Below are 56,325 nucleotides of genomic sequence, written 5' to 3' on the forward strand. Positions count from 1 at the left end.
TTGAGGTGTTTGAATGAAGAGAAGTAACTTCTCATTTTTTACGGGTCAATGGAGTATCCTAGCTAATTTAGGAGAACTGGCGGAAAAGAATGTCTATACTGATCCGCATACAAGTTTATTTAAAACACGCTTATTTGGAGAAACATTATCTAAATTTATTCTTGCATTTGAAAATATAGAAGAGCCTTATGGTGTGAAACAAGTGGAAAGAATTAATATCTTAAAAAGAAACGATATATTAGATGATGAACTTATAAATATGTTGGATTCCTTACGACGAATCGGAAATATTGCTGCCCACGATGTTTATGGCAATGAATCAGAAGCACTCACTGCTCTTCGTTTTGCTCATCGTTTAGGTGTTTGGTTTATGGAAGTATATGTGGATTATTCTTTTCAAGCTCCTAGCTTTATCGTTCCTATACGAAGAGAAGTGAATGTAGATTTAGAGAAAATGAATCAAGTTTACGATGAAAAGGTAGAGAAATTAGAACAGGAGCTTGAGATATTAAGAATAGAGCAAAAACAGCGTTCCGAATTAGATATAAAACTACTCAAAGAAAAAAGGAAAAACACGACTGATCGCTATTTAAATCAGTTGAAATATACCGAGTCAGAAACAAGAGTATTAATAGATAAACAGCTAAAACAAGCAGGATGGGAAGTAGATACAGAGAATATTCGGTATAGCAAAGGTTCAAGACCAGAGAAAGGAAAGAATAAAGCAATCGCAGAGTGGCCTTGTTGGGAAGGTATAGCTGATTATGCGTTGTTTGTAGGCCTAGAATTAGTAGGTTTAGTAGAAGCAAAGCGAAAACGAAAAGATGTCATGTCCGATATCGAACAAGCGAAAATATATGCTAGGCATGTAAGAAAGAGAGCAAATGAAATCATTCTCGGACCATATGGGGATTTTTATGTACCTTTCTTATTTGCAACAAATGGTCGTCCTTATATTAAACAATTGGAGTACAAATCAGGAATATGGATGTTAGATGCAAGGAAATCTACCAATCACTCCAAACCACTGCAAGCTTGGTATTCTCCTCAAGGTTTACATAACCTCTTAAAACAAGATATTGATAAATCTACAGAAGAATTACGGAATGAAACGTTAAGTTATTTGAAATTACGACCATACCAGGAAAAAGCAATTCTTTCCGTAGAAAAAGCAATGGAAAAAAATCAACGTCAAATTCTTGTAGAAATGGCAACAGGTACTGGTAAAACAAGAATGGCACTAGGTCTTATTTATAGATTAATAAAGTTTAATCGATTTAAGAGGATATTGTTTTTGGTTGACCGGGAAGCTTTAGGAAAACAAGCAGAGGATGTATTTAGAGACTCTAGATTAGAAAATTTCCAAACTTTTACGGAGATTTTTGATTTACAGACACTAAAAGAGAACCATATTCCAGAAGAAGAAACAAAAGTTCAAATCGCAACTGTTCAAGGAATGGTAAAGCGCTTATTTTATCAAGAGGAATCTGTACCGACTGTTGATCAATATGACTGTATCATTGTGGACGAGGCACATAGAGGATATTCTCTAGATAGAGAGATGTCAGATTATGAGCTGGAGTATCGAGATCATCAGGATTATATTAGTAAATACCGCAAAGTAATCGACTACTTTGATGCGGTGAAAATTGGACTGACGGCAACACCTGCGCTTCATACCGTGCAAATCTTTGGAAACGCTGTATTTACTTATACGTATCGAGAAGCTGTGGTAGACGGCCATCTTGTAGACCATGAACCACCCTACCAATTTAATACCGAATTGAAAAAAATGGGAATAAATTGGAAAGTAGGGGAAAAGGTAGAAGTCTATCATGCTGATTCAGGAACTGTCGAAACGGAAGTATTAGCAGACGAAGTGAAAATTGATGTGACTGGATTTAATAAAAAAGTAATCACAGAGAATTTTAACCGAGTTGTTTTAAATGGCTTATCGGAATATCTTGATCCCTATGCAGAAGGAAAAAGCCTTATTTTTTCTGCTACCGATGATCATGCGGATATGATAGTTCGAATCTTAAAAGAGGAAATGGCAGAATGTCACGGTCCAATCAATGATAGCCTCATTGTGAAAATAACAGGTTCGATTAAAGATCCAAGTCAAATGATTAAACGTTTCAAAAATGAAAAACTTCCAAAGATCGCAGTTACCGTTGATCTATTATCAACTGGAATTGATGTTCCTGAAATATCCAATATCGTATTTATGAGACGGATTCGTTCGCGAATTCTTTATGAGCAAATGTTGGGCAGGGCAACTCGACTATGTCCAGAAATAAATAAAACGCATTTTAAGATTTATGATGCTGTTGGTTTATATGAGAGTTTAAAACCATACACCAGTATAAAACCTGTTGTTGCTAATCCAAGCGTTTCTGTGCAGAAATTATTCGAAGAACTAAAAACGTTTAAAGGCACTTACTATGAAGATGACCGGAAACAAGAACTCATTGCAAAAATCCAGCGAAAAAAGCAGCATTGGGATGATCAAGATTTTAAAGATTTTCAAGTCTTAAATGATGGACAAACCTTAGACGAGTTTATTGGTTGGTTAAAAGAGGCAAAAGGTAAACAAATCGTAAAGAAACTAAAAAACAAAGAAGAGCTGTTGAAATACTTAGATGAAAATCGAGGTCGTCCATCAAGTCAGTATATTTCTACACACAAAGATCAGCTAATTGATGTAACAAGAGGTTATGGAGCTGCGGAAAAACCGGATGACTACCTAGACAGTTTTCATCGATTTATCAATGAAAATATGAACCTAATCCCAGCGATACAAGTCATTTGCACCAGACCAAAAGAATTAACCAGAAATGAACTAAGGAAACTAGCGTTGGAGTTAGATCAAAAAGGATTTACAGAGAAAAACCTGCAAACAGCTTGGTATCACTCCACAAATGAGGAAATAGCCGCTGATATTATCAGTTTTATCCGCAGATATGCGATTGGCGATCCCTTAATCAGTAAACAAGAACGTATTAAACGAGCGATGAAAAAGATTTATAATAGGAAAGTATGGCCTCCTCTGCAAAAGAGCTGGCTTGAAAAAATTGAAAGCCAATTGTTGAGTAACACCATTTTAGATCCTGATCCGGAAAAAGCGTTTGAAGCCCAGCCATTTAAAAATAGTGGCGGGTATAAAAGGCTAAACAAAATATTTAAAGGTGAATTGAAATCTATTTTAAACCAAATCAATGATGAGCTTTATCAAAAGGAGCAAGCATAAATGAATAACCATGAAATCGTACAGAAGCTTTGGAACCTTTGTAATGTATTAAGAGATGATGGTATCACGTACCACCAGTATGTGACAGAACTCACTTATCTCTTGTTTTTAAAAATGATGGAGGAAAAAGGTCGGGATAAGGAAATACCAGAACAATATCGATGGAAATCCCTTACCAGTAGACATGGAATAGAGCTAAAGAAACACTATGTGAATCTTCTAAATGAGCTTGGAAATACACAAAATGATGATATCCTTAGCCAAATTTATGCCAATGCAAAAACTAATATCGACGAACCAAAGAACCTAGAGAAACTAATTCGGTCTATGGATGGATTGGATTGGTACAGTTCGGATAAAGAAGACTTTGGAGATTTATATGAAGGTTTACTAGAGAAGAATGCGAGTGAACTAAAATCGGGAGCAGGGCAGTATTTTACTCCTCGTTCCTTGATTAATGTTATTGTCAAACTAGTAAATCCTCAACCGGGAGAGCGATGTCATGATCCAGCTTGTGGAACCTTTGGTTTTATGATCGCTGCAAATAATCATGTATCCAAAGCAACAAATGAGTATTACACCTTAAAGGAAGAGGATTATAATTTTCAATTGGAAAAGGCGTTTTCAGGTGTGGAGCTAGTACGAGATACTCACCGCTTGGCAATGATGAATGCACTTCTACATGATATTCAAGGGGAAGTTATTCTAGGCGATACCCTTTCCAGCTTAGGAGAAGGATTAAAAAATTACGATTGTATTTTAACCAATCCTCCATTTGGTACCAAACAAGGTGGGGAAAGATTAACTCGTTCTGACCTTACCTATACAACAACCAACAAACAACTTAATTTTTTACAACATATTTATCGGGCATTAAAAGCAAATGGCAAAGCCCGAGCAGCAGTTGTTTTGCCTGATAATGTGTTGTTTGAAAGTGGAGTAGGAGTGGAAATTCGAAGAGATTTGATGAATAAGTGTAATTTACATACGATTTTGCGTTTGCCTACTGGTATTTTTTATGCTCAAGGAGTAAAGACCAATGTTCTTTTCTTTACACGTGGTACAGAAGAAATGGGTAGTACAAAAAATGTTTGGGTGTATGATCTTCGCACCAATATGCCAAGCTTTGGGAAGCGAAATCCATTGAGAGAAGAGCATTTTGCTGATTTTATAACAGCTTATACTTCGGAAGATCGAAGTAAAGTTGTGGATGAGCGTTGGAATGTGTTTACTCGTGAGGAAATTGTGAGGAAAGAGGATAGTTTGGATATTGGGTTGATTGCAGACAAGTCACTATCGGAGTATGAAAATCTTCCTGATCCGATCGAATCTGCGAAAGAAGCGCTTTCCAAATTACAGCAAGCAGTAGGATTGTTGAATGAAGTTGTAGATGAACTTAAAGCAGTTGAGAACGTGACAAACTATAGAACATTAGAAGTAAGTAGTTATAAAGTAGTTGAAACTGTTGGGGTGCATGAGAATGAGTAAAAAAGGCAATAAGTTGAGAACAGTAGAAGAACTGTTTAATGAAGCACTTATACCTGCTGGAAAGCAACTTTATGAAATTCCAAAGAGTTGGGTGTGGGTGAAGTTTGGAAATTTAGTTAGTGAAAGTAAGTTAGGCTTAGTTAGATCTAGCCAAGAACAGTCTAATATAAAAAAATTCATGTATTTAAAAATGAATAATATAACAAGTAATGGTAGATTAATTTTGGAGAATCTAGTGAAAGTTGATGCAAGTACAGAAGAGTTAGAACAATATAAGTTAAAATCTGGGGATTTTTTATTCAATACTCGAAACAGTATCGAATTGGTAGGGAAAAGTAGTGTTTTTGATAGTGAGTTGGTCTCGGAACCAGTACTTTTTAACAATAATATTTTAAGAGTACGCTTTTTAAGAAATGTTGATCCGAATATAGTTAATTATTTCTTGAACTCACAATATGGGAAAATTTTATTAAATGATATTAAAAGTGGTACAACTAATGTTGCTGCCATTTATGCGAAAAACCTGAATTCGATTGCAATTCCTTTGCCTAATAAAAATGAACAAAAACGAATTATTGGCAAAATTGAACTTCTTTTAAATAAAATTGACAAAGCAAAGCAATTGATAGAGGAAGCAAAGGAAACATTTGAACTTCGTCGAACTAGTATTATTCAAACAATACTTGATGAAGAATTAAATGAAAATAATGTATCTGATTTTTGGAAAAAGATAAAAATTAAGGATTTATTCAGTATATTTGGAGGTGGGACACCAAGTAAACAGAGAGAAGAATATTGGAACGGCAAAATTCCGTGGATCTCACCTAAAGATATGAAGAATATTTATATAAATGAAAGCAAGGATTATATTACAGAAGCTGGACTTATTAATTCTTCTGCAAAACTAGTTAAAAAAGGTTCAATAGCTATGGTGGTTAGGAGTGGAATTCTACAACGAGCACTTCCTATTGCCATTATTACGAAGGAATCTACAGTAAACCAAGACATAAAAGTTTTTGATTCTGGAAATGAGTTAATTAATAGGTATTTTGTGTGGTACATAAAAGGTAATGAAAAAAGTTTGTTACGTGACTATTCTAAGTCTGGAACAACTGTTAACAGTATTGAGTTTGAAAAGTTTAAGAATCATGAAATGTTGTTACCACCTATCGATGTACTTGAGAAAAAAGTTAAAAAAATCGAAGAGATTATTGAAAAAGAAAAAAAATTACAGGAAATTATAAACATGGATGAGTCGATTGAAAAATTAAAACAATCCATCCTCTCCAAAGCATTCCGTGGCGAACTTGGCATCAACGATCCAACAGAAGAAAGTGCAATCGAACTCTTAAAAGAAGTATTCCAAGAACAGTTATCATAAAATGTTTAGTCAATTAAGAGAACGGGCTGAATATCGCACGCCCGTTTCCTATTAGCTGACCTATGAATCAAATTCAATTCAGTATTATTTGTTTTAATGAGCTAAAAGCTTGCTTATTTTATGAATTTTACATATCTTTGGAACCTCTACAACATCTCTGGTGATATACGAACTTTAGAGATTATTGAATAAAAGCTACTCCAAAAAAGGAAAAGGAAGCTGAATGTACCAAGTGGAAGATGGACAACATTCCGCTAGTGAGGCTGGATCGAAAGCGATGTTGAACCAATATATTCCAAGAGATTTCTTGACAGTAATCTCAGCTTCTTATAAAATTGGTGTGGACGGTGATCAGGTCGCGTGCGACGTGACCGATCCCCCGTCAAATATGTGTTAACCTACGAATATACGGGTTACTAGCTGCCAGGCCTGAACCGCGTATTCATAGGGGAAGGATAAGATCTTATCGACTTGAAAAAGCGATGAGGTCTTATTTATTGTTTGGGTAGAACCGTTTTCGATTGCTTTCCCGACAATGGTTGTCAGGATCATCGTTCCAACCCAATGTAGCACCATTTTCCACCATTTACCGGAGTTCGCTTTGTCAAGAGCTTCCTCGGCTTTGATGGCCCGGTTTTCCCACTCGTTTTTTGCTGCTTGCTCCTTTTTGAGCTCGGCTTTTGTTGCAGCGAGTTCCTGTGCAGTCGATTGAAATCGAGTCTCAGCTTCAAGTGCCTGATTTTCCCACACATTGGTTTTTTCTTGCTGCTTTTGGAGCTCGACGAGCAGTGAGTCGATTTTGGCTTCTTTCTCCTCGATCTTCTCTACCAGGTAAGTGTTTATTCCCTCTACTTCTTGACATGACTGTTGGTCAACAACAACTTTCGTTTGTTTTTCCATTCATATTTCCCCCTTTTATTAAGGGAGATCAGTCACGTCGCACGCGGCCAGATGCATGACGCATTGGCAACCGTCCACAGTGTCTGCTTGAGGCAGACGAAAAGCTATAGGTAAAACTGTGCAGGGAATGGCGAAAGCCCTCTACCTGCGTTGCTATCGCTGGTTCCTGCCAAAGGCAGCTGTTTTCACGATAACGCGATCGAGCAAACATGCAGCTCAACTCAGCCGAGAACATCATGTTCGATCAAGCGAGGAGCACATATTTTCATCAGATCAAAACAGACATACTTTTATCTAACCATAATTAGATAATATTTTCAATATTTGCTATAAAATCCGTTGTCTCAATCATCCTTTTCCGAGTAGCTGGATGAAATTGCGCTTTGGAGTCAAATTTTTAAATATCTCAGAGAATCGAGTTTTTGAGAGTGACTATAGAATAAAGAAAACGGGTTGCATATCGCATGCCCGTTTCTATTAACTCACATCATATGACCTAATAATCAAATGCTTAGCCTTAGGGGATAAAGTTACTTTAAAAGTTTGAGTTAATTCAGATTCACAAATTTAAATTTTCAGTATATAAATTATGATAAAAAATAGATACGATGAAAGGGTGTACAATGAGCACACTGTTATTTGTGGTGGACGTTCAAAATGGATTTGTGAGCAGCAAGACGAAATTTGTACTTGAAAGAATAACAAACCTGTTGCAGAAGGGCTTATTTGATTATGTTGCATTCACCCAATTTATAAATGAAGAGGCCAGTCCTTATAGGGAATTCCTTCATTGGGGAAAATTATCTACCACATGGGAACAAGAGTTACATCCTCAAATAAAACCTTTTGCTACGAATGTATTTAAAAAGGGGATATATTCGGCTATTAACAAAGAGACATTGAAATTTATTAAAGAAAACAACATTGAAAAAGTATTTATCGTTGGAATTGATACGGATTGTTGTGTCTTAAAGACGGCAGTTGATTTATTTGAACATCATATTCATCCTATTGTTTTAGCTTATTACTCTGCTTCTAATGGTGGAAATGTAAGTCATGATGCAGGGGTGAAGGTGTTGGAGCGTTTAATCGGCAGACAAAATATTATTCATTCGGAAATAGATGCAGATGTGCTTTCGGATATTTAATTAACCAGGTGCTTCATTATCGATTCCAAAGAGTATATATAGAAACTGCTGAATATCCGATGAAATATTTGTAAATTCAATCTTTTTGTGGTGAGCAAATTGCTTATGCCAAAAAGATTGTATGAGATTTTTGCTGAATCTGATCTCAATCAAGGGGATAAAACGATGAGCCAGAGTGGGTTGGAAATTAATTTAGATCGTGTTCATCATCTTGGAACAAAGATAAAAGAAATTCATAAGCAAATTCCAATTATAGATACGGTTCCCATTGTAAGAACCAGGGAAGAGGCTGATTGGTGGGGGCTATACTGGATGGTGATGGTCTCCAGTATTCAACATACTGCTAATATATCTGGCCGAGTTGATGGGAAACTAGTACGAGGTACTGATTATTTATTTCTCGCATCGCAGCGGCATTTCTTAGCTCATCCAAGCCAATTGGATTGTGAAAAACTCAGTCAAATGACTACAGAGGATTTTAAAAGTATTTTCCTAGATGATAACGGTGTTGCGAACATTGACCGGATTGATGAGCGTTTAGATGGAGTGCATTCTACTGCTGCCTTGTTATTGGAACGCTTTAATGGGAGATTTTCGAATTTATTATCCGAATCAAATTACGAAATATTTGGTCATCATGGTCTCTTTTATAAATTGCGTCCATTTCCTGCATATGCTGACCCAGAGGAAAAGAAATCGAGGGTTCTTGTTATTTATTTGCATCAAGCAAATATCTGTAAATTTAGTGATTTTTCAAAGGTTAAACTTCCTGTAGATTATCATGTTATACGTGTATGCTTGCGATTAGGTTTAGTAGAGGTTATAGATCCTGTTCTCGGTGGAAAGATCAAAACAGGGGAAGAAGTTTCCTCAGAGTTTGATATTAGAATACGAAATTGTATAGCTGCCATTGGAGATATTCTAACTGAATATGCTTCTATGGCCGTCATTAATCAAGTACTTTGGAATATAGGCAGAGGTTACTGTTTCAAGGATGGTGCTATTTGTTCAGGTACTTCCACGCATCATTCTATTTCTATTTTCGAACCTAGATATGGTGACAAATGTCCAGCAGAAAGCATTTGTCCATCATGTAAAGACAAAAGCAAACAGCATCTCCTCAAAGAGCCAAATGTAAAGACAAACTTTTATTAGAAGTGAGGGATAATAATGAATGTAGCATTAGTTTGGTATGAATTTGTTTAACCATAGTGCTAGCTTTAATGAATTCCATATACATATCATGGAGAAGGCAACGAGCGAGTCTGCAATAAAGGTACTCTATGAGTAGATATATATGTAGTATTATTCGAATGGTTGGAATGTATAGTATTATTTGAAATGGGGTATAACATATATTAAAAATTTGTATAGCAACCTTTGTTACTTCCCTTCAAACAAAGGTTGCTTTTTTGTTTTTAAACTTGTTTTGAGAGGAAGGAGCATTGCATCTTTCAATAAAAAAACTTAGCGATTATATGGTAAACGGGGGAATGTATCGACCATCTATATCAGTAAATCCGTATTCCTTTGCTAGATCGCCAACTTTTAGCACTTGTCCGCTCTTGTCCAGGATCTTGGGATCATTTGCTAAGGCTGTGATGGCACGTCCGATATAATGAGGGCTTTCTGTATTTTTCAAAGCATCGATTTCCTGCCAATTCTGTTCGTCGGTTTGAAAGCCTAATAGTACCAGTTCTGTTCTCATCCATCCTGGTGAAACTGCTACTACAGGGATATGATCTTGTTTTAGTTCGATGGATAAGCCATATGCCATGCGAGCTAGTGCGTTTTTGGCTAAATCGTAATAAAAGGTTCCGATGTATTTGTCTTGATCCCAAAAAGTCGTATGGACAATGAGTCCCTGTTGCTTTTCACGGAGTAATGGGATTGCAAAATAATTGGTAGCAAGTTGAGCACGTACACCCGCGGTAAACATGGTATCCCATTGTTTTAACGAGAATTCCCAAAAAGGTTTTGGTTCTGCATCACTCCAAAGATCGTGCCCGCCCCATACGTTATTTACTAGAATATCGAGCTTGCCTTGTTCGCTGCGAATTCGGTTCATCACAGCTTCTGTCTCTGAGTCATTGGTATGATCACAACGAACGGCGATCCCATTCCCGCCTGCTTTCTCTATTTGTGAGACGGTATCATCGATGGTTCCAGGCCAGTTGTTGGTGGAGTTCCCTTTGCTGCTGCGTCCTGTAACATAAACGGTCGCTCCTGCTTTTCCTAGTTCGATAGCAATACCGCGCCCTGCTCCTCTGCTGCCTCCTGTTACAAGAGCGATCTTTCCTTCTAATGATTTCATGTATCCATTCCTTTCAGGTGTAAGATAGCTTTATCATAAAGGATAATTCTTGACAACTTGTGTCATATTTCATTAAATAAATACACTTCATCTGTATTGAAAGGAGAGTAATATGAGAGGGGATCGATTGATATCTATTCTTTTGTTGCTACAGTCACAAGGCCAAATGACAGCCAAAGAATTAGCAGAGAGATTAGAGGTTTCCGAACGAACAATTTACCGAGATATGGAAGCCTTAAGCGGAACGGGTATCCCTGTTTTTGCAGAGCGTGGTAAAAATGGCGGTTGGTCATTATTAGAAGGTTATCAAACAAATTTAACAGGGTTAAAAGAATCCGAAATACGTGCCTTATTTGTTTCTCCTTCTGTACAATTACTAGACGAATTGGGTTTAACTCGTTCTTCACAGGAAGCTAGAAACAAACTTATCGCCTCGCTGCCTTTGAATTATCGCGAAAGTGCCAATGAGGTATGGAATCGAATCCATGTGGATACAAGTACATGGCGGCAGCAGCAAGAAAAAATCGAATCATTTGAAATGCTGAAAAACGCGATATGGAAGGAAAATAAATTAGAAATCGAATATCAAAGGGCAGACGGAAGAACGAGTATTTGCCTTGTTAAACCCCTTGGACTGGTAGCGAAAGGGAGTCGCTGGTACTTTATTGCTTCCAAAGATAATGATGAAATTCGAACTTATCGAGCATCACGCATTCAAGTAGCGAAACCTGTAAAGGAAACATTTGAAAGACCAAAAGACTTTGATCTTGCGGGGTATTGGAGATCTTCCACAAAAGACTTTGTAGAAAACTTGCCGATTTATGAAGTGTGGGTGGCAGTCAGTCCGTCTATTTTACCAAGGCTGACATTTACCGATCGCTTTGTGCAAATTGTTGAATATGGAAATAGAAATGAGGATGGCTGGATATCTGTGAAACTTTTATTCAATACCGAAGAGGAAGCAAAGGGGTATATATTAGGATTTGCAAACCAGATGAAAGTGATGGAGCCTAAAGAATTACATGATAAAATTCGTGAGATGGCTGAAGCTGTTGTGGCGTTTTATAAACAAGAGGAGTCTAAACTCAAACAATAAAATGGAATGGGATGTATCTTAATCAAACAGTCAACTGTTGCAAATTGCCAATACTTGAAATGGCACAAATGAACGGCAATAAACTGTACCTTATAGTATGAAGGGTACAGTTCTATGTTTTGCTGATTGTTCTCTGACAAATCGTCCTTACAAACGAATGAGTACCCCATTCCCATCTTTATCTTCGATATCGGCTATTGTTACACCCTTATATTTCTTTAGTTCTGAGAGGACAGGCTGGAGGGTCTGTTTGTCCAAAGTAGGAACAGGGAAGGTGATGTTTTTTGTTCCTTTGTTTATCGCTCTCCAAAACCATTTGCTGCAAAGGACTAGGCTTATGATATGCAAGACGGAATAGGGGAGAGGGATGGTATAGCGTTTTTTTTCCGCTCGAATGACCACTTTTATCATTATTCGATTACAACTAGAACAGTGTCTTTATTCGCAGAGGTAATATCTACAATTTGTCCTTCTGCTTCGTTTTCGATGGCATGGATTAGTAAATCCATATCAATATCTTTTACATATTTTTCGGACTCGGGAAATTTTTCTGCGATATGATGGCCTGCTTTTAAGATGGTTTTCACAAGATTAAGCGGTATGTTGACGTTCACTTTGTCTCCCTCAGCAGAATTGACTCTGATTCTCAGCATTTTCTTCAGGTAGTTTGTATGAGACGAAGCGTTTGAAGGTTTTTCATCCTTTAGCAATTCGATTAATTCTGCTCCTTTGTCCGCTGTGATTTTCTCCTCTTGTACCATCGTCAATATTTTGGCGATCTCTTCTTTCATCTTGAATCACTCCTATCCTTTTTTTAACATCTCCATTGCTTCTTCTGGGCTGATTTCCCCTTTTTCCAGCAAAGAGACGATCTCTTTTTTGTTCACATCATCTTGTTTCTTTTGGGTTGAATGTCCTAAAGCCACTATAATTTCATCCAATTTTCCACGGACGGTTGGATAAGAAATTCCTAACGCTTTTTCCACTTCTTTGATATTGCCACGGCAGGTTAAAAAGATTTCAATAAAATAAAGCTGTTCTTTTGCTAAGGTAGCTAACTTGGAAAGCTGAAATTCATTTTCGATCGTAGTGTGGCAGTGTGTACATTGAAGACGTGTAATTTGCAGCTGCTGACTGCAAACGGGACATGTGGTAATCATCGGAAATGCCATATCGATCTCCTTTCTTAAACACATTATATAATTAGAGATTGAATATATCAATATAAAAATTGATTATATTAATATTTATGATCACATATTTCGTTAATATCAATTTATAAATTAACAAAACTCGCTTATACGAGTGTTTGTTATTTAATATAAAAATATACCGAATTTATAGTATTATGAAATAAGGAGGTGTAACATTTAGTTGAATAAAGATAGTAAAGTGTATAAAAAGTATAGAGTTATACGAAGGAAGTATATTGAGTTCAAGCGTTCTGTTAAAAGTAATTTGAAAATTCCCTTTTATCCGTTTTTCGCAATCCAATTTTTATATGAGCAATGGAAACAAGGATATGCTCCTTCGCTTGATCGACTGATGTTTCAAACAGACAGCCCATTGGAGCGGATGCTTTACTATGAGCTCCGGTATACCTTCCAAGGGAAAATTGCGCCACAGCATGCCCTAGGACCATACTGGATCGACTTTGCGATTCCAAAACATAAGTTAGCACTGGAATGTGATGGGTACCAATATCACTCGAGTGAAAAAGCACGTCTGCATGATCGAAATCGAGATGCTTATATGAGACGTGTCGGCTGGAAAGTGATGCGTTTTACTTATAAGGATTTATGCAGGGAGAATATAGCTCAAACGATACAACAAATACATGAATATACGATGAAGTCTACTTCAAAGCGGAAAAGAGCAAATTGAATTTGTAATCAGTACAAAACAAATAAAGCCATCAGACATTATAGGTTCTGAATGGCTTTATTATCTATTTTGATGTATTCATGGTGGCTCGCTATCCAAGGTTGTCCCCTCCTTTTAGCAACAACATTTTTTGTACATCTTCTAGGGACTGGATATATCTACCCATTTCACCAGCTTTTTTCCAACAATCTGCCAAATGTACAAGGATTACTTCAAGATAGTTATCTAGATGATATTCTTTTGCTAGTTTTTTTGCATCTTCATAGTAAAGTACAGCACTTGGAAATTTACGTTGATTTGATTCAAAATCAGCAGAAGACATTAAAGCAAAGCAATATCTTGGTGCATCTTTAGATTGTTTTCCTTCAATTAATGCCTTCTCAAAGTAATTTCTTGCTTTTTCTATGTGGTTTTGTTTGCTATAGAGTAATCCAAGGTGTGTGTAGGTGGAAACAAACAAGTTATTTCCATCGATTTTCTTTTTGATTTTGAATTCAAGAGCTAGTAAATATATTTGTTCTGCATTTTTATAGTCTTCTAGATTAGTTAAAATGTTACCCCAAGTGGTTAGAAGCTCCACCGCTCTTCGATAACTTTTATTTTTACTTGCTAACCTGTAACCTTCGATTGCGTACTTTATTGCTTCATTAAAATCTCTTTTTCGGTTTAATAAAGATGCTTTGATTTCATACATATTAAGAAGTACTTCTAAATCTGAGATGCTAGCATATTCAAGCCAAAGCAAATCTAAGGTATGTAAGGCATCATCAATCTGATTAAATTTTTCGAGGTATATTACTTTTCCAATCATCAAGAAAAACTTTATTTCATCTCTATCACCATTGGAATCATATCCATCCAACCCCAACTGAACATAATGCAGGGCAGAATTTAGATCATTCTTTTGAAAAAAGCTAATCCTCGCCAGCTCCTTATAAGCAGAAGCGATGAGATTAGAGGAAAAATCTTTTTGCTTGGTAGCTGTCTCCACTACTTTCTCCAAGTAATTGCGGGAACGATCCCAATTTTTCCGGTTAAAATAGTACAAGCCTTTGAGAAAGGATATCGTACTTAACATTTCCCCTTGTTTTTCTAACTTGCGAAGTTCTGCGAGCAGGGAGCTGTCGTCAAGATGGAGTTGAATTTTGGATTCAAGTAAAGATAAGTGCATCTGGAGTTGTGAATTCGATTTTTGTTGGTGTTCGATGAGATGTGGAAACTGTGTTGGTTGAACACCTAGTTTTTCACAATATCGGTGAAGCTTGCTTTCTTTGACACTTTTGCCTTGCTCGATAAAACTTATGGTAGCGGAAGAGAGACCTTTTTCTACGAGATCGGCGATCCGTAATCCTTTCTCTTTGCGTATAGAGCGCAGTGCACTACCCATTTGCTTTGACATGCCGATAACCCTCCTGATTCAGTTACCCGATTTTATTGTAATTTTTTTTAAAAAATTTCGCCATCTTTTGTTTAAAACCTTCTTTTTCTTCCATATCTTAGAGTTTGCTTTCTTGTTTTTGTCGAGAAATTGTCCGCTATTGGTTTGTATGTATCAATATTTAGAAAAGAAAATAGATATTTTTTCTAAAAAGGATAAATTTGCAAATTAATTTCTACCTATTGTACAATGCAATCAGCCTATTTTAGATGGTTAACTGATCAGCCTGCCTTATCTCTATTATTTGATTGCTCATCTGTTTTTTGGGATTTATTTATTGGAATATTCGATATTCGTGGTTGGCACCAAAAGAAAGGGGAATAAAAATGGCACTAAAACTTATCGTAGAAGGTTGCAGAGACAAGGTGAGAGATTTTGTGGATTTCCTGAAGATCAGTCCACATTGGCAGCTTTATAGCGGATCGAAGTTGTCTTTGGGAAAAGAGGAGATGAGGATTGATTACTATTTTGATCGAAAGCCGGCAAATCAGCTTTCTCTGTCAGATAAACCGATTAGTAAACTCATTCTTCACAGCCAAGATGGGAAAAGAATGGAGATTACGTTACTTGGCGCACAGGTAGTGGAGATGGGGGAAGGGATTACTTATATTCATGGGACAAACTACGACGTGTATGCTGGGAAACAACCAAAATAATAAGGAATATTGAAATGATTGTTTCTTTGATTCTAAGTCTGATCGTATTACAATGGAAATAAGTCCTGAAAGGCATTCGACCATCTGTTGGAGTATCAAGCTATGCATTTGACATTTTCGCAAATCGACACTGCAGAGAGCATGATCCAGGATGCGGAGACTGCACTTGAAGAAAGGCATTCCTTTCGTGGCCTCGGTTATGCGGAGCTAGTTCAATCTCACATCCTTTCGTCTGTATTCTCCATCGACGTAGAACCCCAAGTTCAGAAAGCGCGAAGCTTCTTGGAACGTGATGATGCACAGGAACAGCGTTTGGGTTTGGGATATGCCAGATTGGCCACCATCTATGCGTCCATTTCTCCTGCCATTTCAATCAAAATGGCAGGAGAAGAGCTGCAGGGATTGATGGCCATCATCCGGGAAGCAAAGACTGCCCTTCGTGAAAGGAATCAGGATCGAGGTGTAGGCTATGCGGAACTAGCCCATTCCTATCTCGCAGCAGCAGTTGCATCAATTCGTTTCGAGTTGGGGAGAGAGGCGAAGCGCTATTACGATGCAGCGTGGAGCAAGCTCGGTAGTGACGATGCTGCTGAACAGAGTTTGGGATGGGGGTATGCCCGGCTCGCTACGGTCTATGCGTCCAATCCCCGGAGTCCGAAGTATGTGAGTGAGTATGCGGTTATAACCATCATCCGGTCCTCGCTGACAGCACTCCAGGAAGGGAACTCTGTTCGAGGTCTGGGGTATGCGGAGCTAGCCCAGTCCTATCTTTCCGCAGCAATCGTCTTTCGAGACATCTCCTCCCCTGACCTCCAGGTGAAAAGGAATGAAGCAATGCGCTGTTACGATGCAGCGTGGAACAAGCTCAAAAGTGACGATGTTGCAGAGCAGCGCCTTGGGTTGGGATATGCCCGACTCTGCACTGTCCACACGAATCTGGTAGATATGAGCAGCAACTAGCTGAGCTCAACAGAGGGTCTACTCCCCCATAGGTCAAGCACTTTGTGCAAGCACACTATCTGTGTGTGCCTATGATGGGGACCCGTAAATTATTTGTTTGTTTCACATAGATGGCAATCCAGTGAGGTAATACCTAAATGCAAAGAGCAACCTGAGGATCAGGTCGCTCTTTGTCGTCTTAAAGAAATGCTACTTCTCATCGGGATTTTCCCAAAAATCTACTTCTACCCTTTTCATGCCTAGTGTTTGCAATACTTTGTCATACGTATCACTGGTGATTCCAGGGGTTCCACCCTCGATTCTAGAGATGGTTGTCTGTGTAATAGCGTGACCAGTTACTTTTTTTACTTGTTGAACTAGTTCGTTTTGTGTCCAGCCCAGTTGAATACGGCGGTCAAAAATAAGATTCCTCATCTGTACAGGGAAACTTTCCATAAATTCGTTCATCTTTGGCGTCTGGTCAAGAAAACTCATCAATTCTTGATGAGTGGTAGGCTTTTTCATCGCTCTATCATCTCCCTATATATTTAATAGGATTACGAATAAAATCAGCATGCATTTTTAGGGATTGTGTTACCATTTTGGTAAACGCTATACTAGATTTTGATTTCATCATGATAGATTCGGTACAACAAACATACTGTATTCCATTATGATAATGAGTAAAAAACAGCATTCGAAAAAAATAGCTTTCTTTTTTGCTATCCGTTGGAAAATGATCTTCATTTACTTGAAGTTCCAAAAGTGGCGGACTGTGATCTAATCGTCTGACGACATTAAGGGTAACTAAAAATCTACTCGATTCTGTGGTGACAAATTGATAATCTTGAAATGCATCCCATTCAGGAATTCCATGTTTCTCCATATCCCGCAGACCCAATCGAATTAGTGGCAGGAGACGAAGACATGATTTATCACCAGCATTTGCTTTTTGAGCCATCACGTAAATGGTGTCTAAAGCCGGCTGATCCCCGTTTTTGTTTTGCAGGTAAATTACTTTGGCTTTATTCATATTATATGATACAGGATTTAAACTGTCAGAAAAAATTAAACCCTGATTGTTACACCCTCCTTCTTTCGAACTATATTCTGGTGCAGAAGTATAGAGGAAGATTATGTAATATTTTATTTGAAATAATCAAAAATTACAAAATTAATTTTTAACGAAAAAGCGACAACTACATCATGTTGTCGCTTTCGTGTTTCCTTTATTTTGCAATCATTTCATATTCCAGATTAAGAACTTTCACTCCGCAAAACCAAAAACGGTGAGTCATTTGCAATCTTCCATATTCATCAACCCAAATGATGAGATTCTCGTTGAATGGAATCCGGAGAGAAAAGTTTTTTGTCATGAGGTAATGACCTTCATCACCGTCTCCCCCTCTTCTTGGTACTGAAGTGCATTGAAGGGACCCATTTATACCATGTTCCAGCCGATAAAACGTTGCTCGATTGTAATTTGGTACTGGCATAGTGAAGTGAATATATCGTTCACCATCGTATTCATGCTCGGAATAAACACCAGCAATATAAGTGTCATCGGAGTCTTTATAAGCACAAATCCAAGCATTTAATTTTCTATTCCAATATTGGTGAGGGTTATGAATGCTAATGATTTTACTGTCTAACTCTCTTATACCCTCCCCAGGAGAGGGGATATTCGCTTGTTGTATTTTATTTGACAATGCTTTATGTAATTTTTCAAAGAGCCAAGCCCCTTTGGTCCAATGGGCGTGAAGAGAAATATCATATAATGATGTATTTTCCATGAAAGAGATTACTTTTGGATGGAGCTGATCGATCATAAGATCGCTTCTTCTGAACCTTTCCACCTTTGTTAAGATACCAGCATGAGAAACGATTTCTTCTTCATATCCATTTTCTTGTAAGAAATTTTTACCGATAAACCATTTTCCATTGATGTTGATTTGAGGGAGTTGATATAAATTTCTCCTCTCTAACGGTTTTCGGTAATACCATCCAATCAGTCCTAATACAAATCCAATAGCAATCGGAATTTCATGATAATACACCCAAACATTCGATCGAATCCATGTGACTCCATGCAATTGGTATATACCATTGATAATAGACAAAATGCAGGTGGCGACTAATAGTATTGCAGATATTTGAATGCAAAGATCAGTGATAACATTCTTTTTCTCGATACGGAAAAAGACAAAATAGCAATATGCTACTATGCATAAAGTATAAATCCATAACCCTATGTTTTGAGTCCAAGGATTGGTGAGCATGCCAATTCCAATGAGCAATGGACTGACTATTATACCGATAACAACACAGCGATATAAGAAACCAAGTTTTCCATCGATCGTAAGTATCCTGCCTGTCCATCCAATAAAGAGTGCAGATAAGATTGCAGTAAATTGAAAATGGAAAGTGGTGCTTAGATAATGATAAGCGATGCTCGGATTGGTAGAAAAGCAGTACATACTGAGCGTAATGCCGCCAAGGAAAGCATATAAGAAACTTGAATCAACTGCAATTTCTTCTATGACATAATATCCTCGTTCCATCAAACGTCTGACTCCATAACCAAATAGTGCAAATGAATAGATCAACCAAACGATTGATAATATTTTACAGAGTGTGCTTCCAGTAGGAAATAACAATGCAATTCCCATGATTAGGGCAAAAAATATATGACATTTGGATAGAAGGGCATGATATCTGGAACTATCTCCACTCATTCTCTTTATTGTAGGGACTAAAGCCAGTGAAGTGGGAATGAAGAGAAAAATAGAAAAGAGCAGAATTCTTTCAATGCCAGACACCATAACAATAAATACTAAACATAAAAGAAAAGAAATTAGCGAGCTTTTTAATAAGTAATTTTTCATATAAATAAAATTTCCTTGTCTTTTTTCTGAATAGTCTACCACAAATAATAGGAAGTAGATACGCTACATAGTAAAAAAACATGACAAAAATTACGATGGCTGAAAAGAAGCTATGAAAATTCGTGGATTTTCTCAAAAACACCTAATTCGTCTGACCTTGTATGGAGGCTGTTTCAAAAGAATCAGTACTTTCTGTGTATAGTACTATTATTATAAATAAGCTTTTGATAGAATATTATTAGTCTGAAAATATAAAATAGGAGATCTAATCAATGGTTCGGAGTTTATTAGTCATAAGTGGTTTATTTTTGTTTGTCCTTTTAAGTGGTTGTATGAATACAGAGGCAGCAAGCCCTACTGAAAAAGAAAAAACAATCATTCTGTCTAATAATCATATGAAAAAAGCAATGAATGTTCATGAACAACCACTTTCTCCAGCAGAGATCCAATATGGAAAAAAATCGGTTTATTTTAATGGTAGCCGCAATAAGAAATGGGTCGCTCTTACCTTTGATGATGGTCCAGATAATATTTATACTCCAGCTATACTCCGAATATTGAACAAATATCATGTTCATGCGACTTTCTTTCTAATTGGTCAAAACGCGGCACAATATCCAAATATCGTGAAGCAAATTGTTGCCAATGGAAATATAATCGCGGACCATACTTGGGATCATCCCCTTTTACCAAAACTAACGGATCAAAGAGTTTTATGGGAGATAAATCGGTGCAGACAACAATTGAAACAAATAACAGGTAAGGATGTAGCTATCATGCGTCCTCCTTATGGTGCAATTAAAGGAAAAAAACAAGTTATTCTAAGGGATGGATTTCAAATTGTAGATTGGGATGTGGATACGCTTGATTGGAAACCTGGCAGAACTCCTGAGCAAATTCTTAATACCATTAAAAAAGAATTAAAAAATGGAAGTATTATTTTAGATCATAGTGGTGGCGGTAATCGGTCGGCAACTGTAAAGATGCTGCCTACTTTGATTCAATATTTGAACTCCAAAGGGTATCAAATAGTAACAGTTGATCAAATGTTACACATCCCAGCTTATCGTTAAGATTTTAAACTATCGAGCAGCAAAGAAATGCTTGATAAAACAGTTTTCACAGAAGTATGGTTTTTTGAAAGTTACATGGCCCTCGTTAGGTGAGTCTATTATACAACCATATGCCATTGTAAAAAGGATTTTATCTAAGTAGAAAGCGAGCTGATTATTAGCTCGCTTTTTCTGATGGATTTCTTGATGTATAATATAATTGGAAAATTCAATTTAAATGTACACTTACATAATAATTATCAGTAAACATAAAGGAAGTCGAACGATGGCAATACCAAAATTTGAAAATATTTTCCTCCCATTCCTCCGAACTTTATCCAATCAAAAAGTACATACGTTGAAAGATGTGAGAGAGAGATTGGCGAAGCGGTTTCGACTGACACTAGAAGAGAGAGAAGAGCAAGTATCTAGTGGATCAAGGCGGTTTGATAATCGAGTCGCTTGGACAAAATCTCATTTGATAAAGGCATCTTTGGTAGATAGTCCAGAGCGAGGGAAGTTGCAAATTACCAAGCGGGGTTTGGATTTGTTGGCAGAGAAGCCTAGGAAGTTAACGATTAAAATATTAAAAGAAAGATACTCCGAATATGCAGAGTTTCGACAGCAGATCCGAACATCGGAAGAAGAGACTCAAGTAGAGGAAGAAGAGACCAACACGCCAGAAGAAGTGTTAGAAACTGGTTATAAACAGCTTCGCAGAGCATTGCAACAAGACCTCCTAGACAAAATCAAGGATTGTAATCCGTATTTTTTTGAAAAATTAGTGGTCAACTTGTTAGTTGCGATGGGGTATGGCGGTGCGCATGAAGAGAAGCTGGGTTTAAGTCGTGATGGTGGAATTGATGGGATGATCAAGGAGGATAAGCTTGGTTTGGATGTGATATATATTCAAGCAAAGCGATGGAGTAATCCAGTGGGACGTCCAGAGTTACAAGCGTTTGCGGGAAGTATCCTCGGTCGTTCCGCCCAAAAAGGGGTGTTTATCACAACATCTCGGTTTACAAAGGATGCCGTTGAATATGTCAAACATCTCAATCAAAAGATTATTTTAGTAGATGGGGATCAGTTAACGGACTATATGATCGATTTTAATGTTGGTGTGCATGAGACTGCGAGATATGTGGTAAAAAAGATTGATACCGATTATTTTTTGGACGAGTAGGGGTGCATCATGAAATACAAAACTGTTTTTTTAAAGTTACAGAAACAGGTAGCATGATCGATGAAGATTATCTCTTAGAGCTGGATGAAAAAATACCAGATTTAGAGATGGATGCGGATATTTCTTTGCCAGATAATGATTATTATGTGATGAATAAATTGTATGACCTTCTTCTTGATGAGGAGGAGGAGTGGATATTTACAACTTACTATGGTGTAATCGATCAAGATACATGGGATGACAAAGTACAAGATTCTTCAGCAGCTCCAATAGAGCAGTAAGAATGCTTTCGTATGCACGGTACAGGAGGTTCTTCTAAGATTACATTATTTTCCGAATAGATAGGAAATTCTTATTAATGTAAGATAGGATATATTTTGCAATTTATGAATAATAGTTTTATAATAGAGACGTTTGTTACCTATAAATAGGAATAATATTTCATTTTAGGAGGATATACCTTGTCTGTAGATGTAAATGCAAATGGGACTGAAATTTCAAGTGAAGTGGTAGAGGAAGTGGGAGAGAGCAGTTTAGAAGAATCTCCCGAGTATGAGGATAACTATGTATTCAAAAGAAGTATTTTCACTCCTTGGAATAAGGTGAATTTGAGTATCAATGATAAGCTGTTGCAAGTAAATGGAAGAACCTTTTTGTTAGGTTTAATCCCGACCGGAAAATACAACTTAACCTTTCCGCTAAAATCGCTTTCTAGTGTTTCAACTAGTTCTTGGTTTCGACTAGGTAGATTTATTATAAGTTTTCTTGTTATGTTAATTGATTTCTCTTTTTCTCTATCTGATGGACTGGGGACTTTTCTGTTATACATACCTTTACATATCTTTGTTATTTTATTATTTTCGTCTGCTTTTCCCCACCGTCTTCATATTTTAAATCATGGAGGAGAGCGAGAAGTCATTTCTATTTCCTATTCTGAGCGAAATAGAATGAATGGGATAGCAAATCGTATTAACAATGCGATAGCAAAGTTATAGGGAACAGAATATAAAAAAACATGAAAAACCTTATTTTCAGTGAGAGAACTCATGAAAAATAAGGTTTTTTGCCTTTTTGAGCTAATACTGACTCCTATATAGATTCCATTTTGCGCTTTTTCTCGAACACTTCTATAATAAATAGTAAATAACGAAGAAATTAACTCGCAATCTAAAATGGAGGATGTTCCATTGTCCAAAAAATCGAATACAACTGACGCACAAAAACAAGATAGTGGAAAAGAATACCAATTTAAGAAAAGCATTTTCTTTCCTTGGACAAAAGTAAAGATAAGGTTAGACAACAATCAACTTCAGGTTATAGACAGAAAAAGGTTATTATGGACGATTCCTATTGGGCGATATAGCGAAAAATCATATCCTCTGCAAATTATTTCAAAAGCAGAAGAAAAAAAGCGTTTTGGTTTGAGTGGATTTCTTGCGGGAATATTGCTCCTTTATTTTTATCTATATATGGTTGGGAATAGCTTGGTCTTGGATGTTATTGTGGGACTTGTATCTATTTTTGTATATTCCTTGTTTCTCATTTCTGGATTGTATTGTCTTTCTAAAGGACTAGGTTATAAATTATATTTGATTAGTAATGAAAAAAAGAAACAAACAACCATCGATATTTCCTTTCGAGAAAAAGAAAAATTACAAGAGTTTGTGGATGAGATCAACAAAGCGATAAAAAAACATTGAAACGAGCCCTCATTCTTCGAATTGGGCTTATTTATTTATATCACAAAATTGTGAATAATTATTGACTGAAAGCCTTTTCTTTATATTATCATTAGAGTGATACCACTTTAAGCATAAAGGAGTTGGCTATATGTATATCCTTCTTTTGCCGCTTGTGATAATAATCCTCTTTTTTATCCTCACTTCCTTACGAGTAATTCAGCAATATGAACAAGGTGTAGTGATTCGTCTTGGGCGTTATGCTCGTTCTTTAAAACCTGGCGTGAGATTTGTATTCCCATTGTTTGAGTCGATCAAAAAAGTAGATATGCGGATTCGTGTAGAAAATGTAGAAAATCAAGATATTATTACAAAAGATAGTGTCCCAGTAACAATCAATGCTGTCGTTTACTACCAAGTAGTGGATGCTCAAAAGGCACTTCATGGGGTAGAAAATTATAAAAAAGCAACTTCCACTGTGGCACAAACCGTGCTTCGCTCTAATCTTGGAGCTCATACGATGCAAGAAATGTTAACAGAGCAGAGAAAATTAGACGATTTATTGCGTAAGACATTAGATGAATCCACTGAACCATGGGGAATTAAAGTTACTGGTGTGGAGATACGGTCGATGGATCTTCCAGAAGGTTTGCGCCGCGCGATGGCAAAAGAAGCAGAAGCAGAACGGGAGCGAGTAGCCAAAGTCATCACTGCCAAAGGGGAATATGAAGCTGCTGAAAAATTAGCAGAAGCAGCTAAGGTCATCAGTCAACATCCTGTCGCCATGCAATTGCGTACTTTGCAAACTATGACTGAAATCGCAGCAGAGAAGAGCAGTACGATATTATTTCCATATGAAATGTCTAATTTAGCAAGTTTATTTCAAAAATCATCACAAGATGAAACCACAACACTATCGGAAGTGATCCAAAAAAATAGGAAATTAAATGATTTTGATGATTTAATAGACAGCTAGGTAAAAGGTATCCTCTATATAATACAAAGAGGATACCTTTTTTTGATGATCCAGAAAAATATAATTATGAGGAAGTGGAAATGATTATTCATAATTTACAAAAAATAATTGATCCATTAGAATCTTAGGTAAGATCTTCGCTTCAACCATGGAGTATGGGTGTCGCAAAAGTACACCACGTTCGGCAGGGAAGTCACTTTGGATGTCTATGGAGTGGACTTCGACCTCCTCGACAATGTGGGGGAGTTAGAAGTCCAGTTAATCCGTGCAGCCAAGGAGTGCGGTGCCACGGTAGTGGGTGTGGAGTCTGAGACATTTGACCCGCAAGGCGTCACGATTGCAGTGGTGCTGTCCGAGAGTCACTTGACCATTCACACTTACCCTGAGGAAGGATACGCAGCGATCAACTGCTTCACCTGTGGTAGAACAGTTGATCCGGAGCTTGCGATCCGATACCTGATCGAGGTGCTAGAACCGGATTCGTACTCTGGCTGGCTCATTCCAAGGGGACAAGGACCCATGAGTCCGAAGCCCTTCAAGTAGGCGAGGAGCTTTCAAGGGACTGGTGCTGTCTTCGATGGTGCCAGTCCCCGGCTTTTATGTAAGGTTGGACGAATAAACGAGTATTAGAAGGCAGAAATGAACCTTCTAACGATAGAGACGAATATATGAAAAAGATAAAAGCCTCCATAATTAGGAGACTTCAATAAGTTATTTTATGGTTACCTTTACATTTCGAAAAGCATTGTTCTGATAGGTTCTACACTTAGAATGATCCAATGGAATGATCAATTTATTGATTTCTTTTCCATCTTCTTGACTTTGTTCAAAAAGTTCAAGGGTTAAGTTTTTATGTTTTTCTACTTTGATTTTTTCCTTAAAATCTCCCCAGTCAGGTGCACCTTTCGAAGCTGTACCATAACCTTTGGTTAATTCTTTCTTTTTTAATGTAATCCGATAAGAGTAAGTGGCTTCCCAAACTCGAGCTTGTCCTGTCACTACATAGGTGACATAAGATTTTGTTGGTGTTTTTGCTTCTGCTAGATTTGGAACGATTACAAGTGTGGCAAAGAGTGAGAGTGCTAGAACATAAGATGTTAATCGTTTCATGATAGATTCCTCCAAACGTGATAGGTGATAGAGTTCACGATGTATATTTTATACGAAAATTATGATAATTAAAATAAAAAAATCAAAACATTCACATCTATTCTGGGTTTCCATAAAAAAGGACAGCAATTAGGACAGTTTATCTAAGGAGATGCAAGACAACTGCTCTCTTGGTATCTCTTTGTAATAAAACAACTTCTCACCCAAGAAAGCGGACATGATTCTTATGGAATGCGAGATGCAGCGTTTCTGATGCGAATGATACTATAAAGTATAAAACAGAACGATCTTTTGGACCGTTCTGTTTTTTATTGATCTGTTTCCACCAGAAAGTCACAGGCGGCTTTTGCCACTCCGTTCACAAGGATGGTCAAAGTATGGACTCCACCATAATGTTTTCGAGTAGATAAGTCTCGAAATGAATGCCTTTTGCTGTAGGACTTTGTTTCCCCACTTTTCATCTCGATTTCTGTTATTTTGAATACTTTTCTACTGGTCTTTCCGCTTGCTTTTACAAAATCAATTGCGTATTCGATTCGCGATTTCTGTTGATCTTGTGAATGAATCTGAAAGGAAAAGTTAAGATCGCCCCCTATTGGAATGGAGTTTGGACTATGAGTAAAATGTGTCAATTCGAAAGCAGCGTTTTCTTGGTAACCAAAAATAGAGAGGATACGCTGATCGCCTTTTTTTAAAAGGGTACGGCAAGCATGTTTGATAATCCAATCGGTATGCTCATTTTCTCCATACCACTTTGTAGCGAGCTCTAGAATTAAATCAGGATGTGTTTTGGAGATATCGTTCAAGCTGTTGGCAACACTCTTTCTAACATAGAGAGACGGATCTTGTTTAAGATTTTCAAGGATAGGTAAGACGGGTAACGGATTATGTTTGAGTGATGGAATAGAAATCCCCCATGGAAGGCGTGGACGACATCCTTCGCTTGCTAATCTTCGTACGTGTTCATTTGGATGGTTAGACCATCGGAACATTTGATTCAACATTTTCGGTTGATTAAGTAGTAAAAATGGCCGAACAGCAAACTCAGCAGTAGAGTATGGTGTGAAAATTTCCAGTGCAGATATCGATTCATCCCAATTTTTCAAGCCGTATTGTTCCACATAGTCAGGAAAGATGAGTCCCGTTAAACCAGTGAACTTTGGAGCTACTGCAAATAGGATAGCAAGTGTGTCTAAATAAGCTTTTGGTAAGGTTTCATATAGGGAAATTGTTATCCGACGCATACGCTGTTTGAGAGCTAGATCATCCCAATCTGCCTGGAAAATATACTGGTGAAAGGCTTCTTCGTCAAAAGAAGGATATTCTTTTTTTACTGCTGTACCAAGCTGATTTACAAAACGAGAGTTGTAAACATTTTTTAATTTATCCATTGTTTGTTCTACCTTTAGAAACAATTTTAGAAGATATTATCCATTTTATTCTAACCGCCTTTTGATAAAATGTTAAGCTATTCAAATTTGACTAGCGGTGATAATTTGATTATACTTAGTTTGATGAAAAGGAGTGAAGAGATTGTCAGCTGTTCGATTACTCGTTTTGGGGACCTTTTTACGAAGAAAAGTAGCTCATGGTTATCGTGTTTATCAAGATTTAACAACATGGAGAGCGGATACTTGGACAAGTGTGAAACCAGGTTCTATCTATCATGCTTTGGAAAAGCTCGAATCGCAGGAAATGATCTTGCCGATAGATTCTGCCAAGAGTGGAGTGAAACTTGGCCCATCACGAACAGAGTATCAATTGACGAATAAAGGAGAAGCAGAATTTCTCATTCTGTTGGAAGCAGCATTAAAAAGCAACGATTTTCAAATGTTGGCTGCCGGAATTGCCTTTATGGAATTTATGCCACGCGAGTATGTAATGAAACTTTTAGAGGATCGGCTTGTTCACTTGCAAGAAACAGAATCCTTTCTCCGAAAATTGCCAACAGAGTTCATCCCATCTGATCCTTCGAAACACCCAGAACTGGTGGGGATGTGGGTTGGTTATATTGGATATGCCCAAGAAGTAACACATCGATTAATTCATTCGATCCAGTCAGGGAGCTATGTATTTAAGGGAGAGTAGAAGAAGAGGAGGAGTTTAGTTTGCTAACAGCGACGAAATTACATGATGGAAGTATGATAACGATTGAAGTCTTAGGCACAGGGCCAAGTTTATTACTACCAGTAAATCCGCAGCCAGTAGAAGGGGCACAAGCAGAGGAGATGAAAAAATGGGGTGTAGACCCAGCTTTAGGTCGAAACTTAATGAAAGGTCTAAGTGACCGATACCGAGTCATCGCATTCGATTATGAAGGGCATGTTCAGCAAGTACCGAAGGCAAATACGTTGACGCCAGAAAATGTAGCAGCAGACATGCTGACTATCGCAGATGCTGCAGGTGCAGATACATTTATTTATTATGGTTATTCTTGGCTGGCATTGAGTGGATTACAGTTAGCAATTCGTACAAATCGAATTTCTGGTTTGATCATGGGCGGGTTTCCTCCGATTGATGGTCCATATAAAGAAATGCTGAAAGTAACGATGGCGACTTATGAGATGTCTAAAGAGTCATTAAATAAATATTCCTCATCACCTCAAACAACAGATTCAGAAGAATTTGATTGGTCAACCGTAGACGTGACACTAAGTGAAGAGCAAACAAAACAATTTGTTACCTTGTATCAAAGTTTACAAACATTTGACGATAGGAAAATCCAATCCTCCCTCATATGTCCAAAACTTTGTTTTGCTGGAGGAGCGGATAAAATCGAATATGGGGAACGTTGGGGAAATGTACAAGTAGACATTGCAGTGCCAATGATCCGACTGCGTCAAGAATTAGAATCATATGATTGGGATGTTCGAATACTTGACGGCTTGGACCATACACAAGCGATGCAGGCAGATCATGTTTTATCAGTGATCCGACCTTGGTTAGAAACTCATTTTTCTACTAAGGAATAAAGAAAAAGATTGTGCATCAAGTTCATGCACAATCTTTGCCTGCTAAAAGTACCGGACGGATTTGTATTTCTCGATTTCACTTAATATTACGTTCACATTTTCATTCAACGTTTTGACAGGGATAGTTCCCATAAGGGCTTTTTCATACCCCTTAATGCGAATGAATTTTGTTCGACCTAATCTATTATATTGAACTTCTTTGATTTGTTCCCATGCAGTAAAAAATTGTTTTCCTTTTAATCCTAAAACAGTTATTCCCTCGTTTGTAATTGTAAGTAAGGGCTCCGTAACGTTTAAATAGTTGAGATGATTACGTAGACTGATGAAGGAGACAATACTCATTAACAAGAAGAAGGAAAAAGGAATAATCAAGATCCATCTTTGATTTTCTACTGTTTGTAAATCCACTAACCCAACAAGAACACCAAGAATAAATAAAGCAATGACACTCAATAAAATCGTGAGGAATAAGCTTAATATCAACATTTGAATTCGTTTTCTTCGATTCTGAAAGATTTGCATGTTCTGTCTCTCCCTAAAAGTAGCATATACAAAAAGAATTTTAAGTTTGATTATATTATGATTTTCTGTTTGATGCATTTGTAATGAAAAAACTTCAATTTTTCCGTTTAATAGAAAAGCAAGATAGTTCGATAACTATCTTGCTTTTTTGCTTGTGACAAAGCTGCATATTCATGTGTTTAATTTTTTTCTTGTTGTGATCCAAATAGACAAACCATTTATCCATAGTGTGAGTGCTACCCCAAATCCAATAAACACATAAGTCGGGATAATAGAAACGCCTGATATAGTTGCAGATGTTGGTAAGAAAAAAGCAATCAACCCCAAAATACAAAGAATAATTCCAACTGCGTAGTGAGAAGAAACTTGAAAAAGTTTCGCTAGCGGAAAAAAATGTATCCCGACAATAATGGCCATAATCGGAAAAAATAATTCAAAGTGATTCAATGCACTACAAACAACACTGGCTATAGCTATTGCAATTCCCTCTATACCAAATACGATCCCAAATTGTCGATTCACCCGTTTCCAGTGTGCTGCTTCTTCGGGAGAGAAATGATTTTCTAAAGAACGGGCACGATAAAATAACATAATACCCCCGATCAACAACAATACACTTATGATGATCGATATTACAAGTGACCAAGGAGACCATAACCCTTGTAGTCCCCCTATTCCGATTGAAGCCCACACGGCACCAAAAAAAGCCATAAAAAGTATACCGCTAGCTGCACCCCTCACAGCAGCTTTTGGCAGTTGGAGACTATTATTCATTTTTTACACATTCCTTTTTGTTCATTTACTCTTTAAATAATAATATTTATTTTAGGAATCTGTCTATATGAAAGCCAGCCGAAAATAAAAAAGACCCTACATCGAGTCAAAGTCAAGTTTGGGACTACAGTTTAGTTATTTCTTTGCGTTCGTTATTTAACTTAGTTAGATTAGGAGTTTTTGATTTTTCTTGATTGGTCAATTTGTATTACTCTTTCAACATCAAAATATGTGGTACACTTTCGTCAATTCGTTTTTGAATTATCGTCCTTTATCGATGACGCTTAAAATAAATATAATGATGAAAAATATCTCTTGTAAAGTGAGCGACCGTCCGGTGTTTGTCGAAAGACAACACCGGACGGTCTATGCTCCGCTAGGAGCTAGGAACTACTGCCCCGGCGGGGGCGGGGGAACGGGGTTGGACTCCGCCTGACCGGCGGTGTCACCCTTGGCCACTTCCTCGGCGTTCTGCCGATCCTCGTCACCCATGGGGAGTACTCCTTTCAGTAGCGGCAAACAGGGCGTTTGCCGACTGAATTAATAATAACTAAATTTCGCTATTTTTTCAATATTTTTTATATAAAGAAAATTAGATATACATTAGGAATTATTGCCAAAAAGACTTGAATATCGATGAAGGATTCAAGTCTTTTTGATGTGTTTTCTATTCAAGAAGTGGGTGTTTGAGGTGTACTGGAAGGAAATAGGGGATCAGTTGGCTGAATTTCTTGTTCCTTTGCCGGTCTGTTGACAAAATAAATGCCCACTCCAATAAAGATGGCGCCAAGTCCTACATACCAATGCAGTACTTCATGTAAAAGGAGCCAGCCGCCAATCGTACCAATCAATGGTACAAGGAACAGAAATGAACTGACTTTTGCCGGATCATTATTTCCGATTAAGTAGAACCAAGTGACAAATTGGACGATGGAGCTCATGGTGATCAAGTAAATCAGCACAAATAGAAGCTTGGACAAAGCTACAACGTGAAGGTCAAACATGGGTTTTTCTAAGAACATACTAGCGATGAAGAGAAAAATGCCTCCAAAACCCATCTGATAGGCAGTCATCACCCATGTATTCATTGTTTTTCCCCAATGCTTGATCAGTAAGGTAGCAATAGCCCAAAAAATTCCTGCTAACAAAGCAATCCAAGCACCTGATTCAACTTGCAACTGCATACCTTGGGTTAAAAATACACCCACAAATCCTAAGAGGACGCCAATCCACTGTAAGGCTTGATATCTTACACCCAATAACAAAAATTGGATGATTACTAACCAAATAGGATTGGTGGAAGAAAGGATGGATGCATTGCCGGATGTGATCGTACGCATGCTGAAGTAGATCATTCCTAAAACTAAGGTGCTTTGAAATAGTCCGATAGTGGCTATTTTTACCCAAGACCCAACTTGTTTTGGATGAGGTAACTTCCAAATGAAAGGTAACATGAGTAAAAAAGCACCTAAAAAACGGATACTCAACAGTAAATAGGGAGAGGAAAATGCTAATCCCATTTTGCCAATGGGATAATTTAAACCAGCTACTAAGGTAAAAATCAAAATGAAAAAGAGAAAGGAAGATCGTTTCATACTAATCCCTCATTCCGTATTGGATATGATATAATCCTATATGAAAATAATCATCATGTAAAATGATTAAATTTGATATATATAATCATAAAAAGTGATATAAAAGGGAGAAAGGGACAGAATGGATAGCAAAGATCTTCGGATTTTTCATGCAGTTGCACAAGAGAAGAGTATTACAAGAGCAGCTGAAGTTTTAGGATATGTCCAGTCCAATGTGACTGCCCGCATACGTCAATTGGAACAAGAAGTGGGATTGCCTTTGTTTTACCGGAGTAAAAAAGGAATGACTTTAACACAAGCAGGGCACAACTTATTGGAGTATTCCGGGAAAATTATTCATCTATTAGAGGAAGCATTAAAAGCTGTTCAATATACTGCTGTCCCTTCGGGTCCCTTAGTGATTGGTTCATTGGAAACGACGGCAGCAGTGCATATGCCGAAATTACTTAAAGCTTTTTTGCATCAATATCCAGAAGTAAAACTATCCTTACGTATTGGTCATACAAAAGATTTAATGGAAGAAGTGCTGGATTATCGTTTGGATGGAGCTTTTGTCAATGGAAAAGTGGATCATCCAGATTTGGAGCAAGTGTTGGTATTCAAAGAAGAACTGGTTTTGGTTTCGGAGAATTCAACAGCAGAATTATCCGATTTAATGGCAAAACCGATGCTTTTTTTAGGAAGAGGATGTTCGATGCGTGCTCGTCTGGAAGAGTGGATGGCAGAAGAAGGGATAGAAGAAACAAACATTATGGAATTTGGGACGTTAGAGGCGATACTGGGAGGGGCATCTGCGGGTTTAGGCGTTTCTTTGCTGCCAAAATCAGCGGTGAAAATGATGGAAGATCAAGGATTAGTCTGCACGCATCCAATCCCAGATCACTATCGGCACTCTCATATTTATTTTGTCTATCGAAAAGACTTATTTCAAACATGTGCATTCGAAAAATTTCTGGAGCATATTGGTTAATCTTGTCTTTTCCAAATGGATTATTGCTGGATAACTTATCATTGACTCTTCTATCTGATCCGTGGTATCATGTTGTCTGTTACCGCACAGAGTAGGGTTTAAATGGACTAGCTCCTCCCTCACTTTTGGCGAGTCTTCATAATAGAGGAGGTTAAAAGATGTACGCATTGATTGAAACAGGCGGCAAACAATACCGCGTAGAAAAAGATAGTGTGCTCTTTATTGAAAAATTGGATGCAGCTGAGGGAGATACCGTTACCTTTGATAAGGTGTTGTTCGTTTCCAATGAAGGAAATGTACAAGTAGGTAGCCCTGTAGTGGAAAATGCAAAAGTGACCGGTAAAGTATTGAAACAAGGACGGTCGAAAAAAATTACCGTCTTTAAATATAAGCCTAAAAAGAACTACAAGAAAAAGCAAGGCCATCGTCAACCATTTACTCGTGTTGTAATCGAATCTATCGAAGCGTAAGATGATTCGCATTCGAGTAAAGCGAAACCAAGCTGGTCTTGTAGAGCAAATAAAGGTAACCGGTCATGCTAACTTTGCAGAGCACGGAATGGATATTGTTTGTGCTGCCGTTTCTGCTGTGACCATCGGCATGGTAAATGCGATGGAGCAGATAACAGGTGTCACCGTTCATCAACCCGATGATGGAGAAGGCAGAGTAGATTGCCGTATACCTGATGATTTGCCTACAGAAGAAGTACGTACACAGCTCGGTCTTCTCATGCAGGCGATGGATTTATCGCTAAAGGGTATCGCGGAAGGATACCCAGAGTATGTTCAATACAAATAAAATAAAAAGGAAAGAGGTGTAACCTATGCTACAACTTAATCTACAGTTGTTTGCTTCTAAAAAAGGGGTAGGATCGACAAAGAACGGTCGTGATAGCCGATCCAAACGTCTAGGTGTGAAACGTGGAGACGGTCAATTCGTACTCGCTGGTAACATCTTGGTTCGCCAACGTGGAACAAAGATTTATCCAGGAACCAATGTTGGTCGTGGTGGAGACGATACACTATTTGCGACTGCTGATGGTGTTGTGCGTTTTGAACGCTTTGGAAAAGATCGTAAACGTGTAAGCATCTACCCAGTTGCCTCTGAAGAAGTAGCAGCAACACAAGCGTAATTACATTGTAAAAGACAGGAGTGACACTCAGACATTGGTAGTGTCACTCTTTTTTTATCTTATAGGAAGAAAAGGAGCGATAGGTTTGCCGCGTTCTGCTTTTTATTTGCTAGTTCCAATGGTTGTGCTTGTAGTATGGGGATTGACTACGATGGATGTTGTGTGGTTTTTTACCATCATTGTTGTCTTTTTACTCAGTTTATTTTTTTATATTCGAGCGGCAAAAAAAGAACAACAGCAACAAGAAGCGGCAAGAACAAAGCGATTGCTCGGTAAAATTCGTCATGATCTGATGAACCATGTGCAAGTGTTGATGGGATATCAGATGATGAATCGTGTTGATAAAATAAGCGAATACTTAGAGCGTTTAGCAAAACAGGCGACGGTAGAAAGGGAAATATCGGAGTTAAAAGATGAGGAGTTAGCGGTTTTCTTATTGACCTTGTCTCATCATTTTCCCCAGTGGGAATGGGAAGTTCAGAAATTGCCAACCTATGTGGAACAGCCTGCTAAGACAAATGAGCCGATTGTAAATTGGTTGTCCACATGTATTCAATTGTTAGCAAAAATGGGAGAGAATAAATACGATTGGCAAAAGGTCATTTTGCAGTTATCTGGTGACGACCGAACCAACTTTTTTTCGTTTCAAGTATACGATGCAGAAAATAAGCTCATCCAGCTTCATGTTCCGGCTGGAGAATGGACAAACTTAAAAGATCAGTTTAAACAACTGCAATTAGAGATGGAAAATCAACAACGACTAATATTACGTACAGGTGTGAGTAGGTGAGAAGGTGTTTGTCGATAAAGTCAAGATTTTTGTGAAAGGCGGCGATGGGGGCAATGGAATGGTTGCTTTTCGCCGTGAAAAGTTTGTAGCAGAAGGTGGCCCATGGGGCGGCGATGGCGGCCGCGGAGGAAATGTCATTTTTGAAGTTGAAGAAGGACTTCGTACTCTTGTCGATTTTCGTTACAAAAAGCATTTCAAAGCGGATCGAGGCGAACATGGACGAAAGAAAAATCAACACGGTGCTGGTGCAGAAGATATGGTGGTGAAAGTCCCTCCAGGTACAACAGTTCGTGATGCAGAGACTGGTGAATTGATAGTTGATTTGACAACGCATCACCAGACTGCAATTATCGCTAAAGGGGGTCGTGGTGGAAGAGGAAATATGCGTTTCGCTACTTCTGTAAATCCTGCCCCGCAGATTGCGGAAAATGGAGAGCCCGGCGCAGAACGATGGGTAGAATTAGAGTTGAAATTACTAGCAGATGTTGGGCTTGTCGGGTATCCAAGTGTGGGAAAATCGACGTTATTATCAGTTGTTTCAGCGGCAAAGCCGAAAATCGGTGCTTATCATTTTACGACGATCATTCCGAATCTAGGTGTGGTTCGTGTGGATGATGGTCGAAGTTTTGTTATGGCAGATTTGCCGGGTTTAATCGAAGGTGCTCACCAAGGTGTGGGTCTTGGTCATCAGTTTTTACGTCATATTGAACGTACTAAAGTCATCGTCCATGTAATCGATATGGCTGGATCAGAAGGTCGTGACCCATATGAAGATTATTTACAAATCAATGAGGAAATCCGGCTTTATAAACATAACTTAGAAAAAAGACCGCAAATTATCGTAGCCAACAAGATGGATTTGCCAGAAGCAGCAGAACAACTGGAATTATTCCAAGAGCAGATCGGTCAAGATGTACCCGTTTATCCAGTATCTGCGATAAGTAGAGAAGGACTCAAAAAAGTCTTGTTTGCTGCTGCTGATTTATTAGAGAAGATGGAAGAAGAGGAAGTAGAACAAGAACAATCCGAACAGATTTCAGCAGAGACAGTAGTGTATAGAAGCGAAGGAGAAGAACCAGCTTTCACCATTCGCAGAGAAAATGAAGTATATGTCGTCGAAGGTCATCGGATTGAGAAACTGATCAAGATGACGAACTTTCGCTTTCATGATAGCTTAATGCGTTTTGCCAATACGATTAAACAAATGGGTGTCGAAGATGCGCTTCGTAAGCGAGGAGCAAAAGAAGGCGATACCGTACGTATCGGGGAGATGGAGTTTGAGTTATCGGATGGATTAGATACAGATACGGATTAAAACGGGCGGCCGGGCGACCCCATTTGTCGATGGGTCGTCCGGCCGTCTCTGGTCACTTCTGGGGCACAGAAGGTTCGAACTGGAAGCGCTGGCGGAGATCGACGATCGCACTGTACGGGTCTTTCTTCTTTTGAGAACCTGTGGAATCACTTGCTGACTCACCCAGATCCTGCCGTGCTTCATAGACAGTTCTACTTAGGTTATTCCATTCCTCGGACATACCAGTCTCCTTTGACCAGAGGTTACTTATAACATTAAACTATTTTTCAATGTACTGCTAGTCATTAATTAGAAAAAACATAATTATCTTTTTTTAGTTTTTAAAATCTTTATCCATCGTTTAAACTGAAAAGTAATAAAAAAACAAAAGCGATATCATCCGCTTTTGTTTTTTACATATCTTATACTAATTGTTGTCGATATTTCGCTTTGATTTGATCGAGTAATTCGTGACATCCAGAGGAAATTAAGTCGTAGGTTTCATCAAAGTCGCCAGTAAAATAAGGGTCTGGTATTTCTTTATATGTCGTATGAGGAAGAAAATCGACAAATCGATATAAGTGAGGGCAAGGACGTCCACATAAACGTGTCAAATTTTTAAAGTTACTGTTGTCCATTGCTATGATAAAGTTAAAATGAGTAAAATCAGATGGAGCTACTTGACGTGCTTCCATCCCTTCATGACATATACCAGCTTGATCCAATTTGGTGCGGGTGCCGACATGAGGAATATTTCCGACGTGCCAATCTCCTGTACCTGCTGAATCAATGTGAATCTTATCTTGTAGGCCCGATTCTTTGACGTAATGACGAAAAACTGCTTCAGCCATTGGAGAGCGACAGATGTTACCCAGACATACAAATAATACGGATATCATGCTATTTCTCCTTATCAAAAATAAATTCATGTTAAGTGTAACATAAGTACCGAATGATTGGACAGCCCATGAAAGTTCATTGTACAACCGAAAAATTAAAAATGGAGTAGGAGAAAAATATTCATGTTAAAAAAAGTAGGTTACTTAGGACCAATCGGCTCATTCAGCCATGAAGCAGCAGAGTCCTTGTTTCAATCTAACATATATGAGCATACCCCACTCGCCAGTATCCCTGATGTGATTAGCAGCGTCGACAAAGGTTCTGTGGACTTAGGGGTTGTTCCAGTAGAAAATGCAATTGAAGGCTCTGTCACAGCTACACTAGATTGGTTGGTTCACCAAGTTGATTTACCAATTGTCGCCGAATTTCTTTTCCCAATCTCGCAATGTATCTTAACTCACCCAGAGCAAATTCATACTCCTGCAAATCAGATTACAAAAGTTTTGTCGCATCCACAAGCAATCGCTCAATGTCGTGTTTATTTGAAAGAAAAGTACCCACAAGCGGAGTGGGTGTTTACAGATAGTACTTCCCAAGCAGCCGCTCTTGTTGCGGAATCTCCAAGTGAACCATGGGTTTGTATTGGTGCAAAGCAGGCAGCCGTGCTAAATGGATTAGAAATTTTAGAATCACATGCGGAAGATCACCCAAATAATGTGACTCGTTTCATCGTTATCAGTAAAAGTGTGGAAACGTGGAAAAAAGAATCGAAAGAGTATAAGACGAGTCTTCAGATCACATTACCTAGTGATTATCCAGGAGCCTTGTATCAAGTGTTGGCATCATTTTCTTGGCGAAAAATTAACTTAACTCATATTGAATCAAGACCAACAAAAACAGGTCTAGGAAATTACTTTTTCTTAATTGATGCCCAATTGCCCGTGAATCATGTGCTTTTAAAAGGAACAATAGAAGAAATAGAAGCGATTGGATGCCAGACGCGTGTACTTGGTTCTTATCCGTGTTTCTCGTTTTTGGAGCAAGCTATTCATTGACAAGTAGGGAATCTCAAGCTTATACTTTTTAAAAATAATTAAAAATTATGGGAGGAACAGAAATGGAAAGCGAACGTTGGGTATTTATCAATGGAGAGTATAAACGTAAGGCGGAAGCCTCAGTTTCAGTCTTCGATCATGGCTTTTTATATGGGGATGGAGTCTTTGAAGGAATTCGTGTATATAGTGGAAATGTTTTCCGTCTGCACGAGCACATGATCCGACTCTATGAATCCGCCAAGTCTATTCTCCTTGATATCCCTTATACCTTAGAGGAACTGGAAGCACATGTGGTAGAAACCGTTCGCAAAAATCAGTTGTTGGATGCATATATTCGCCTTGTTGTGTCAAGAGGGGATGGGCCGCTTGGTCTTGATCCAGCAGAATGTAACGGTGCCAATGTAATCGTCATTGTTGATAAAATTCGTCTATATCCACAAGAACTTTATGATAAAGGGCTTTCTGTAGTAACTGTTCCAACTCGTCGGAATATTCCCGATGCATTAAATCCACGTGTGAAATCACTTAATTATTTAAATAATATTTTAGCGAAAACGGAAGCGAAGCAAGCTGGAGCTCAAGAAGCAATCATTCTTTCTAGTGATGGATATGTAACAGAAGGTTCTAGTGATAATATATTTATGGTAAAAGATAATGTTCTTTATACTCCTCCTTGTTATCTGGGAGCCCTTAAAGGTATCACAAGACAATCGATTATAGATATTGCTGCGGAATTAGGTTACCAAGTGAAAGAAGAACCATTTACCCGCCATGATGTTTTTATTGCTGACGAAGTATTATTAACCGGAACGGGTGCAGAAGTTATTTCTGTTGTACAGGTTGATGGTCGTCCAATTGCAGATGGTGTACCAGGTCCTGTATTCCAAGATTTAATAACCCAATTTAGAAAATTAGTAACCTATGATGGTATTTCTGCATTTCCTTCTGAAGTTAAATTGTAAATGCGAATAAAAAATCCTCACACGTTTGCTGAGCAAACGTGTGAGGATTTTTTAATTCAGCACATCTCGTCTGGAGAAAACGACAAATGCAATAATAATTGCCACGATGGACCAAATAGCGAGGATAGCTAAGGAGAAGGGAAGACTCATACCTGAGATAAGTATCGGCTTTCCTGCTAAGTAATCGGTCAATCGAAGATTGATAAAAACGAAGTACCGCAAGCTCTGCCAAGTCGGTGCTAATTGAGTTAGCAGGCTTCCGGAGATAACTGCTGCCAGCATTACTCCCATACTCGTTGCTGTGTTTCGAACTAACACAGACACCATAAAAGATATCGTACCGACAGCGAGCGCAGAAAACCAAGCCAGTCCAAATGCATAAATAATATACTTCCATTGCGGAATAAGATGGACTTGATTAGTAATCAGTTGATTACCTTGTTGGATAAATCCACTTAATACAGGTAAACTCCAGCCTTTATATCCAAAAATAATACCAGATATCAGGTAACTCAATAGTCCTGTGATCAACATGACCAGCGAAATACTCAAAATAAGTGCCAAATATTTGCTTAGAAGCACTTTCCATCTGGCTACCGGTCGTGTCAACAATACTTTTATCGTACCATTGGCATATTCAGAGGAAACTAAATCCGCTGCTAAAATAACGACGATCAGTGGTAAAAATAAGGCAACTGCTTCTTCCATAAATTTTCGTACGAAAGTAGGTGCACCTGGAGCTGTAGGATTGATATTGTTTTTTAAATAGTATTTTTGTTGATCGATGGTCAATTTTGTCCACTTTTTCCATTCTTCTGGTACTCGACTAGAGGTCAACTGATTTTCACTGTCAACAATTTGTTGCTGCAAAATAGCTTTCCAATCCGATGTTCCGATTTGTTTGATGGTCGCTTGGACAGTCACATATTGAGCGTATGTAAAGATGGGGATTAATACAGCTAAAATCAATACTACTACTAAGAAGCGCTTTTTTCGGAACATTTTTAGCAGTTCATTATAAACGAGTTTAACCAATTCCTTCACCACCGGTCATTTCCAAAAATATATCTTCTAATGTTTGATTCATTGGGCGTATTGCACTTACCTGAATATCAGATGCGAGTAAGAGTTGGTTGGTCTCGGCGATTTTTTCTACAGGCATGTGCACCATCACGCGTTCTTTGCCTAGTTGCTCTACATTTTTGATATAAGATAGTGCAGAAAATTGTTTGATAGCTGCGGGTATTGGGTCCAATGACCATTCTACTTTGCTGTCATCGCCTACTAATTGTGATACAGCAGCTGTCTTTAACACTTTTCCATGGCTTATAATTGCAACGCGTTCGCAAAGAAGCTGAATTTCGTATAGGATGTGGCTTGAGATGAAGATGCTGATAGATTGTTCTTGCGCAAGTTGACGTATGAATGCTCGAAGCTCACGAATGCCTGCTGGGTCTAAGCCATTTGTAGGCTCGTCTAAAATGAGCAGTTGAGGATTTCCTAGTAAAGCTTGGGCGATCCCCAGCCTCTGTCTCATGCCAAGGGAGTATGTTTTTACAGTTTCATCAATTCGTTTCTCCAATTCAACTAATCGAACTACTTCATCAATACGATCCTCGTCAATATTATCGATCATTCGAGCAAAGTGCTCCAAATTTTCTCTTCCGGTAAGATAAGGATAAAGTTCTGGATTTTCAACGATACATCCTACTTGTTTGATAGCATCCAAAAAATTGCTTTGTAAGTTATATCCTCCAATAGCAATAGAACCCGATGTTGGTTTGATAAGACCCACTAACATTCGAATCGTAGTTGTTTTACCGGCTCCATTGGGTCCGAGAAAGCCAAAAATTTCACCAGGATTTACGGTAAAGGAGATATCATCGACGATCGTTCTTCCTCCGATTTTTTTGGTAAGGTGTTCGACTGATAAGACTGGTTTCATCGGGAAGTCCTCCTTTTATGGAATTACTGGGAATACACGATCTGCAATACGCTGATAACCAGTGTCATTTGGGTGGAAGTGGTCGCTAGATAAAAATTGTTTATTACGGATTTGAAACAAATCAAAAGTAGGGACAACGATTATTTTTGAGTAGTTTGCACTGATCTTTAACAGTGCGCTGTTCCAATCAGCCACTAGCTCAGATGTCATCTTTTCATTTTCTAACCCCGCAAACGGATTGTAAATACCCATAACTACAACCGTCGCTTTTGGGTTCAAGTTTCTTATGACACTTAAAATTTGAGTCATGTTTTTCTTATATTGATCTAAACTTTTTTGCGCACCTGATATGTCAATATTTTCTAATTGTCCACTTCCCCGAAAAAGATCATTGCTCCCGATCGTGATAGTGATCCAATTTGCCTTTTTTATAAAATCTTGTATCTCTTTGTCTCTTATCTGTTTTACTAGCTGTGGCGAAGTTTGCCCACTAACAGCAAGGTTTATCATACTTAATGAAGAGTGATTTTTTGATTCCATGGTCTGTTTGAGTCGACCGATATAGCCTTTTCCTGTTGAATCTCCAATTCCTCTTGTAAGCGAATCCCCTAAACCGAGCAATAGTCCGTTTTTACTTACGGACACATTTTCAGATGGTACTGTTGATTTCACTGTTTGGATTTGAGGTAAAAGTATCTCTTTTACTCCTAATACAAACCCTGTGATGAGAAATAAGGTGGAGAATACCGCCACTGTATAGACAAGAAACATCGTCTTTTTCCGCATACAAAATCTCCTTTTCTAAGGGTCCACTGAAGTATTGTACCGTTTATTTGTCTTTAAGAAATCATACCTAAGTCTTATTTCAAAAATCAAAAAGCAAAATTAGCCCACTTCGTGCATAGGATGTAGATATATGCTTTTATAGGAGGCAGAATATGAAAATCCATATTGTTCGACAAGGTGATGTTTTTGAAGAGCTTGTACAAAAATATAATGTGCCATTTGAAAGATTATTAGAAGCAAATCCTGATCTAAATGGAGAAGTTTCGTTAGAACCAGGAAGTAAAATTCGAATCCCCATGGGTAAGGTACCTCTTTCCGTTCCAAAACCAGAGAAAGAAGAAGCGTTAGTAGATGAACTTCCTCCTATTTTTTTGGAGCCTGTGCCGGTAGAGGAGACAGAGTTAAGTTGGGAACTGGATGAAGAGGAATGGGAGGATTTAGAAGATGAGTTTGATGAGGAGGAGTTTTCGTCAGTAGCGGCACCATTTGCACCGATATTTCCAACTCAACCCGGTTTTCAACCCTATTTTTCAACGTCAAGTTTCGAACCGATGCCCTTTTTACCCTATCCTGTATACCAGCCTCCTGTCTACCCTCCTATGTCTTATCCGCGAACAAAAAAGGCGAAAAAAGAAAGCTCTTCTACGGTATACGGATGAATCTTAGACCAAATATAAAGCAGTTGTCATTAGGATTACAAATGAAGATTCATGAAATAAAAGAATATCGAAACTATTGGCTTGTTATCGGGGAAACAGGAAAATGGGTGGCAAAACCAATAAAGGATAGGCAACACCATGTTTGGTGGTCAGATGTCGAACAAGAGCTTCGCAATAATGGATTTCATTCTTTTTCCCAGACGAAGCAAGTAGGATGTTGGCTCTTATCTGAATATATTGAAGGAAAATGTCCGATTTATAAAGATAGAGATATTGGCATCTCTTTGATGCAGACACTTGCTCAGTTTCACAAACATGGTCAAAAGTTAAATACGCCGCCTACTCCTCAGGCGGCGTATCTCTTATCCGATCGTTTATTTGACAGACTACAAGATTTTTATCATCATTTAATCCGGCGTGAGGATAGACCTGAAAAACTGACTCATTTGATTTCTGAATATGGTTCTATTTTTTATCAACATGGAAATGAGACTTATCGTACATTATGTGCATTGGGTTTACCTTATTTAGCTTTATCATCAAGAGATCAACATATGTTGAGTCATCGGGATTTAGCAAATCACAATTGGATCGTCGATCGTAATCAACAAGTGTGGTTAATCGATTTTGAAACGGCTGAGTATGACCTGCAAATCGGAGATGTTTGGCAAATATGTTCTCGAATAATGACAGAACATCAATGGGACATTCATTTGTTGCAAGAATTAATTTGTTCTTATGAATCTGTTAAGCCATTAAAAGACTGGGAAAAACAAATACTGGCTTGTCTTTTTCGGTTTCCTAATGAGTTTCTAAGAGAGACAATTGGTATACTAGATAAGAAAGCAGGTTATGACGGGAATAAAACTATCCCCTACATTGAAATGATCGCTTCTGACTATCCTATCTGGTTACAAAGAGTAGGACAGATAAATACTTGGTTCAGGAAGGGAAAGACTCAGTAGATTCATGGATTATGTTATGATGGTGAAGACAGGCGTTCAAGGAGGATGAAAACAACAAAATGAGAGTAGGATTAGCCCAATTTCGTCCCGTATTAGGGGACTTACAGCGAAATTTAGATCTTCACTTGGAATGGATTGAAAAGGCCAAACAAAACCAAGTGGAGTTACTTTTGTTTCCAGAATTAAGTTTAACGGGATATAGTCTATTAGATCTTACCTATGATGTAGGCCGGTCTGTTTACAGTGAAGATATCAGTAAGCTAGTCGCCCTCTCAAAGAGTTTGGATATTGTATTCGGTTTTGTGGAAATAAGTGAAGATTACATCCTTTATAATTCTACCCTTTATGCAAGTAAAGGAAAAATTGTACATATTCATAGAAAAGTCTATCTTCCAACTTACGGCATGTTTGATGAAGGCAGGTATTTTGGACGTGGAGAAGTAATAAGAAGTTTTCCAACGCAGTTTGGTCAAATGGGTATTCTGATCTGTGAAGATATGTGGCACCCATCAGCTCCATATTTGCTTGCTCAAGATCGTGCGCAAATTATTTTGATCCCTTCCAATTCCCCAGCTAGGTCCCTTGACCAAAATGAAGTTGGCTCGCAGTCTTTTTGGTATGCTAATTTGGAGAATCAAGCAGCACTTGGAGGCTTGTTCATGTTGTTTTGCAATCGAGTAGGGACAGAAGATGGAGTCAGTTTTTATGGGGGATCTGCCATTGTAAATCCTTATGGAGATGAGGTTGCTCGAGCAAATAGATTAGAGGAACAATTGCTTTGTGCAAATATCGATCTAGATGAAGTTCGCCGTTCTCGTTTTGAAACACCATTACTGCGTGATGAGAATCTGGATCTTACTATCAGAGAGTTAACTCGTATTCGCCAGAGTCGGTTAGAACAGAAGAGGTGGACTTGAATATGTCGACACAATTAGAAGAGCAATTACTTGCAGCTCCTTACTTAACATTGGATGCTCCATTAGCAGTAGAAATACTGACAGCAGCATTAAAGGAAGAAGTAGAAAAGGCAGGATTTCGTAAGGTGGTTCTTGGTTTATCTGGTGGGATAGATTCTGCATTGTCTCTCTACTTAGCTGTGCGAGCATTTGGTAAAGATAGTGTTATCGCAGTCTGTATGCCTTATCGAACAAGCAGTGCTTCTAGTCTTACCGATGCAGAAGAAGCAATTTCCGATACTGGTGTTCAGTCATTGAGAGTTGACATTAGCCCGCAAATTGATGCTTATTTTGAGTTAATGCCAGAAGCAACAGCTCTTCGCAAAGGAAATAAAATGGCACGTGAGCGTATGACGATTTTATATGATTTATCTGCTCATTTCCAGGCATTAGTGATTGGGACAAGCAATCGAACAGAATTACTGCTCGGTTATGGAACGCAGTTTGGAGATTCTGCATCTGCTGTCAATCCATTGGGAGACTTGTATAAAACGCAAGTACGGCAACTTTCCAAATTTATCGGTGTTCCACGTTCTATTTTAGACAAAGCTCCTAGTGCTGATTTATGGGAAGATCAGACGGATGAAAAAGAACTTGGTTTTTCTTATTTTGATGTCGATCGATTGCTGTATCATCTGCTCGATCGCCGTTTAACGAAGGAACAATTGTTAGAACAAGGTTTTTCTAATCAATTGATTGAACAGGTAACTAAGCGGATTACACGAAATCAATATAAACGAAGAATGCCTCTGATTTTAAAGATAAGCAATCGAACAGTTGGTGTCGATTTTCGTTATCTTCGTGATTGGGGCTTATAATATCTCTAGATAAGAGCAAGTAGGAGAGGGGAATAAAATGGCAGGACATTCAAAATGGAAAAATATTCAACATCGAAAAGGACGACAAGATGCAATAAAAGGAAAAATATTTGCAAAACTGGGTAAAGAAATATACGTCGCTGCTCGTAGAGGAGATAAGGACCCAGCGAATAATAATCAATTACGTTTAGCGATAGCAAAGGCAAAATCACAAAATATGCCAAATGATAACATTGATCGGGCGATAAAAAAAGCAGCTGGAGAAGGTGATGGAAGTAATTATGAATCCATCATGTATGAAGGCTATGGTCCGGATGGAATCGCAGTTTTAGTTGAAGCGCTTACCGATAATCGAAATCGGACAGCAGCAGATGTGCGATTTGCATTTACCAAACGTAGTGGAAACTTAGGAGAATCAGGTTGTGTCTCTTGGATGTTTCATCGATATGGTGTCATTGAAATTGCCAAAGAAGATGTCTCTATAGAGGAAGAGGAAATGGAGCTTCTTTTGCTTGACTTAGATCCAGAGGATATAGAAATGACAGAAGAATCCTTTATTGTTTATGTCGTACCTGAGCGTTTAGAAGAAGTTCAGGAACAATTACAGACTGCTCATCATATCTCCATTTCTTCAGCAGATGTAATGATGATTCCGGAAAATAAGATTCATGTTAAAGGAGAAACTATTAAGAAAGTACTGGATTTGATTGAGACATTGGAAGATCACGACGATGTACAAGCAGTTTTTACTAATTTTGATGCGGATGAAGAGGAGATAGAAAAATACAGCTAGTTTCTCGTCCTATCTGCTTAGATCACTCTTTGAAGTGATCTTTTTTTAATTTTCATCGACAATTAAGTAAAAAAAATCGTATGATGATAAAACCATATGAACCGATTGGTTTAGGTTATATTAAATGGGGAATCCAGTGAGGTGTTCAGATGAAACAAACCGTCCATGATAAAATTCGTTTTTTTTATTCTTTCCTTCAATCTCCAAGACGTATTGGAAGTGTTATTCCTAGTTCTACTTATCTTGCCAGAGGAATGTTTCAATCTGTTGATTTTTCTCATATTCATTCGATTGTTGAACTTGGAGCTGGAACTGGAGTTTTCACTAAAATAATCGCAGAGAATCTTCAACCTACTACCAAAGGCCTTGTGTTTGAACAAAATAATAAAATGCGGAATAGGTTAGAGAACACCTTTCCGAATTTAAATTTCTATTCCAATGCCACTGAGTTGACAGATGTGGTAAAAACGCTGGAAGAAAAAGCGGTTGATGTCGTCATATCAAGTCTCCCATTTGCAAACTTTTCCCAGGAAATAAGAACGCAAATAGCACATGATATATATAAGGTATTAAAACCAGATGGTTTGTTAGTGGCGTTTCAATATTCCAGACAAATGAAAGCTGTTTTTGAATCATTGTTTGCAAACGTATCCACTACTTTTGTTCCTTTTAACATACCTCCAGCTTTTGTTTTTACTTGCAACAAAGTCCACCAATCATTCAAGAAAAATGCTGTCGAAGAAAATCGTTTATGGTAAAATAGCGGTGTTCGAGGATTCATGGCTTTTTTGAAAGATTCCTCACGGATGGGTTTTGGGGAGTGATCGGAATTGTCTTTTTTTGGTCGACTAGCGTGTTTTATTTTGTCGGTGGCAATTGTTTTGTCAGGTTGTTCAAACGAAGAACCTGTTAAAGCACAAAGTAAGGAGAAGTCAGTCAAGTATACCGCCGAACAATTTAGTCAATCGATGAAACTTACACAAGCAAAATCTTTACCTGTTCCACAAGTTAATATTTCCGAGTTAAAGCAAAAAGAAGCACTAGAAACGACAAAAATGCAGTACCAAACATCTTTTTATCGCGGTTCTAAATATAAGAAACAAGTAGCCCTAACTTTCGATGATGGACCTGATAACAATTATACGCCGAAAATTCTGGATATCTTAAAAAAAGAACATATCAAAGCGACCTTTTTTGTGGTTGGAACCATGGCCAAGCGCTATCCTTCTTCACTCAAGCGGATTTACGATGAAGGGCATGTGATTGGGAATCATTCTTGGAACCATCCGGTATTATCTAAATTGCCTGCACCAGCTGTTATGAAGCAAATCGAGGATACAAATAATGTAGTGACAAGCGTTATTGGCAAAACTCCTCTTTTGGTCCGTCCGCCATACGGTGCTCTGAATAAGAAATTGGAAAGTGTCGTCGGTAAAAAAGGCTATAAATTAATTTATTGGGATGTAGATACTCTGGATTGGAATCATCAATCTCCAGATAAGATTATGGCAACTGTGAAAAAAGAATTGAAGAAGGGGAGTATTATTTTACAGCACAGTGCTGGCGCACAGAGCATTCAGGCAACAGTAGATGTACTGCCAAAGCTTATCGCTTATCTGCGTAGTCAAGGTTATGAGTTTGTTACGATTGATAAGATGCTCCATTCTCCTGCATATACCAAAACTCCTATATTGGATCCCAAAAAACCGGTTGCCAAAATAAAATCAGAATCGACGAAAAGTTTTAATCATCAGAATAAATCACATGAAAAAGATTTTCCTTCTGATAAAAAGTTCAATCCGGATAAAAAGATGCAAACAACTCCTACGAATTAGGGGTTGTTTTTTTCCATCTATAAGTATTTTTGTGTTTTTGGGTAAAAATACATAGATGGAAAGGGGTTTTGCACTTGAGTAGTTCCACTCAAAAACAAGTATCTTGGGTTTTGCTGATCAAACGCGTTATTTTCATTGTCATAGGAGCTATTTTAGTTGCCTTTAGCCTAGAAATGTTAATGGTTCCGAACCGAGTTATTGATGGTGGAGTAGTTGGTATTTCCATCATGCTATCGTATTTAACCAATATCAGTCTTGGTCTTTATTTATTTATCTTAAACCTCCCATTTTTTTTATTTGGATACAAGCAAATAGGGAAAACATTTGCGATCTCTACTTTGTTTGGAGTTTTGGTGATGTCAATTGGAACGGTTCTGTTTGCAGACCATAAACCTATTACCAATGATCCTCTGCTCGCTGCAATATTTGGAGGGATTATTCTAGGTATTGGTGTTGGCTTAGTTCTTCGATACGGCGGTTCATTAGATGGAACTGAAATCTTGGCAATCTGGATCACGAGACGGATTCCATTTTCGATTGGTCAAATCGTTATGTTTTTTAATTTGTTTATTCTTGGTAGCGCAGGTTTTGTTTTTGGCAGCTGGGATCGAGCGATGTATTCACTAATTGCCTATTTTATTGCATTTAAGACCATAGATACGACGATTGAGGGCTTTGATGAAACAAAATTCGTTTGGATCATCAGTGATTTGTATAAAGAGATATCAGATGCCATATTACATAATTTAGGTAGAGGAGTAACATTTTTAAATGGAGAAGGTGCTTACACAGGTGATACAAAACGGGTTATTTTTTGCATCGTTACTCGTTTAGAAGAAGCGAAATTAAAATCAATTGTTCAAGATATAGATCAGGATGCTTTTTTCGCAATTGGAAATATACATGATGTTCATGGGAAACAATTTGTCAATAATGAAATTCACTAATGTGTCGGTTCATAGACAGGTTGGGTAGGATGGTCTAAAATGGAAAGAAGCCACCACATAGAGAGAAAGGTAAGGCAAAACCATGACTACCCAACAATCTTTTTTACAACATCTACTCAAATTATTGCTTCGATATCACCGAAGATTGGGATTAAACCAACAACAGTACATATTGTTACATAGTTGTATCCAATTTGATGATATGGATGTTCTTGTAGAAGTTACGGGTTTATCAGAGGATCAGATTATGAATTCATTGACGGAGATGGCAAATCGAAAAATAATTGCTCTTACTCCAGATAAAAATATTAATCTCCAATACCTCTATCATTTGTTGAACATGGTTGAACAAGACAATATTCCTTTCCGTGAAATTCTTATCAAAGAATATGTGAGTGAAAAAAAACACAAAACCGGGCATGTTGGTCAAGTAGAGCTAGTTCCGATGAATAGTGGTATAGCAGTTAGGCTAAGAAATGGTACTTTTTTAACGATTGCTCGATTGCGGGAATTGGCAGATGAGTTTGAGTTATTTGCTAATTCGATCAAAGAAGAAGAGATATGGAAAGTAAATTTGCAGTTATTGTCTCAAATTCATCGTGAAAAAGAGGAAACAATAGATAAAATTGTATGAAAAAGAGGAGCATGAGGAGTAAAATTGTGAAAATAATTGGAATTGATCCAGGAATAGCCATTGTTGGTTATTCCGTTTTAACGAGACGGGGAAATAAACTTCACCCTATCGACTATGGTAGTATAGAAACACCTGCGGGCATGCCGACACCTAAACGATTGAAAGAAGTATATGATGCAGCGAAACATTTATTTCAACTTCATCAGCCTGATGTCATAGCAATTGAAAAACTTTTTTTTAATCGAAACGTTACCAATGCATTTACGGTTAGTGCCGCCCGAGGAGTAATTATGCTTGCGGCAGAAGAGTGTAATATTGTTATAACCGAGTACACACCTTTGCAGGTTAAAATGGCGGTTACCGGATTTGGAAAAGCGGAGAAGAGTCAAGTACAAAAGATGGTTCAACGATTGCTTCATCTCCCTGCGATCCCAAAACCAGATGATGTAGCGGACGCACTAGCTATTGCAATTTGCGAAGTACATGCTGGATCGAGATAAGGGAGAGTTGAGATAGAGATGATTGAACGATTACGTGGGGAAATTTTTTTAGTAAACAGCGATTATATCGGTGTTGATGTTCAAGGTATTGGTTACCAAGTTTATGTAGTAAACCCTTATCAGTTTGAAGAGGGAGCTGCTAGTATCGTTTATATTCATCATGTGGTGAGAGAAGATGCTTCATTGCTCTATGGATTTGCAGTTCAGGAAGAGCGAGATTTGTTTCGTTCCTTGTTAGCCGTATCTGGAGTTGGCCCAAAAGCAGCTTTGGGGATATTATCTGCAGGTACACCTGCTCAAATTGTATCGGCAATTCAAGCTGAAAATGTTGCATTTTTAACAAAGCTTCCGGGAATAGGGAAGAAAACAGCTGCTAGATTAATCTTGGATCTTAAAGATAAACTAGCGCATTGGATGCCCAAAACAATCGAAATATCCACGCAAACCATTGTTCCTGAATCCAATGATCGAGAAATCGTAATCGACGCGTTAACGGGACTAGGTTATGATGAGAAAGAAGCAGCACAATTAGCAAACAACAGTTTTGAGGAAAATCAATCTGTAGAAGCTTGGATAAGAGCAGCATTGAGGCAAAAGGGGTGAGTGATTTGGAGGAGCGGATTATTTCCGCTAAATTAGCCATGGAAGAAGAGCAAGTGGAGTTTAGCCTTCGACCGAGGTTTTTAAGAGAATACATAGGGCAGTCTCATGCAAAAGAAAATCTGAAGATTTACATTGAGGCTGCAAAACAACGAAACGAATCACTCGATCATGTGTTATTGTATGGCCCTCCTGGATTAGGGAAAACGACATTATCTCATATCATAGCAAATGAAATGGAAGCTAATATCCGCACTACTTCTGGTCCTGCAATTGAGAGACCAGGCGATTTAGCGGCAATCTTAACTAATTTAGAAGCGAATGATGTTTTGTTTATCGATGAGATTCACCGATTAAATCGATCAGTAGAAGAAGTATTATATCCTGCGATGGAAGATTTTGCGCTTGATATTATAATCGGTAAAGGCCCGAGTGCAAGGACAGTACGCCTTGATTTACCCCCATTTACACTAGTTGGGGCGACGACAAGGGCAGGCTCTCTGTCTGCTCCGCTGCGCGACCGATTTGGAGTTGTCAGCAGGCTTGAATTTTACACAGAAGAAGAGTTATCCTTAATATTGCTTCGGACTGCTGATTTGCTTCAAGTTGGGATGAATGAGGAAGGTGCAGCTGAATTAGCTACTCGTTCAAGAGGAACTCCGCGCGTTGCAAATCGATTGCTCAAACGTGTACGTGACTATGTACAGGTTGAAGGTGATGGATTTATCAGTAGGGATGCAGCAGTTAGCGCATTGGATCGGATGCAGGTGGATAAAATGGGATTAGATCAGTTGGATCATCGATTACTCAAATCGATCCTTTCCAATTTTCGAGGTGGCCCAGTAGGTTTGGAAACCATTGCAGCTACTATTGGAGAAGAAAGTCACACAGTGGAAGACGTATTAGAGCCATACTTGATGCAGCTAGGCTTTTTAGAGCGTACTCCACGCGGGAGAATGGTTACGAAACAATGTGCCGATTACTTAGGTATGAAATGGCCTAAGTCTACGTAAAAACAGAGGCTTATGCCTCTTTTCTTTTTGGAGTTGATCGTGATGGATGTATCTATGTTTGATTATGATTTGCCAAGTGAACTTATTGCCCAAAAACCGATAGATGATCGTACAGCTTCTCGTCTGATGGTTGTCGATAAAAGGACAGGTGAGTTAGAGCATGCTACATTTCGAGATCTGCCTTCCTACCTTCAAAAAGGTGATCTATTGATTTTAAATAACAGTCGTGTCCGGCATGCAAGGCTTCTTGGAGTAAAAATCGAAACAGGTGCGAAAGTGGAGTTGTTATTATTAAAGCCCCTCGGTGATGATCGATGGGAAGCGCTAGTAAAACCTGCTAAACGTATGAAACCTGGTGCAATTGTGCAATTTGGTGATGGAGAACTCAGAGCGATTGCAGTTTCTCCAACGGATATAGCTGGGGGATGGATTTTTCAACTAGTGTATGAGGGAGATGTGGAACAGCTATTTCAGAAATTAGGACAAATGCCACTGCCTCCTTATATTCGGGAGCGACTTGAGGATAGTGAGCGATATCAAACGGTTTATTCGCAAGAAATCGGTTCTGCAGCTGCACCTACAGCAGGTTTACATTTTACTGAGGAATTACTTCGGGAATTGGAGGCAAAAGGAGTAGAGATTGGTTATGTGACGTTGCATGTAGGATTAGGGACATTTCGGCCAGTAGCAGTGGAACAAGTGGAAAACCATACGATGCATGCGGAATATTATGAGTTATCGCATGAGGTAGCTGAGCTGATAAAAAAGGCTAAACAAGATGGTCGAAGAATTGTTGCTGTTGGAACCACAACCGTTCGTACGTTAGAAACAATCGGCAATCATTTAGATGGAATTAGGGAAACTAACGGCTGGACAGACATTTTTATTTATCCAGGATATAAGTTTCAAGTGGTAGATGCGATGATCACTAATTTTCACCTTCCTAAATCTACTTTGTTAATGCTCGTAAGTGCTTTTAGCACACGAAATATCATGATGCAAGCATATAAGAAAGCAGTAGAAAGGGAATATCGCTTTTTTAGTTTTGGGGATGCCATGTTGATCAAGTAAAATGGTGGTTGAGCAGCAGAAGCTTTGGTGTATAATGGATATTGTGTATTTCAACAAGTGATGTGAGAAAGGAACAGGAACATTGGCTGTTCGTTACGAATTAATTAAAGTATGTGAGCAATCTGGTGCGAGATTGGGAAAACTACATACTCCACATGGTACAATTGATACACCTATTTTCATGCCCGTCGGAACACTGGCTACCGTGAAAACGATGAGTCCTGAAGAGTTAGTCGGGATGGAAGCACAGATTATTTTAAGTAATACATATCACCTTTTTTTGCGCCCAGGCCATGAGATCGTGCAAACAGCTGGAGGACTCCATCGCTTTATGAATTGGGATCGTCCCATTTTGACAGATAGCGGTGGTTTCCAAGTCTTTAGTTTGAGTAATCTGCGAAAAATTTCCGAAGAAGGGGTAGAATTTCGTTCTCACTTAAGTGGAGAAAAATTGTTTTTGTCCCCCGAAAGAGTGATGGAGATCGAAAACGCACTCGGAGCAGATATTATGATGGCATTTGATGAGTGTGCACCTTATCCTGCGGAGAGAAAGTATGTGGAAGACTCTGTAGCATTGACTTATCGTTGGGCGAAACGTTGTAAAGAAGCACATAAACGTCCAGAAGATCAAGCACTCTTTGGGATTGTACAAGGCGGAATGTATGCCGATTTACGAAAACAAAGTGCAGAGCAATTAGTCGAGCTCGATTTTCCCGGCTATGGTATCGGTGGATTGAGTGTAGGAGAATCCAAAGAACTTATGTATGAGACATTGGAAGTAACTACTCCACTTTTACCAGTGAATAAACCACGCTATTTGATGGGTGTGGGTTCCCCTGATGCATTGATCCAAGGCTCTATTCTTGGAGTGGATATGTTTGATTGTGTTCTTCCTACGAGAATAGCCAGAAATGGGACAACGATGACAAGCCAAGGTAGATTGGTGATTCGTAATGCAAAATATGAACGGGATTTTGGACCGCTTGACCCTGCTTGTGATTGTTATACTTGTCGTAATTATTCTCGTGCATATTTACGTCATCTGCTCAAAGCAGATGAGACGTTTGGGTTACGATTGACGACCTACCATAACCTGTATTTCTTATTAAACTTAATGAAGCAAGTAAGAAAAGCGATTATGGAAGATCGATTACTCGATTTTCAAAAAGAATTTATGATCCAATATTATGGATCTCTAAATCCAACAAAAGCATTTTAGGGAGGAAACTTGATGACCAGTTCTTCATGGAGTATTGTGTATATCGTAGTGATGTTTGCGCTACTTTACTTTGTATTGATTCGCCCACAAAATAAACAGCGTAAAGAACAATCACAACTGCTTTCTGCTTTGAAAAAGGGAGATAAAGTAGTTACAATTGGTGGACTTCATGGTTCTATTGTTGATTTAAATGAGCAACGAGTAACTCTAAAAGTTAGTGATACTACTAGACTTGTATTTGAGCGTGGCGCAATCAAATCCAAAGTTTCGGAAGATACACCAGTAGCATCTGAGAAAAAAGAAAAAGTAGAAGAAACACCCATTGAGACCAAAGAAATCACAACTGAACCTACAGAAACAAAAGAAGAAGCGAAAGAGTCCAAATAGGCTCTCTCGCTTTTTTTATCTTGATGTATTTACCCCGAATATTCCACCTAAGGCACCGATTCCAAATGCAAATATTCCAAAGACGAGTGGATCAACTCGCATACTAGTGTCAAATGCGAGAAATGCTATCAGCCAAATAAATAAGGTATAAATGATCCCTTGAAGACCACCGTAATACCAACCCTTTTTTCTTGAACGTTTTCCTGATACAAATCCCGCAGATAAGAGAGCAATTGCATTTATGCAGAAGGTAATGGGAGGTAAGCTGCTCGTTTCCAGGCTAGTAAATCGGAGAAACAAAGCAGTAATCAGAGATAATCCGACAATAAAAGCCCATAGTATCATTTGTCCTGCCACCATTGGTGAATGCCATCCAGTGCGTAAGATATCTTTCATAAGGTCGAACCTCCTAGATATTCTTGGTACAACCTATGGAAAAAAGGTTTCTTTTATGACCATTTTTTCTCATAGAAACTTGGGATCAGGTAAAAATAGTAAAGGACATGAGTGGAAAAGGGAGCAATTTACTATGTTGAGCTTGATCCTCCGAACAACTTTTATCTACTTTTTTATTTTGTTGATGATGCGTTTGATGGGAAAAAGAGAAATAGGAAAATTATCCGTGTTTGATTTGATCGTCTCCTTTATGCTCGCTGACCTATCTGCGATGATAATAGAAGATAAAAAGTTAGAAATTATTAATGGGGTTACTCCAATTGTTACAATAGTTACACTTCAGATCTTGCTCTCTTTTATCATGTTGAAAAATAAAAGTGTTCGCAAACTGATTGATGGGGAGCCAACAGTCATTGTGCAACATGGTCAAATATTAGATCGTGTTATGGCGAAAAGTAGATATAATTTAGATGATTTAATGATGCAGCTAAGAGAAAAAAATATATCCAATATCAGCGATGTAGAGTATGCCATCTTAGAGACATCAGGAAAATTAAGTGTTTTTCCTAAAGTAGGAAAAACAGCAGTGACAAAAGAAGATATGAAACTAAAAAATCTACAGACCTTTCATCCTCCTGTTCCAGTTGTACTCGAAGGAAAAGTTTTAGAAGATGGATTACAACAGATCGGTCAAAATCGTTTTTGGCTAAAAAAAGAACTGCGTAAAAAAGGTTATAAAGAATTGTCAGATATCTTTTATGTCAGTGTGAATTATGAAGGTAAGCTATTTATTGATGCAAAAGACAAAAAACATTAGCTGGGCAATACTTTGGCAATCCATTTACCTACATAAGGAATTCGATTTACATCTGTCTTTCGAACAAGACTGAAAAGTAACAAGCAAATAAAATAGATACCAAAACTGCTAATACTAGTTAAGAGTACTTTTTGCAGCAATGGTGTGCCTTCTTGCTGGATTAAATAATAAGCAACTGCACCCATAGTTATCACTGAAAAAGTTAGTTTCGAAATGGGTCTTAGATGTAAAGAAATTGGCACATATTTTAAAATGCTGATAAAGTGAAGTCCTGTGACTAAAATAATTCCTATATTAATAGCGATAGCTACTCCATCAATACCTAGAGAGGGTCTTGAAGCGAGTAAAAAGATAAGTGGAATCTTTAAAATTGCGCCAATAATCGAATTTCGCATGGCAATATTTGCTTTATCTAATCCTTGCAGGACTGATGCAAATGGACCTTGCAAATAATGAATAAATGACACAGGTGCGATGATATAAATCATATGTGCGATCTCTTTTTTGTGGTAGAGTAATATAGACAATGGTTCAGCTAAAATCAGAATAAAAACGGTACAAGGAGCTCCAATTAAAAGGGAGAGGCGAATTGCTTGTTGTAGTCGATGTTCGATAAGTTTTGGTTGATTTTGAGCAGCTGCCTCACTTATAGCTGGCACGAGTGATACGGTTAAGGCATAGGTGATAAAAGTTGGAAAGAAAATGAGGGGTATTGCCATTCCTTCCAATCGACCATAAAGAGCAGTGGCGACAGATGTAGCGATTCCAGCGATAGCGAGACTCTGGGCAACTACAATAGGTTCTAACGCATAGGAGAGAGAACCTATCATTCTACTCAGTGTAACTGGAACAGAAACACGTAAGACTTCTTTCAGACTTCTCATAAGGTGTTTTGGTTTTTGAAACAAGGTGAGAGGTACATACTTTTCATCTCTTCGATAACTGATATAAATGTAGATCATCCCTACAAATTCTCCTACTACCATCCCTAACATTGCTCCAGCAGCAGCATATGCAATTCCATATGGCAATAAATATTGTGCTAGAAAAATAACAGTAAATATTCTTACCATCTGCTCTGCGATTTGTGCAATTGCATAAGGGCTCATATTTTGTCGACCTTGAAAATAACCTCGAAAGATCGAAGATATAGCGATAATAGGGATAACAGGTGTTATGGCTAACAGAGTATAGATCGTCCTGCCATCTGTGAGTAACACATGTGCAATTTTAGATGCCCCAAAAAAAATAGAAATGGCAATGATTACACTGGTGATCAATACGATAAAGATTGATACAATAAGTATTGCTGGAACACGATCTTCTTCTCCTCGTGCTTCCGCTTCTGAAATCAATTTTGAGATAGCTACAGGAATACCTGCTGTAGTAACTACTACAGCGAAGATTAAAATAGGAAAAACCATTTGGAACAATCCCATTCCCTCATCTCCAATAATCCGAGATAAGGCAATGCGATATACAAAACCTAGTATTTTAGTGATAAATCCAGCCCCAACTAGGATAATGGTTCCATAGAGAAAACCTTGTTTGGTCATAAGCCTCCCCTTCTCGTTCACAGATCCTTTGTAAAATTTGTATGCCTTGTCCGTTGGTTCCATGTCTGAAAGTTATCCATTAGCAGGAAGCGACATGATAGATGTCGAATTTTTGCGATAGTAGATAGAGAGAAAGGATGAAA

At 38.1% G+C, this 56,325-nt stretch carries 64 protein-coding genes and 1 other annotated feature; of the genes, 43 read left to right on the forward strand and 21 right to left on the reverse strand.

Annotated features, from left to right (window positions below; all coding sequences use genetic code 11):
• Window positions 1-13 precede the first annotated feature (13 nt).
• The 4 genes from hsdR to AC5WOF_RS08610 all read left to right on the forward strand — a co-directional run bounded on the left by hsdR (window position 14) and on the right by AC5WOF_RS08610 (window position 6,516).
• The gene (gene hsdR / locus AC5WOF_RS08595) at window positions 14-3,250 is read left to right on the forward strand and encodes a type I restriction-modification system endonuclease (RefSeq protein WP_496049552.1); all 3,237 of its coding nucleotides are present in this window, start codon (window positions 14-16) and stop codon (window positions 3,248-3,250) included.
• Window positions 3,251-4,738: a class I SAM-dependent DNA methyltransferase gene (locus tag AC5WOF_RS08600; protein WP_496049553.1), complete on the forward strand. Its 1,488-nt coding sequence runs from the start codon at window positions 3,251-3,253 to the stop codon at window positions 4,736-4,738.
• Window positions 4,731-6,119 carry a restriction endonuclease subunit S gene (locus AC5WOF_RS08605; RefSeq protein ID WP_496049554.1) on the forward strand — a complete coding sequence of 463 codons (1,389 nt, stop codon included), beginning with the start codon at window positions 4,731-4,733 and terminating at the stop codon, window positions 6,117-6,119. Before AC5WOF_RS08600 ends, AC5WOF_RS08605 begins: the two co-directional genes overlap by 8 nt.
• 223 nt (window positions 6,120-6,342) lie before the next feature.
• Complete coding sequence (locus AC5WOF_RS08610) at window positions 6,343-6,516, forward strand: hypothetical protein (protein ID WP_496049555.1); 174 nt, start codon at window positions 6,343-6,345, stop codon at window positions 6,514-6,516.
• Here AC5WOF_RS08610 and AC5WOF_RS08615 read toward each other — a convergent pair.
• Window positions 6,513-7,019: a hypothetical protein gene (locus tag AC5WOF_RS08615; protein WP_496049556.1), complete on the reverse strand. Its 507-nt coding sequence runs from the start codon at window positions 7,017-7,019 to the stop codon at window positions 6,513-6,515. The two genes, AC5WOF_RS08610 and AC5WOF_RS08615, sit on opposite strands and share 4 nt — an antisense overlap.
• 623 nt (window positions 7,020-7,642) lie before the next feature.
• Here AC5WOF_RS08615 and AC5WOF_RS08620 point away from each other — a divergent pair.
• Window positions 7,643-8,167, forward strand: coding sequence for a cysteine hydrolase family protein (locus tag AC5WOF_RS08620; RefSeq protein ID WP_496049557.1), 525 nt, complete (start codon window positions 7,643-7,645; stop codon window positions 8,165-8,167).
• 105 nt (window positions 8,168-8,272) lie between these two features.
• A complete protein-coding gene (locus tag AC5WOF_RS08625; protein WP_496049558.1) occupies window positions 8,273-9,322 on the forward strand; it encodes a queuosine salvage family protein in 1,050 nt (349 codons plus the stop codon).
• Between the two features lie 319 nt (window positions 9,323-9,641).
• On the opposite strand, the gene AC5WOF_RS08630 is transcribed toward AC5WOF_RS08625, so the two are convergent.
• Window positions 9,642-10,481 (reverse strand): SDR family NAD(P)-dependent oxidoreductase, encoded by an 840-nt coding sequence (locus AC5WOF_RS08630; RefSeq protein ID WP_496049559.1) that lies wholly within the window; start codon window positions 10,479-10,481, stop codon window positions 9,642-9,644.
• 112 nt (window positions 10,482-10,593) lie between these two features.
• Between AC5WOF_RS08630 and AC5WOF_RS08635 the strand changes: the two genes are divergently transcribed.
• A complete protein-coding gene (locus tag AC5WOF_RS08635) occupies window positions 10,594-11,577 on the forward strand; it encodes a helix-turn-helix transcriptional regulator (RefSeq protein ID WP_496049560.1) in 984 nt (327 codons plus the stop codon).
• Between the two features lie 147 nt (window positions 11,578-11,724).
• On the opposite strand, the gene AC5WOF_RS08640 is transcribed toward AC5WOF_RS08635, so the two are convergent.
• The 3 genes from AC5WOF_RS08640 to AC5WOF_RS08650 are packed head-to-tail and all read right to left on the reverse strand — an operon-like array spanning window position 11,725 to window position 12,749.
• Window positions 11,725-11,988 (reverse strand): hypothetical protein, encoded by a 264-nt coding sequence (locus tag AC5WOF_RS08640; protein WP_496049561.1) that lies wholly within the window; start codon window positions 11,986-11,988, stop codon window positions 11,725-11,727.
• Complete coding sequence (locus tag AC5WOF_RS08645) at window positions 11,988-12,368, reverse strand: SHOCT-like domain-containing protein (RefSeq protein ID WP_496049562.1); 381 nt, start codon at window positions 12,366-12,368, stop codon at window positions 11,988-11,990. Before AC5WOF_RS08645 ends, AC5WOF_RS08640 begins: the two co-directional genes overlap by 1 nt.
• A gap of 12 nt (window positions 12,369-12,380) precedes the next feature.
• Window positions 12,381-12,749 (reverse strand): DUF2089 domain-containing protein, encoded by a 369-nt coding sequence (locus tag AC5WOF_RS08650; RefSeq protein ID WP_496049563.1) that lies wholly within the window; start codon window positions 12,747-12,749, stop codon window positions 12,381-12,383.
• A 202-nt stretch (window positions 12,750-12,951) separates the two neighbouring features.
• Here AC5WOF_RS08650 and AC5WOF_RS08655 point away from each other — a divergent pair, with 202 nt between their 5' ends.
• A complete protein-coding gene (locus tag AC5WOF_RS08655; RefSeq protein ID WP_496049564.1) occupies window positions 12,952-13,461 on the forward strand; it encodes an endonuclease domain-containing protein in 510 nt (169 codons plus the stop codon).
• Window positions 13,462-13,552: 91 nt separating this feature from the next.
• Here the strand turns inward: AC5WOF_RS08655 and AC5WOF_RS08660 are convergent, their stop codons facing one another.
• Window positions 13,553-14,860 (reverse strand): helix-turn-helix domain-containing protein, encoded by a 1,308-nt coding sequence (locus tag AC5WOF_RS08660; protein WP_496049565.1) that lies wholly within the window; start codon window positions 14,858-14,860, stop codon window positions 13,553-13,555.
• Window positions 14,861-15,225: 365 nt separating this feature from the next.
• On the opposite strand from AC5WOF_RS08660, the gene AC5WOF_RS08665 reads away from it, so the two are divergent.
• Window positions 15,226-15,555, forward strand: a complete 330-nt coding sequence (locus AC5WOF_RS08665; protein WP_496049566.1) for a hypothetical protein — start codon at window positions 15,226-15,228, stop codon at window positions 15,553-15,555.
• A 102-nt stretch (window positions 15,556-15,657) separates the two neighbouring features.
• Window positions 15,658-16,515: a hypothetical protein gene (locus AC5WOF_RS08670; RefSeq protein WP_496049567.1), complete on the forward strand. Its 858-nt coding sequence runs from the start codon at window positions 15,658-15,660 to the stop codon at window positions 16,513-16,515.
• 189 nt (window positions 16,516-16,704) lie between these two features.
• On the opposite strand, the gene AC5WOF_RS08675 is transcribed toward AC5WOF_RS08670, so the two are convergent.
• The 3 genes from AC5WOF_RS08675 to AC5WOF_RS08685 form a co-directional block, all read right to left on the reverse strand.
• Window positions 16,705-17,019 (reverse strand): helix-turn-helix domain-containing protein, encoded by a 315-nt coding sequence (locus AC5WOF_RS08675; RefSeq protein ID WP_496049568.1) that lies wholly within the window; start codon window positions 17,017-17,019, stop codon window positions 16,705-16,707.
• Between the two features lie 7 nt (window positions 17,020-17,026).
• Entirely contained in the window at window positions 17,027-17,527 is a 501-nt protein-coding gene (locus AC5WOF_RS08680; RefSeq protein ID WP_496049569.1) for a hypothetical protein, read from the reverse strand.
• A gap of 196 nt (window positions 17,528-17,723) precedes the next feature.
• The gene (locus tag AC5WOF_RS08685; RefSeq protein WP_496049570.1) at window positions 17,724-19,379 is read right to left on the reverse strand and encodes a YndJ family transporter; all 1,656 of its coding nucleotides are present in this window, start codon (window positions 19,377-19,379) and stop codon (window positions 17,724-17,726) included.
• Window positions 19,380-19,651: 272 nt separating this feature from the next.
• Between AC5WOF_RS08685 and AC5WOF_RS08690 the strand changes: the two genes are divergently transcribed.
• The 7 genes from AC5WOF_RS08690 to speD all read left to right on the forward strand — a co-directional run bounded on the left by AC5WOF_RS08690 (window position 19,652) and on the right by speD (window position 24,812).
• Window positions 19,652-20,452 (forward strand): polysaccharide deacetylase family protein, encoded by an 801-nt coding sequence (locus tag AC5WOF_RS08690; protein WP_496049571.1) that lies wholly within the window; start codon window positions 19,652-19,654, stop codon window positions 20,450-20,452.
• Between the two features lie 265 nt (window positions 20,453-20,717).
• A complete protein-coding gene (locus AC5WOF_RS08695) occupies window positions 20,718-21,614 on the forward strand; it encodes a restriction endonuclease (RefSeq protein WP_496049572.1) in 897 nt (298 codons plus the stop codon).
• A 2-nt stretch (window positions 21,615-21,616) separates the two neighbouring features.
• Window positions 21,617-21,895: a hypothetical protein gene (locus tag AC5WOF_RS08700; protein WP_496049573.1), complete on the forward strand. Its 279-nt coding sequence runs from the start codon at window positions 21,617-21,619 to the stop codon at window positions 21,893-21,895.
• Window positions 21,896-22,075: 180 nt separating this feature from the next.
• A complete protein-coding gene (locus tag AC5WOF_RS08705; protein ID WP_496049574.1) occupies window positions 22,076-22,609 on the forward strand; it encodes a hypothetical protein in 534 nt (177 codons plus the stop codon).
• 192 nt (window positions 22,610-22,801) lie between these two features.
• Window positions 22,802-23,314, forward strand: coding sequence for a hypothetical protein (locus tag AC5WOF_RS08710; protein WP_496049575.1), 513 nt, complete (start codon window positions 22,802-22,804; stop codon window positions 23,312-23,314).
• A 130-nt stretch (window positions 23,315-23,444) separates the two neighbouring features.
• A complete protein-coding gene (locus AC5WOF_RS08715) occupies window positions 23,445-24,269 on the forward strand; it encodes an SPFH domain-containing protein (protein WP_496049576.1) in 825 nt (274 codons plus the stop codon).
• 159 nt (window positions 24,270-24,428) lie between these two features.
• On the forward strand, window positions 24,429-24,812 hold the full coding sequence (speD, locus tag AC5WOF_RS08720; RefSeq protein WP_496049577.1) for an adenosylmethionine decarboxylase: 384 nt from the start codon (window positions 24,429-24,431) through the stop codon (window positions 24,810-24,812).
• Window positions 24,813-24,980: 168 nt separating this feature from the next.
• Here speD and AC5WOF_RS08725 read toward each other — a convergent pair whose 3' ends face one another.
• Together AC5WOF_RS08725 and AC5WOF_RS08730 are read right to left on the reverse strand one after the other, a co-directional pair.
• A complete protein-coding gene (locus tag AC5WOF_RS08725) occupies window positions 24,981-25,379 on the reverse strand; it encodes a Gmad2 immunoglobulin-like domain-containing protein (RefSeq protein ID WP_496049578.1) in 399 nt (132 codons plus the stop codon).
• A gap of 308 nt (window positions 25,380-25,687) precedes the next feature.
• Window positions 25,688-26,770 (reverse strand): DNA alkylation repair protein, encoded by a 1,083-nt coding sequence (locus AC5WOF_RS08730; RefSeq protein WP_496049579.1) that lies wholly within the window; start codon window positions 26,768-26,770, stop codon window positions 25,688-25,690.
• 142 nt (window positions 26,771-26,912) lie between these two features.
• On the opposite strand from AC5WOF_RS08730, the gene AC5WOF_RS08735 reads away from it, so the two are divergent.
• Both AC5WOF_RS08735 and AC5WOF_RS08740 read left to right on the forward strand, forming a co-directional pair.
• Window positions 26,913-27,467, forward strand: a complete 555-nt coding sequence (locus tag AC5WOF_RS08735) for a PadR family transcriptional regulator (protein ID WP_496049580.1) — start codon at window positions 26,913-26,915, stop codon at window positions 27,465-27,467.
• Window positions 27,468-27,487: 20 nt separating this feature from the next.
• Complete coding sequence (locus AC5WOF_RS08740; protein ID WP_496049581.1) at window positions 27,488-28,351, forward strand: alpha/beta fold hydrolase; 864 nt, start codon at window positions 27,488-27,490, stop codon at window positions 28,349-28,351.
• Between the two features lie 42 nt (window positions 28,352-28,393).
• On the opposite strand, the gene AC5WOF_RS08745 is transcribed toward AC5WOF_RS08740, so the two are convergent.
• The 3 genes from AC5WOF_RS08745 to AC5WOF_RS08755 all read right to left on the reverse strand — a co-directional run bounded on the left by AC5WOF_RS08745 (window position 28,394) and on the right by AC5WOF_RS08755 (window position 31,242).
• The gene (locus AC5WOF_RS08745; RefSeq protein ID WP_496049582.1) at window positions 28,394-28,873 is read right to left on the reverse strand and encodes a hypothetical protein; all 480 of its coding nucleotides are present in this window, start codon (window positions 28,871-28,873) and stop codon (window positions 28,394-28,396) included.
• A gap of 171 nt (window positions 28,874-29,044) precedes the next feature.
• Window positions 29,045-29,647 carry a hypothetical protein gene (locus AC5WOF_RS08750; RefSeq protein ID WP_496049583.1) on the reverse strand — a complete coding sequence of 201 codons (603 nt, stop codon included), beginning with the start codon at window positions 29,645-29,647 and terminating at the stop codon, window positions 29,045-29,047.
• Between the two features lie 671 nt (window positions 29,648-30,318).
• Window positions 30,319-31,242 carry a DMT family transporter gene (locus AC5WOF_RS08755; RefSeq protein WP_496049584.1) on the reverse strand — a complete coding sequence of 308 codons (924 nt, stop codon included), beginning with the start codon at window positions 31,240-31,242 and terminating at the stop codon, window positions 30,319-30,321.
• 121 nt (window positions 31,243-31,363) lie between these two features.
• Between AC5WOF_RS08755 and AC5WOF_RS08760 the strand changes: the two genes are divergently transcribed.
• From AC5WOF_RS08760 to obgE, 6 genes are all read left to right on the forward strand, one after another.
• Complete coding sequence (locus AC5WOF_RS08760) at window positions 31,364-32,212, forward strand: LysR family transcriptional regulator (RefSeq protein WP_496049585.1); 849 nt, start codon at window positions 31,364-31,366, stop codon at window positions 32,210-32,212.
• Between the two features lie 70 nt (window positions 32,213-32,282).
• Window positions 32,283-32,358: a sequence feature (ribosomal protein L21 leader region), on the forward strand.
• Between the two features lie 12 nt (window positions 32,359-32,370).
• Window positions 32,371-32,682 carry a 50S ribosomal protein L21 gene (rplU, locus tag AC5WOF_RS08765; protein WP_496049586.1) on the forward strand — a complete coding sequence of 104 codons (312 nt, stop codon included), beginning with the start codon at window positions 32,371-32,373 and terminating at the stop codon, window positions 32,680-32,682.
• 1 nt (window position 32,683) lies between these two features.
• A complete protein-coding gene (locus AC5WOF_RS08770; protein ID WP_496049587.1) occupies window positions 32,684-33,010 on the forward strand; it encodes a ribosomal-processing cysteine protease Prp in 327 nt (108 codons plus the stop codon).
• A gap of 25 nt (window positions 33,011-33,035) precedes the next feature.
• Window positions 33,036-33,344: a 50S ribosomal protein L27 gene (gene rpmA / locus AC5WOF_RS08775; protein WP_240873877.1), complete on the forward strand. Its 309-nt coding sequence runs from the start codon at window positions 33,036-33,038 to the stop codon at window positions 33,342-33,344.
• An 85-nt stretch (window positions 33,345-33,429) separates the two neighbouring features.
• Window positions 33,430-34,134: a Spo0B domain-containing protein gene (locus tag AC5WOF_RS08780; protein WP_496049588.1), complete on the forward strand. Its 705-nt coding sequence runs from the start codon at window positions 33,430-33,432 to the stop codon at window positions 34,132-34,134.
• 4 nt (window positions 34,135-34,138) lie between these two features.
• Complete coding sequence (gene obgE, locus AC5WOF_RS08785) at window positions 34,139-35,449, forward strand: GTPase ObgE (RefSeq protein ID WP_496049589.1); 1,311 nt, start codon at window positions 34,139-34,141, stop codon at window positions 35,447-35,449.
• Between the two features lie 52 nt (window positions 35,450-35,501).
• Here the strand turns inward: obgE and AC5WOF_RS08790 are convergent, their stop codons facing one another.
• Complete coding sequence (locus tag AC5WOF_RS08790) at window positions 35,502-35,669, reverse strand: hypothetical protein (RefSeq protein ID WP_496049590.1); 168 nt, start codon at window positions 35,667-35,669, stop codon at window positions 35,502-35,504.
• A 181-nt stretch (window positions 35,670-35,850) separates the two neighbouring features.
• Complete coding sequence (locus AC5WOF_RS08795) at window positions 35,851-36,327, reverse strand: low molecular weight protein-tyrosine-phosphatase (RefSeq protein ID WP_496049591.1); 477 nt, start codon at window positions 36,325-36,327, stop codon at window positions 35,851-35,853.
• A gap of 123 nt (window positions 36,328-36,450) precedes the next feature.
• Here AC5WOF_RS08795 and pheA point away from each other — a divergent pair, with 123 nt between their 5' ends.
• Window positions 36,451-37,323 carry a prephenate dehydratase gene (gene pheA, locus AC5WOF_RS08800; RefSeq protein WP_496049592.1) on the forward strand — a complete coding sequence of 291 codons (873 nt, stop codon included), beginning with the start codon at window positions 36,451-36,453 and terminating at the stop codon, window positions 37,321-37,323.
• A 62-nt stretch (window positions 37,324-37,385) separates the two neighbouring features.
• Window positions 37,386-38,285, forward strand: a complete 900-nt coding sequence (gene ilvE, locus AC5WOF_RS08805; RefSeq protein WP_496049593.1) for a branched-chain-amino-acid transaminase — start codon at window positions 37,386-37,388, stop codon at window positions 38,283-38,285.
• A 51-nt stretch (window positions 38,286-38,336) separates the two neighbouring features.
• Here the strand turns inward: ilvE and AC5WOF_RS08810 are convergent, their stop codons facing one another.
• Genes AC5WOF_RS08810 through AC5WOF_RS08820 form a run of 3 tightly spaced genes read right to left on the reverse strand, consistent with a single transcriptional unit; the run spans window position 38,337 to window position 41,016 of the window.
• Window positions 38,337-39,329: an ABC transporter permease gene (locus tag AC5WOF_RS08810; protein WP_496049594.1), complete on the reverse strand. Its 993-nt coding sequence runs from the start codon at window positions 39,327-39,329 to the stop codon at window positions 38,337-38,339.
• The gene (locus AC5WOF_RS08815; RefSeq protein WP_496049595.1) at window positions 39,313-40,230 is read right to left on the reverse strand and encodes an ABC transporter ATP-binding protein; all 918 of its coding nucleotides are present in this window, start codon (window positions 40,228-40,230) and stop codon (window positions 39,313-39,315) included. Before AC5WOF_RS08815 ends, AC5WOF_RS08810 begins: the two co-directional genes overlap by 17 nt.
• Window positions 40,231-40,245: 15 nt before the next feature.
• Window positions 40,246-41,016 carry a GDSL-type esterase/lipase family protein gene (locus tag AC5WOF_RS08820; protein ID WP_496049596.1) on the reverse strand — a complete coding sequence of 257 codons (771 nt, stop codon included), beginning with the start codon at window positions 41,014-41,016 and terminating at the stop codon, window positions 40,246-40,248.
• 152 nt (window positions 41,017-41,168) lie between these two features.
• Between AC5WOF_RS08820 and AC5WOF_RS08825 the strand changes: the two genes are divergently transcribed.
• The 15 genes from AC5WOF_RS08825 to yajC all read left to right on the forward strand — a co-directional run bounded on the left by AC5WOF_RS08825 (window position 41,169) and on the right by yajC (window position 53,413).
• On the forward strand, window positions 41,169-41,675 hold the full coding sequence (locus AC5WOF_RS08825) for a LysM peptidoglycan-binding domain-containing protein (RefSeq protein WP_496049597.1): 507 nt from the start codon (window positions 41,169-41,171) through the stop codon (window positions 41,673-41,675).
• Window positions 41,676-41,716: 41 nt separating this feature from the next.
• Window positions 41,717-42,640 (forward strand): phosphotransferase, encoded by a 924-nt coding sequence (locus tag AC5WOF_RS08830; RefSeq protein WP_496049598.1) that lies wholly within the window; start codon window positions 41,717-41,719, stop codon window positions 42,638-42,640.
• Between the two features lie 59 nt (window positions 42,641-42,699).
• Entirely contained in the window at window positions 42,700-43,557 is an 858-nt protein-coding gene (locus AC5WOF_RS08835) for a nitrilase-related carbon-nitrogen hydrolase (protein ID WP_496049599.1), read from the forward strand.
• 2 nt (window positions 43,558-43,559) lie between these two features.
• Window positions 43,560-44,414 carry an NAD+ synthase gene (locus tag AC5WOF_RS08840; protein ID WP_496049600.1) on the forward strand — a complete coding sequence of 285 codons (855 nt, stop codon included), beginning with the start codon at window positions 43,560-43,562 and terminating at the stop codon, window positions 44,412-44,414.
• A gap of 37 nt (window positions 44,415-44,451) precedes the next feature.
• Window positions 44,452-45,207, forward strand: coding sequence for a YebC/PmpR family DNA-binding transcriptional regulator (locus tag AC5WOF_RS08845; protein WP_496049601.1), 756 nt, complete (start codon window positions 44,452-44,454; stop codon window positions 45,205-45,207).
• Between the two features lie 149 nt (window positions 45,208-45,356).
• Complete coding sequence (locus AC5WOF_RS08850) at window positions 45,357-45,965, forward strand: class I SAM-dependent methyltransferase (RefSeq protein ID WP_496049602.1); 609 nt, start codon at window positions 45,357-45,359, stop codon at window positions 45,963-45,965.
• A 72-nt stretch (window positions 45,966-46,037) separates the two neighbouring features.
• Window positions 46,038-47,042 (forward strand): polysaccharide deacetylase family protein, encoded by a 1,005-nt coding sequence (locus AC5WOF_RS08855; RefSeq protein ID WP_496049603.1) that lies wholly within the window; start codon window positions 46,038-46,040, stop codon window positions 47,040-47,042.
• A 74-nt stretch (window positions 47,043-47,116) separates the two neighbouring features.
• Complete coding sequence (locus AC5WOF_RS08860; RefSeq protein WP_496049604.1) at window positions 47,117-47,989, forward strand: YitT family protein; 873 nt, start codon at window positions 47,117-47,119, stop codon at window positions 47,987-47,989.
• 82 nt (window positions 47,990-48,071) lie between these two features.
• Complete coding sequence (locus tag AC5WOF_RS08865) at window positions 48,072-48,623, forward strand: hypothetical protein (protein ID WP_496049605.1); 552 nt, start codon at window positions 48,072-48,074, stop codon at window positions 48,621-48,623.
• 26 nt (window positions 48,624-48,649) lie between these two features.
• Window positions 48,650-49,123, forward strand: a complete 474-nt coding sequence (ruvC, locus tag AC5WOF_RS08870) for a crossover junction endodeoxyribonuclease RuvC (protein ID WP_496049606.1) — start codon at window positions 48,650-48,652, stop codon at window positions 49,121-49,123.
• An 18-nt stretch (window positions 49,124-49,141) separates the two neighbouring features.
• Window positions 49,142-49,726 carry a Holliday junction branch migration protein RuvA gene (ruvA, locus tag AC5WOF_RS08875; protein ID WP_496049607.1) on the forward strand — a complete coding sequence of 195 codons (585 nt, stop codon included), beginning with the start codon at window positions 49,142-49,144 and terminating at the stop codon, window positions 49,724-49,726.
• 5 nt (window positions 49,727-49,731) lie between these two features.
• Window positions 49,732-50,736 (forward strand): Holliday junction branch migration DNA helicase RuvB, encoded by a 1,005-nt coding sequence (gene ruvB, locus AC5WOF_RS08880; RefSeq protein ID WP_496049954.1) that lies wholly within the window; start codon window positions 49,732-49,734, stop codon window positions 50,734-50,736.
• A 42-nt stretch (window positions 50,737-50,778) separates the two neighbouring features.
• Window positions 50,779-51,807 (forward strand): tRNA preQ1(34) S-adenosylmethionine ribosyltransferase-isomerase QueA, encoded by a 1,029-nt coding sequence (gene queA, locus AC5WOF_RS08885; protein ID WP_496049608.1) that lies wholly within the window; start codon window positions 50,779-50,781, stop codon window positions 51,805-51,807.
• Between the two features lie 82 nt (window positions 51,808-51,889).
• Window positions 51,890-53,026, forward strand: coding sequence for a tRNA guanosine(34) transglycosylase Tgt (tgt, locus tag AC5WOF_RS08890; protein ID WP_496049609.1), 1,137 nt, complete (start codon window positions 51,890-51,892; stop codon window positions 53,024-53,026).
• Window positions 53,027-53,038: 12 nt separating this feature from the next.
• Complete coding sequence (gene yajC / locus AC5WOF_RS08895; RefSeq protein ID WP_496049610.1) at window positions 53,039-53,413, forward strand: preprotein translocase subunit YajC; 375 nt, start codon at window positions 53,039-53,041, stop codon at window positions 53,411-53,413.
• A gap of 15 nt (window positions 53,414-53,428) precedes the next feature.
• Here yajC and AC5WOF_RS08900 read toward each other — a convergent pair whose 3' ends face one another.
• Window positions 53,429-53,809, reverse strand: coding sequence for a TIGR04086 family membrane protein (locus AC5WOF_RS08900; RefSeq protein WP_240873911.1), 381 nt, complete (start codon window positions 53,807-53,809; stop codon window positions 53,429-53,431).
• Window positions 53,810-53,942: 133 nt separating this feature from the next.
• Here AC5WOF_RS08900 and AC5WOF_RS08905 point away from each other — a divergent pair, with 133 nt between their 5' ends.
• The gene (locus AC5WOF_RS08905) at window positions 53,943-54,626 is read left to right on the forward strand and encodes a DUF421 domain-containing protein (protein WP_496049611.1); all 684 of its coding nucleotides are present in this window, start codon (window positions 53,943-53,945) and stop codon (window positions 54,624-54,626) included.
• On the opposite strand, the gene spoVB is transcribed toward AC5WOF_RS08905, so the two are convergent.
• Entirely contained in the window at window positions 54,623-56,182 is a 1,560-nt protein-coding gene (gene spoVB, locus AC5WOF_RS08910; RefSeq protein ID WP_496049612.1) for a stage V sporulation protein B, read from the reverse strand. The two genes, AC5WOF_RS08905 and spoVB, sit on opposite strands and share 4 nt — an antisense overlap.
• Between the last annotated feature and the right edge of the window lie 143 nt (window positions 56,183-56,325).

This window comes from Shimazuella sp. NTD250 (assembly GCF_059510375.1).

Bases quoted from the DNA above. Each gene is read 5' to 3' on its own strand.
- hsdR (WP_496049552.1), top strand. From the start codon at position 14: ATGAAGAGAAGTAACTTCTCATTTTTTACGGGTCAATGGAGTATCCTA.
- AC5WOF_RS08600 (WP_496049553.1), top strand. From the start codon at position 3,251: ATGAATAACCATGAAATCGTACAGAAGCTTTGGAACCTTTGTAATGTA.
- AC5WOF_RS08605 (WP_496049554.1), top strand. From the start codon at position 4,731: ATGAGTAAAAAAGGCAATAAGTTGAGAACAGTAGAAGAACTGTTTAAT.
- AC5WOF_RS08610 (WP_496049555.1), top strand. From the start codon at position 6,343: ATGTACCAAGTGGAAGATGGACAACATTCCGCTAGTGAGGCTGGATCG.
- AC5WOF_RS08615 (WP_496049556.1), bottom strand. From the start codon at position 7,019: ATGGAAAAACAAACGAAAGTTGTTGTTGACCAACAGTCATGTCAAGAA.
- AC5WOF_RS08620 (WP_496049557.1), top strand. From the start codon at position 7,643: ATGAGCACACTGTTATTTGTGGTGGACGTTCAAAATGGATTTGTGAGC.
- AC5WOF_RS08625 (WP_496049558.1), top strand. From the start codon at position 8,273: ATGCCAAAAAGATTGTATGAGATTTTTGCTGAATCTGATCTCAATCAA.
- AC5WOF_RS08630 (WP_496049559.1), bottom strand. From the start codon at position 10,481: ATGAAATCATTAGAAGGAAAGATCGCTCTTGTAACAGGAGGCAGCAGA.
- AC5WOF_RS08635 (WP_496049560.1), top strand. From the start codon at position 10,594: ATGAGAGGGGATCGATTGATATCTATTCTTTTGTTGCTACAGTCACAA.
- AC5WOF_RS08640 (WP_496049561.1), bottom strand. From the start codon at position 11,988: ATGATAAAAGTGGTCATTCGAGCGGAAAAAAAACGCTATACCATCCCT.
- AC5WOF_RS08645 (WP_496049562.1), bottom strand. From the start codon at position 12,368: ATGAAAGAAGAGATCGCCAAAATATTGACGATGGTACAAGAGGAGAAA.
- AC5WOF_RS08650 (WP_496049563.1), bottom strand. From the start codon at position 12,749: ATGGCATTTCCGATGATTACCACATGTCCCGTTTGCAGTCAGCAGCTG.
- AC5WOF_RS08660 (WP_496049565.1), bottom strand. From the start codon at position 14,860: ATGTCAAAGCAAATGGGTAGTGCACTGCGCTCTATACGCAAAGAGAAA.
- AC5WOF_RS08665 (WP_496049566.1), top strand. From the start codon at position 15,226: ATGGCACTAAAACTTATCGTAGAAGGTTGCAGAGACAAGGTGAGAGAT.
- AC5WOF_RS08670 (WP_496049567.1), top strand. From the start codon at position 15,658: ATGCATTTGACATTTTCGCAAATCGACACTGCAGAGAGCATGATCCAG.
- AC5WOF_RS08675 (WP_496049568.1), bottom strand. From the start codon at position 17,019: ATGAAAAAGCCTACCACTCATCAAGAATTGATGAGTTTTCTTGACCAG.
- AC5WOF_RS08680 (WP_496049569.1), bottom strand. From the start codon at position 17,527: ATGAATAAAGCCAAAGTAATTTACCTGCAAAACAAAAACGGGGATCAG.
- AC5WOF_RS08685 (WP_496049570.1), bottom strand. From the start codon at position 19,379: ATGAAAAATTACTTATTAAAAAGCTCGCTAATTTCTTTTCTTTTATGT.
- AC5WOF_RS08690 (WP_496049571.1), top strand. From the start codon at position 19,652: ATGGTTCGGAGTTTATTAGTCATAAGTGGTTTATTTTTGTTTGTCCTT.
- AC5WOF_RS08695 (WP_496049572.1), top strand. From the start codon at position 20,718: ATGGCAATACCAAAATTTGAAAATATTTTCCTCCCATTCCTCCGAACT.
- AC5WOF_RS08715 (WP_496049576.1), top strand. From the start codon at position 23,445: ATGTATATCCTTCTTTTGCCGCTTGTGATAATAATCCTCTTTTTTATC.
- AC5WOF_RS08725 (WP_496049578.1), bottom strand. From the start codon at position 25,379: ATGAAACGATTAACATCTTATGTTCTAGCACTCTCACTCTTTGCCACA.
- AC5WOF_RS08730 (WP_496049579.1), bottom strand. From the start codon at position 26,770: ATGGATAAATTAAAAAATGTTTACAACTCTCGTTTTGTAAATCAGCTT.
- AC5WOF_RS08745 (WP_496049582.1), bottom strand. From the start codon at position 28,873: ATGCAAATCTTTCAGAATCGAAGAAAACGAATTCAAATGTTGATATTA.
- AC5WOF_RS08750 (WP_496049583.1), bottom strand. From the start codon at position 29,647: ATGAATAATAGTCTCCAACTGCCAAAAGCTGCTGTGAGGGGTGCAGCT.
- AC5WOF_RS08755 (WP_496049584.1), bottom strand. From the start codon at position 31,242: ATGAAACGATCTTCCTTTCTCTTTTTCATTTTGATTTTTACCTTAGTA.
- AC5WOF_RS08760 (WP_496049585.1), top strand. From the start codon at position 31,364: ATGGATAGCAAAGATCTTCGGATTTTTCATGCAGTTGCACAAGAGAAG.
- rplU (WP_496049586.1), top strand. From the start codon at position 32,371: ATGTACGCATTGATTGAAACAGGCGGCAAACAATACCGCGTAGAAAAA.
- AC5WOF_RS08770 (WP_496049587.1), top strand. From the start codon at position 32,684: ATGATTCGCATTCGAGTAAAGCGAAACCAAGCTGGTCTTGTAGAGCAA.
- rpmA (WP_240873877.1), top strand. From the start codon at position 33,036: ATGCTACAACTTAATCTACAGTTGTTTGCTTCTAAAAAAGGGGTAGGA.
- AC5WOF_RS08790 (WP_496049590.1), bottom strand. From the start codon at position 35,669: ATGTCCGAGGAATGGAATAACCTAAGTAGAACTGTCTATGAAGCACGG.
- AC5WOF_RS08795 (WP_496049591.1), bottom strand. From the start codon at position 36,327: ATGATATCCGTATTATTTGTATGTCTGGGTAACATCTGTCGCTCTCCA.
- pheA (WP_496049592.1), top strand. From the start codon at position 36,451: ATGTTAAAAAAAGTAGGTTACTTAGGACCAATCGGCTCATTCAGCCAT.
- ilvE (WP_496049593.1), top strand. From the start codon at position 37,386: ATGGAAAGCGAACGTTGGGTATTTATCAATGGAGAGTATAAACGTAAG.
- AC5WOF_RS08815 (WP_496049595.1), bottom strand. From the start codon at position 40,230: ATGAAACCAGTCTTATCAGTCGAACACCTTACCAAAAAAATCGGAGGA.
- AC5WOF_RS08820 (WP_496049596.1), bottom strand. From the start codon at position 41,016: ATGCGGAAAAAGACGATGTTTCTTGTCTATACAGTGGCGGTATTCTCC.
- AC5WOF_RS08825 (WP_496049597.1), top strand. From the start codon at position 41,169: ATGAAAATCCATATTGTTCGACAAGGTGATGTTTTTGAAGAGCTTGTA.
- AC5WOF_RS08830 (WP_496049598.1), top strand. From the start codon at position 41,717: ATGAAGATTCATGAAATAAAAGAATATCGAAACTATTGGCTTGTTATC.
- AC5WOF_RS08835 (WP_496049599.1), top strand. From the start codon at position 42,700: ATGAGAGTAGGATTAGCCCAATTTCGTCCCGTATTAGGGGACTTACAG.
- AC5WOF_RS08840 (WP_496049600.1), top strand. From the start codon at position 43,560: ATGTCGACACAATTAGAAGAGCAATTACTTGCAGCTCCTTACTTAACA.
- AC5WOF_RS08845 (WP_496049601.1), top strand. From the start codon at position 44,452: ATGGCAGGACATTCAAAATGGAAAAATATTCAACATCGAAAAGGACGA.
- AC5WOF_RS08850 (WP_496049602.1), top strand. From the start codon at position 45,357: ATGAAACAAACCGTCCATGATAAAATTCGTTTTTTTTATTCTTTCCTT.
- AC5WOF_RS08865 (WP_496049605.1), top strand. From the start codon at position 48,072: ATGACTACCCAACAATCTTTTTTACAACATCTACTCAAATTATTGCTT.
- ruvA (WP_496049607.1), top strand. From the start codon at position 49,142: ATGATTGAACGATTACGTGGGGAAATTTTTTTAGTAAACAGCGATTAT.
- queA (WP_496049608.1), top strand. From the start codon at position 50,779: ATGGATGTATCTATGTTTGATTATGATTTGCCAAGTGAACTTATTGCC.
- yajC (WP_496049610.1), top strand. From the start codon at position 53,039: ATGACCAGTTCTTCATGGAGTATTGTGTATATCGTAGTGATGTTTGCG.
- AC5WOF_RS08900 (WP_240873911.1), bottom strand. From the start codon at position 53,809: ATGAAAGATATCTTACGCACTGGATGGCATTCACCAATGGTGGCAGGA.
- AC5WOF_RS08905 (WP_496049611.1), top strand. From the start codon at position 53,943: ATGTTGAGCTTGATCCTCCGAACAACTTTTATCTACTTTTTTATTTTG.
- spoVB (WP_496049612.1), bottom strand. From the start codon at position 56,182: ATGACCAAACAAGGTTTTCTCTATGGAACCATTATCCTAGTTGGGGCT.